General features: G+C 60.7%; 42 protein-coding genes and 2 tRNA genes. 20 read left to right on the top strand and 24 right to left on the bottom strand.

Features of this window, described 5'->3' with window-relative positions; genetic code table 11:
• Positions 1 to 134 precede the first annotated feature (134 nt).
• The 3 genes from FHR23_RS15975 to rpsU form a co-directional block, all read right to left on the bottom strand.
• Positions 135 to 1,538, bottom strand: coding sequence for an O-antigen ligase family protein (locus FHR23_RS15975; RefSeq protein ID WP_184005985.1), 1,404 nt, complete (start codon positions 1,536 to 1,538; stop codon positions 135 to 137).
• Positions 1,539 to 1,800: 262 nt separating this feature from the next.
• Positions 1,801 to 2,343, bottom strand: coding sequence for an FKBP-type peptidyl-prolyl cis-trans isomerase (locus FHR23_RS15970; protein ID WP_184005983.1), 543 nt, complete (start codon positions 2,341 to 2,343; stop codon positions 1,801 to 1,803).
• A 94-nt stretch (positions 2,344 to 2,437) separates the two neighbouring features.
• A complete protein-coding gene (rpsU, locus tag FHR23_RS15965) occupies positions 2,438 to 2,644 on the bottom strand; it encodes a 30S ribosomal protein S21 (protein ID WP_055983274.1) in 207 nt (68 codons plus the stop codon).
• A 291-nt stretch (positions 2,645 to 2,935) separates the two neighbouring features.
• Between rpsU and rfbA the strand changes: the two genes are divergently transcribed.
• Both rfbA and rfbB read left to right on the top strand, forming a co-directional pair.
• The gene (rfbA, locus tag FHR23_RS15960) at positions 2,936 to 3,844 is read left to right on the top strand and encodes a glucose-1-phosphate thymidylyltransferase RfbA (protein WP_343043211.1); all 909 of its coding nucleotides are present in this window, start codon (positions 2,936 to 2,938) and stop codon (positions 3,842 to 3,844) included.
• Complete coding sequence (gene rfbB, locus FHR23_RS15955; RefSeq protein ID WP_184005981.1) at positions 3,837 to 4,916, top strand: dTDP-glucose 4,6-dehydratase; 1,080 nt, start codon at positions 3,837 to 3,839, stop codon at positions 4,914 to 4,916. The genes rfbA and rfbB overlap by 8 nt, the downstream gene beginning before the upstream one ends.
• Positions 4,917 to 5,029: 113 nt before the next feature.
• Here rfbB and FHR23_RS15950 read toward each other — a convergent pair whose 3' ends face one another.
• The 3 genes from FHR23_RS15950 to FHR23_RS15940 all read right to left on the bottom strand — a co-directional run bounded on the left by FHR23_RS15950 (position 5,030) and on the right by FHR23_RS15940 (position 9,412).
• The gene (locus tag FHR23_RS15950; protein WP_343043210.1) at positions 5,030 to 5,419 is read right to left on the bottom strand and encodes a response regulator; all 390 of its coding nucleotides are present in this window, start codon (positions 5,417 to 5,419) and stop codon (positions 5,030 to 5,032) included.
• Between the two features lie 65 nt (positions 5,420 to 5,484).
• Positions 5,485 to 7,968, bottom strand: coding sequence for an ATP-binding protein (locus FHR23_RS15945; RefSeq protein ID WP_184005977.1), 2,484 nt, complete (start codon positions 7,966 to 7,968; stop codon positions 5,485 to 5,487).
• Between the two features lie 70 nt (positions 7,969 to 8,038).
• Complete coding sequence (locus tag FHR23_RS15940) at positions 8,039 to 9,412, bottom strand: EAL domain-containing protein (RefSeq protein WP_246359957.1); 1,374 nt, start codon at positions 9,410 to 9,412, stop codon at positions 8,039 to 8,041.
• Between the two features lie 479 nt (positions 9,413 to 9,891).
• On the opposite strand from FHR23_RS15940, the gene FHR23_RS15935 reads away from it, so the two are divergent.
• From FHR23_RS15935 to FHR23_RS15925, 3 genes are all read left to right on the top strand, one after another.
• On the top strand, positions 9,892 to 11,217 hold the full coding sequence (locus tag FHR23_RS15935; RefSeq protein ID WP_184005975.1) for a UDP-glucose dehydrogenase family protein: 1,326 nt from the start codon (positions 9,892 to 9,894) through the stop codon (positions 11,215 to 11,217).
• Positions 11,218 to 11,219: 2 nt separating this feature from the next.
• A complete protein-coding gene (locus FHR23_RS15930) occupies positions 11,220 to 12,221 on the top strand; it encodes an NAD-dependent epimerase/dehydratase family protein (RefSeq protein ID WP_184005973.1) in 1,002 nt (333 codons plus the stop codon).
• A gap of 101 nt (positions 12,222 to 12,322) precedes the next feature.
• Positions 12,323 to 13,453 (top strand): SET domain-containing protein, encoded by a 1,131-nt coding sequence (locus FHR23_RS15925; protein WP_343043208.1) that lies wholly within the window; start codon positions 12,323 to 12,325, stop codon positions 13,451 to 13,453.
• 2 nt (positions 13,454 to 13,455) lie between these two features.
• Here FHR23_RS15925 and FHR23_RS15920 read toward each other — a convergent pair whose 3' ends face one another.
• Genes FHR23_RS15920 through FHR23_RS15895 form a run of 6 tightly spaced genes read right to left on the bottom strand, consistent with a single transcriptional unit; the run spans position 13,456 to position 23,503 of the window.
• Complete coding sequence (locus tag FHR23_RS15920) at positions 13,456 to 14,463, bottom strand: DUF2891 domain-containing protein (protein WP_184005971.1); 1,008 nt, start codon at positions 14,461 to 14,463, stop codon at positions 13,456 to 13,458.
• Positions 14,460 to 15,413, bottom strand: coding sequence for a DUF979 domain-containing protein (locus FHR23_RS15915; RefSeq protein ID WP_184005969.1), 954 nt, complete (start codon positions 15,411 to 15,413; stop codon positions 14,460 to 14,462). The genes FHR23_RS15920 and FHR23_RS15915 overlap by 4 nt, the downstream gene beginning before the upstream one ends.
• A complete protein-coding gene (locus FHR23_RS15910) occupies positions 15,410 to 16,081 on the bottom strand; it encodes a DUF969 domain-containing protein (protein WP_184005967.1) in 672 nt (223 codons plus the stop codon). The genes FHR23_RS15915 and FHR23_RS15910 overlap by 4 nt, the downstream gene beginning before the upstream one ends.
• Complete coding sequence (locus FHR23_RS15905) at positions 16,078 to 19,641, bottom strand: hydantoinase B/oxoprolinase family protein (protein WP_184005965.1); 3,564 nt, start codon at positions 19,639 to 19,641, stop codon at positions 16,078 to 16,080. The genes FHR23_RS15910 and FHR23_RS15905 overlap by 4 nt, the downstream gene beginning before the upstream one ends.
• Positions 19,642 to 19,697: 56 nt before the next feature.
• The gene (locus FHR23_RS15900) at positions 19,698 to 21,581 is read right to left on the bottom strand and encodes a sensor histidine kinase (RefSeq protein ID WP_246359956.1); all 1,884 of its coding nucleotides are present in this window, start codon (positions 21,579 to 21,581) and stop codon (positions 19,698 to 19,700) included.
• Positions 21,581 to 23,503, bottom strand: a complete 1,923-nt coding sequence (locus FHR23_RS15895; RefSeq protein ID WP_343043206.1) for a putative bifunctional diguanylate cyclase/phosphodiesterase — start codon at positions 23,501 to 23,503, stop codon at positions 21,581 to 21,583. The genes FHR23_RS15900 and FHR23_RS15895 overlap by 1 nt, the downstream gene beginning before the upstream one ends.
• A gap of 200 nt (positions 23,504 to 23,703) precedes the next feature.
• On the opposite strand from FHR23_RS15895, the gene FHR23_RS15890 reads away from it, so the two are divergent.
• Both FHR23_RS15890 and FHR23_RS15885 read left to right on the top strand, forming a co-directional pair.
• The gene (locus FHR23_RS15890) at positions 23,704 to 26,556 is read left to right on the top strand and encodes a M16 family metallopeptidase (protein ID WP_184005961.1); all 2,853 of its coding nucleotides are present in this window, start codon (positions 23,704 to 23,706) and stop codon (positions 26,554 to 26,556) included.
• Between the two features lie 116 nt (positions 26,557 to 26,672).
• Positions 26,673 to 27,755 carry a cell wall hydrolase gene (locus FHR23_RS15885; protein WP_184005959.1) on the top strand — a complete coding sequence of 361 codons (1,083 nt, stop codon included), beginning with the start codon at positions 26,673 to 26,675 and terminating at the stop codon, positions 27,753 to 27,755.
• 63 nt (positions 27,756 to 27,818) lie between these two features.
• On the opposite strand, the gene FHR23_RS15880 is transcribed toward FHR23_RS15885, so the two are convergent.
• The 4 genes from FHR23_RS15880 to FHR23_RS15865 form a co-directional block, all read right to left on the bottom strand.
• Positions 27,819 to 28,196 carry a hypothetical protein gene (locus FHR23_RS15880; protein ID WP_184005957.1) on the bottom strand — a complete coding sequence of 126 codons (378 nt, stop codon included), beginning with the start codon at positions 28,194 to 28,196 and terminating at the stop codon, positions 27,819 to 27,821.
• Positions 28,197 to 28,365: 169 nt separating this feature from the next.
• Positions 28,366 to 28,821 (bottom strand): YybH family protein, encoded by a 456-nt coding sequence (locus FHR23_RS15875; RefSeq protein WP_184005955.1) that lies wholly within the window; start codon positions 28,819 to 28,821, stop codon positions 28,366 to 28,368.
• Positions 28,818 to 29,231: a hypothetical protein gene (locus FHR23_RS15870; protein ID WP_184005953.1), complete on the bottom strand. Its 414-nt coding sequence runs from the start codon at positions 29,229 to 29,231 to the stop codon at positions 28,818 to 28,820. The genes FHR23_RS15875 and FHR23_RS15870 overlap by 4 nt, the downstream gene beginning before the upstream one ends.
• On the bottom strand, positions 29,224 to 31,206 hold the full coding sequence (locus FHR23_RS15865) for a putative bifunctional diguanylate cyclase/phosphodiesterase (RefSeq protein ID WP_221227589.1): 1,983 nt from the start codon (positions 31,204 to 31,206) through the stop codon (positions 29,224 to 29,226). The genes FHR23_RS15870 and FHR23_RS15865 overlap by 8 nt, the downstream gene beginning before the upstream one ends.
• Positions 31,207 to 31,440: 234 nt before the next feature.
• Between FHR23_RS15865 and moaA the strand changes: the two genes are divergently transcribed.
• The 6 genes from moaA (at position 31,441) to FHR23_RS15835 (ending at position 35,742) form a co-directional block, all read left to right on the top strand.
• The gene (gene moaA, locus FHR23_RS15860) at positions 31,441 to 32,418 is read left to right on the top strand and encodes a GTP 3',8-cyclase MoaA (RefSeq protein ID WP_184005951.1); all 978 of its coding nucleotides are present in this window, start codon (positions 31,441 to 31,443) and stop codon (positions 32,416 to 32,418) included.
• Positions 32,415 to 33,191, top strand: a complete 777-nt coding sequence (locus tag FHR23_RS15855) for an NAD kinase (RefSeq protein WP_184005949.1) — start codon at positions 32,415 to 32,417, stop codon at positions 33,189 to 33,191. Before moaA ends, FHR23_RS15855 begins: the two co-directional genes overlap by 4 nt.
• Before the next feature lie 49 nt (positions 33,192 to 33,240).
• A tRNA-Asn gene (locus tag FHR23_RS15850) sits at positions 33,241 to 33,315 on the top strand.
• Positions 33,316 to 33,356: 41 nt separating this feature from the next.
• Positions 33,357 to 33,431, top strand: a tRNA-Asn gene (locus FHR23_RS15845).
• A gap of 188 nt (positions 33,432 to 33,619) precedes the next feature.
• Complete coding sequence (locus tag FHR23_RS15840; RefSeq protein WP_184005947.1) at positions 33,620 to 34,300, top strand: response regulator transcription factor; 681 nt, start codon at positions 33,620 to 33,622, stop codon at positions 34,298 to 34,300.
• Positions 34,297 to 35,742, top strand: a complete 1,446-nt coding sequence (locus FHR23_RS15835; protein ID WP_184005945.1) for a sensor histidine kinase — start codon at positions 34,297 to 34,299, stop codon at positions 35,740 to 35,742. The genes FHR23_RS15840 and FHR23_RS15835 overlap by 4 nt, the downstream gene beginning before the upstream one ends.
• Here the strand turns inward: FHR23_RS15835 and FHR23_RS15830 are convergent.
• Positions 35,690 to 36,067: a PepSY domain-containing protein gene (locus tag FHR23_RS15830; protein WP_184005943.1), complete on the bottom strand. Its 378-nt coding sequence runs from the start codon at positions 36,065 to 36,067 to the stop codon at positions 35,690 to 35,692. The genes FHR23_RS15835 and FHR23_RS15830 overlap by 53 nt on opposite strands.
• Before the next feature lie 397 nt (positions 36,068 to 36,464).
• Between FHR23_RS15830 and FHR23_RS15825 the strand changes: the two genes are divergently transcribed.
• Positions 36,465 to 38,915 (top strand): TonB-dependent receptor, encoded by a 2,451-nt coding sequence (locus FHR23_RS15825; protein WP_184005941.1) that lies wholly within the window; start codon positions 36,465 to 36,467, stop codon positions 38,913 to 38,915.
• A 326-nt stretch (positions 38,916 to 39,241) separates the two neighbouring features.
• Here FHR23_RS15825 and FHR23_RS15820 read toward each other — a convergent pair whose 3' ends face one another.
• From FHR23_RS15820 to FHR23_RS15810, 3 genes are read right to left on the bottom strand one after another with little or no spacing between them, the layout of a single operon-like run.
• Positions 39,242 to 41,614 (bottom strand): TonB-dependent receptor, encoded by a 2,373-nt coding sequence (locus FHR23_RS15820; protein ID WP_184005940.1) that lies wholly within the window; start codon positions 41,612 to 41,614, stop codon positions 39,242 to 39,244.
• Complete coding sequence (locus FHR23_RS16725; RefSeq protein WP_184005938.1) at positions 41,541 to 42,593, bottom strand: FecR domain-containing protein; 1,053 nt, start codon at positions 42,591 to 42,593, stop codon at positions 41,541 to 41,543. The genes FHR23_RS15820 and FHR23_RS16725 overlap by 74 nt, the downstream gene beginning before the upstream one ends.
• Entirely contained in the window at positions 42,580 to 43,134 is a 555-nt protein-coding gene (locus FHR23_RS15810; RefSeq protein WP_343043204.1) for an RNA polymerase sigma factor, read from the bottom strand. Before FHR23_RS15810 ends, FHR23_RS16725 begins: the two co-directional genes overlap by 14 nt.
• Positions 43,135 to 43,249: 115 nt before the next feature.
• Between FHR23_RS15810 and FHR23_RS15805 the strand changes: the two genes are divergently transcribed.
• From FHR23_RS15805 to FHR23_RS15790, 4 genes are read left to right on the top strand one after another with little or no spacing between them, the layout of a single operon-like run.
• On the top strand, positions 43,250 to 44,047 hold the full coding sequence (locus FHR23_RS15805; protein WP_184005934.1) for a DUF2334 domain-containing protein: 798 nt from the start codon (positions 43,250 to 43,252) through the stop codon (positions 44,045 to 44,047).
• Positions 44,048 to 44,078: 31 nt separating this feature from the next.
• Entirely contained in the window at positions 44,079 to 45,032 is a 954-nt protein-coding gene (locus tag FHR23_RS16670) for a hypothetical protein (RefSeq protein WP_184005932.1), read from the top strand.
• Between the two features lie 14 nt (positions 45,033 to 45,046).
• A complete protein-coding gene (locus FHR23_RS15795) occupies positions 45,047 to 46,219 on the top strand; it encodes a glycosyltransferase (RefSeq protein ID WP_184005930.1) in 1,173 nt (390 codons plus the stop codon).
• A 37-nt stretch (positions 46,220 to 46,256) separates the two neighbouring features.
• Positions 46,257 to 47,375, top strand: a complete 1,119-nt coding sequence (locus FHR23_RS15790; protein WP_184005927.1) for a glycosyltransferase — start codon at positions 46,257 to 46,259, stop codon at positions 47,373 to 47,375.
• A gap of 558 nt (positions 47,376 to 47,933) precedes the next feature.
• Here FHR23_RS15790 and FHR23_RS15785 read toward each other — a convergent pair.
• Together FHR23_RS15785 and FHR23_RS15780 are read right to left on the bottom strand one after the other, a co-directional pair.
• A protein-coding gene (locus tag FHR23_RS15785; RefSeq protein WP_184005925.1) for an IS5 family transposase occupies positions 47,934 to 48,694 on the bottom strand; the annotation gives its coding sequence in 2 pieces (ribosomal slippage) (positions 47,934 to 48,358 and positions 48,358 to 48,694; 762 coding nt in all).
• Positions 48,695 to 48,738: 44 nt separating this feature from the next.
• Positions 48,739 to 48,948: a hypothetical protein gene (locus FHR23_RS15780; RefSeq protein WP_184005987.1), complete on the bottom strand. Its 210-nt coding sequence runs from the start codon at positions 48,946 to 48,948 to the stop codon at positions 48,739 to 48,741.
• Positions 48,949 to 48,995: 47 nt separating this feature from the next.
• Between FHR23_RS15780 and FHR23_RS15775 the strand changes: the two genes are divergently transcribed.
• Positions 48,996 to 51,332 (top strand): ATP-binding protein, encoded by a 2,337-nt coding sequence (locus FHR23_RS15775; RefSeq protein WP_343043203.1) that lies wholly within the window; start codon positions 48,996 to 48,998, stop codon positions 51,330 to 51,332.
• Positions 51,329 to 52,249 carry a response regulator transcription factor gene (locus FHR23_RS15770; RefSeq protein ID WP_184005921.1) on the top strand — a complete coding sequence of 307 codons (921 nt, stop codon included), beginning with the start codon at positions 51,329 to 51,331 and terminating at the stop codon, positions 52,247 to 52,249. The genes FHR23_RS15775 and FHR23_RS15770 overlap by 4 nt, the downstream gene beginning before the upstream one ends.
• Here FHR23_RS15770 and FHR23_RS15765 read toward each other — a convergent pair.
• Positions 52,151 to 53,434, bottom strand: a complete 1,284-nt coding sequence (locus FHR23_RS15765) for a DNA cytosine methyltransferase (protein ID WP_184005919.1) — start codon at positions 53,432 to 53,434, stop codon at positions 52,151 to 52,153. The genes FHR23_RS15770 and FHR23_RS15765 overlap by 99 nt on opposite strands.
• 59 nt (positions 53,435 to 53,493) lie before the next feature.
• Positions 53,494 to 55,458, bottom strand: a complete 1,965-nt coding sequence (locus FHR23_RS15760) for an AAA family ATPase (RefSeq protein ID WP_184005917.1) — start codon at positions 55,456 to 55,458, stop codon at positions 53,494 to 53,496.
• Positions 55,459 to 55,580 lie beyond the last annotated feature (122 nt).

Here is a 55,580-nt window from a genome sequence, read left to right as displayed (position 1 = left end):
CGCTCCAACCCTCGGCGCCGGCATCACCGCATACGCAGCAGCACCACTCGGCAAACCTGCAGACGCATGCATCCCACTACATCCACACAAAAGGAGCAGGGACGGCACAAACAACGATAAAGCCCACCGGAAGGTCACGAACGGGCACTCCTTCTACCTTGCCTTTTTTTACCACGTCTTTCGCGACTTGGCCCGTCGGCCCCACCGCTCATTAAGCCAAATAGCAACGCACAAACAACAGCCAGGGACATGGACCGCATCGGATAATCGACCAATGAATGAAGGATGAAGACACTGAAACCAGCAAGCGCAAAAAGAATTTGGTTCCGCCGCGTCCGGGATTCCGTTTGACGCAGAATGGCTACTCCCCGCCATAGCAGGAAAATCAACCCCACAAACAACAGCAGGGGACCCACAAATCCCGTCTCCAGAACATATTCAAGATAATCGTTATGCGCTCGATTGGCGTATGTCGAATGCACAAATTCCAGTCGTTCAGCAGCGTCGTAAATCGGACGAAATGTCCCTACTCCGCTGCCAACCGGCAAATGCTGCTTGATGGCATAGACAGTATCAGCCCAGATTTCCGGCCGTCGCACCGCGCCTTGATCGAACCGCTGCAGCGTGTTCTGAATACGAGCATTATCTCGCAACGCATACCCACCAACAAATAATACGGAAAGTACCACCGCGCCGCCAACAGCCAATTTCCAGCCCCGAACACGCACATGTGGGACAAAGAGAATCATACCAAACACTATGGGCACAACAATTAGACCGACACCTGCACGCGACCCGGTCAGCACAAGAGAAACTGCCATAAAAAACAAAAAAACTGTCAAAAGCAGCTTATTTTGCAGTGATGCAAATACTCTTCCGGTGGACACAATCCACGCCAACAAGGCCATCGCGGCAATCAACAGCACATCGACATCTGCATTTCGGTTTGCCTGAAAACCCGTAGCAAATCCATAATGCGTATCTGCATAAAAACGTAGCCAGTTAGCGTTACCGCTAACCAATTGCACAACACCAACGAGCGCAGCCACCAGCCCCAGCCCCCCAAGCAGACCAAGCATCGTTGTCTGCTCCCCCCTGGGCAGCCTCCACATAAAAAACAGCATCACCATAGGGGGGATCAACGATAGCAGTGATGCAAGCGTTCTGGTCGGCGACATCGACCAGGGCATCCATGCGTTTGCACTGCCCACCAAAGCCAACGCTCTTACTTCGATTTCACGGGCAGGAAGATGGTGCCAAATAGCAGGAGGAAGGGGGATAAGCTGCACCGCAGGGATCGCAACAAAGGCAATGGAGAGCACCAGCAACGGCACATCGCGCCGCGCTTTCGGCCTAGCCGCACTACGCTCCACCAGCCAAATCCAGGCTACAAAAACTGCGATCGCCACCAGCTGCACAATCAGTTCTGCAAGCGGAGCCGGCGTCCCCCCTCCCCCGAAAACGATTGCCGTAGTCAGCAGCGTTCCGCTTAAAAACAGGCGCGCATTAAAAATGCTGCGCGCGCCTACCGATTTCATAGAAAAACGCTCCACCGCCAAAACCCCGCAGCCAGAGCAACCAAGTCACATAATCGCATATGCGTTCATAGCTGCGGCAAGCCACGCCTCGCTGATGCATGTAGCCAAAACCTGCACCTTTGGCCAATGTCAATTATATCACAGTTGGCCCAATCACCCCCCGGTATCGCACCAAAGGTTCAACCCACCGCAAATCGTCAAAAAAGACCGCCCGAAAAGCTTCGGGCGGCCGTGCATTATCCACCAATCCCCATCGGGAAAATCACTGTCCTGAGGGAGAAGTCCCCGGCACTCCTGCACCGCCGCCAGCGCCTTGCTGCATCTGCATCATCCGCATCTGCATCATCTGGCGGAACTGCGCTTCGCTGATGAAGTCGATCATGTGCACGTCGAAAATCAGCGGCGAGTCAGCAGGAATTTCGGACCCTTGCGGGGGATGATCGCCATAGCCGAGCTTGGCAGGAATCCAGAGGCGATAATCGCCGTCCTTCTGCATCAGCTTCAGACCTTCCTGAAACCCCGGCACCACTGCCGACACAGGGAGCGGGGCCGGCTGCTCGGACTTATCGAACACCGTGCCGTCGGGCAGATGCCCGGTATAGGTAACCAGCGCCACGTCATCGTCGGTGGGATGCGGACCAGTGCCCTTATGGATCACCTGGTATTTGAGCCCTGACGCCGTCGATTTGACACCGCTATGCCACGCCAGCGCGGCCGCAATGGCGATCGCGGCCACAACCCCGACCCATATCCATGCGATATAGCCGCGCTTTACGGGCTGCAGCGGAACGGCGGTAACGGACATGGCAGGGTTCCCGAACAGACGCAGCCCCCACAGGGACTGCCATTGGAGTCATGATGCTATTGTGGCGCAGCACCGGCCGCACCCGCAAAACGCTTTAGCGCGCTCCGTCGCGCTCGGCGCGCTTGCGTTCCAGCTTGCGCGCACGACGAATCGCCGCTGCACGCTCGCGCGCACGCTTTTCACTCGGCTTTTCGTAATGGCGACGCAGCTTCATCTCGCGGTAAACGCCTTCACGCTGCAGCTTCTTCTTGAGCGCGCGCAGCGCTTGATCGACGTTATTGTCGCGAACGATGATTTGCATAAGGCCGTCAGACTCCAGTCTTCGAAATATCAATAGAAACAGGTCGCCGGAAGCATATGCCCCGGTCGCAGGCTGGGCGCCCTATCACCGGGCCGAATATATTTCAAGTGGAATACCGGCAATTCCAGCACAGCAGCAGCTTGCAAGAATATATAATAATTGTGCTGCGTAATACACCCCCACCACACCCATGCACGATTTCTTTAACCATGTCGGACATGGTGGCGCTGAACAAGGGGTGGATGGGAACCAAGATGCAACGTAACGTCGCCGAGACGCAGGGCAAGACGCGTGGCTGATACACGCCGCGGAATCCTGCTGGCGGGAGGATCGGCAACGCGCCTTTATCCGCTAACCCTGCGCGTTTCGAAACAACTCATGCCGGTTTATGACAAGCCGATGATCTATTATCCGCTATCCGTTCTGATGATGGCGGGCATTCGCGAGGTGCTGGTCATCACAACCCCGCATGATCAGCCGGCGTTTCAGGCATTGCTGGGCGACGGATCGCAATGGGGCATGTCCATCAGCTATAAACGCCAGAACAAACCGGAAGGGTTGGCCCAGGCGTACAGGCTGGGCGCAGACTATCTCGAAGGACGCCCTTCGGCGATGGTGCTTGGCGACAACATCTTTTACGGCAACCGCCTGACCACGCTGTTGCGCAACGCGGACAGGCGACGTGATGGCGCAACGGTTTTCGGCTATACCGTGGCCGACCCGCGTGCCTATGGCGTGGTCAGCTTCGACGATCACGGCCATGCGCAAACGCTGGAAGAAAAGCCTGCCGATCCCAAATCTAACTGGGCGGTTACAGGCCTGTATTTCTACGACGGCGACGCTCCTCGCCTTGCCGCCGACATCCCCAAATCGGCACGCGGCGAATATGAAATCACCGATCTCAACCATCGCTATATGGAGGCAGGCAAGCTTTGCGTGGAACGTATGGGGCGAGGCTATGCCTGGCTTGACACCGGAACCCATAGCTCCCTGTTGGACGCAGGCCTCTTTGTACGCATCACCGAAGACCGACAGGGCCTTAAAATCGGCTGTCCGGAGGAAATCGCCTGGCGGCAGGGTTTCATCTCCGATGATGCGCTGGAGGCGCTCGCGGCACCGCTGGTGAAGAGCGGCTATGGCGAATATCTGATGCGGCAACTGGCAAACGGCCGCCAGTCCCTGGAGACGCTCGATGGCTGACCGGTTACTCATTACAGGCGGTGCCGGGTTCATCGGTGCCAATTTCGTCCGCTACTGGCGCGAAACGCACCCGGAAGATGAAATTCTGGTGCTCGACGCCCTGACCTATGCGGGACGGCGGGAGAATATCGCCGATATTCCCGACATCCGCTTCGTCCATGGCGATATTTGCGAAGGTACATTGATCGAACGACTGCTCGACACATTCGCGATCAACACCATCGTCCACTTTGCCGCCGAAAGTCACGTCGACCGGTCGATCAGCGATCCAGACATCTTCATTCGGACCAATGTGCTGGGCACCCAAAGCCTGTTGCGGGCTGCGAAAGCCGTCTGGCTCGATCGCGGCACCGGCCTCCCGCACCGTTTCCATCATATCTCGACCGATGAAGTCTATGGCAGCCTTGGCCCCGATGCCCCTGCGTTCAGCGAAACCACAGCCTACGCCCCCAACTCACCTTATTCAGCGTCCAAGGCGGCGTCGGATCACCTCGTACGCGCCTTTCACCATACGTACGGTCTACAGGTCACAACCAGCAATTGTTCGAATAACTTCGGTCCCTGGCAACACCCCGAAAAGCTGATCCCGCTTTTTTTGCGAAACGCCCTGAGCGGCAAGCCGCTGCCCATTTACGGCGACGGGATGAATGTACGCGACTGGCTGTTCGTCGAGGACCATTGCGAGGGCATCGCACGCATTCTGGACGATGGCGCGGCAGGCGAAACCTATAATATCGGCGGCGGGATGGAGGTGCCCAACCTTGCCGTGATCGACGCGATCTGCGCCTTTGTCGACCAGGCATTTACCGAAGATACGAGGTTGGCGAAGCGCTTTCCGTCCGCTCCGCCCGCATCAGGACGCAGCACCAGCGACCTCAAAACCTTTGTGACCGACCGCCCCGGCCATGACCGGCGCTATGCGATTGACGCGAAAAAAATTGCCAGAGAACTGGATTTTCGCCCTCGCCATGATTTTCATCAGGCACTGGCCCTGACGTGCCGATGGTATCTTGATCATCCGCAATGGTGGAACGTCACAGCAGAACCGAACCCAACTGCGCAGCAGGCCTGACCCGAATTATACGCCGAGTGAAGCAAAACCGCCTAAAGTTTGTTTGAGGAATCGGGAGCGGGCTGGCACCATACACGGCAATTCGTCTGAAATGCGAATTGCCAAACAGGTGCTTACAGGATCACGCCCTCGCCGCCCTTTTTCGCAAGCGTTGCACCAATAGCGTCGAAAAGCGCATCCATCGCCACAGGCTTGAACAACACTTCGTCTGCACCGATCGACAGGCAGCGCTCTCGCAGATCCGTAGCAGTATCAGCCGTCACCACGATAATAGGCAAATCCTGTTTTTCATCGCCGCGCGCACGAATGCGCCGGATCGCCTCAAAACCGTCCATACCGGGCATCCGCAGATCGACGAGGATGACATCGAATGCCGCAGCATCGATCTGCCTAAGCCCACTTTCTGCATCCTCAGCCTCAGCCATGGTGACGCCGGCAACATCCAACATGTCGCGAACTACCCTGCGGTTCATGGGGTCGTCCTCTATGAACAGGATGTTCACGGAAACACGCCCCATGCGTCAGGCTTCATCCAGGAGTCCGGATACTTCATTACTCAACTATCACTTTATGCCGCCTGCGAAACAAGGGGCGGATTCCCTGCGCCATCAAGGCTACCGAACAACCGCTGCGTCAATATCGCACCGGCAACGGGTTTTTCGATAACATTAACAATACCGGCATTTGCAATGGCTGCACCTGTTTTCTCATCTGGGGCCTTCCACATGAGCGCGACGTTGCTTTGCGTTCTTGCGGCCGCCGAAGCAAGCCCCTCAAGCGCAGAAAATGCGCCTTCCGCTTCGCCTTCAACGCTTCCCTGATCGATCAGAAGGCACCCAAAACCTTGTTGATCAAGGATATGAATGGCGTCCTTCACACTTTCGGCAAAACGTAAAATTTCTACACGCGGCCCGATCAGCGTTTTCAGCATGCTGCGCGCAATCGGATTACGCTCGAGCACGAGGATGCTGTTGCGGCAGAAGCTGTCGACCCGCACTTCCTGCGCATCGGGTGCGGCACTCCTGCGCACCGGCAGCGCAATGATGAAGGTTGAGCCGCTACCAGGCACGCTTTTAACCTCGATATTCCCGCCCAGCGCCTGGGCAAGGTTGCGACAGATCGCCAGTCCAAGCCCGGTGCCGCCATATTTTCGCGTGGTGCTGGTATCCACTTGCTTGAAAGATTCGAAAATCTCTTCCTGCTTGTCGGCGGGAATACCGATACCTGTATCGGACACCGCAACACAAAGCCGCTGCGCCTCCCCTTCCGAACGCAGAAAAGCACGAAGCCGGATTTCGCCCCGTTCGGTAAATTTGAGCGCATTGGCCAGCAGGTTGAACACAATCTGACGCAGGCGAGCGGGGTCGCCTTCAATCCATTGCGGCACATCGTCGGCAATATCCAGAACGAACCCGATCCCCCGTCCGCGCGCCTGTTCCTCCCAGATACGGCTGACTTCGGTCAGCACCTGCGGGAGATCAAAGGAGATGGATTCCACCGTCAGATTGCCGGTTTCCATCTTGGCCACGTCGAGAATGTCGTCGACCAGTGCGCGCATTGTCAGCCCGGCACCGTTCACGACACCGATCCGCTCACGAATCGGTTCCGATAGCGCCTTGTCAGCCAGCATCACCTGCGTCATGCCGAGAATACCGTTGAGCGGCGTGCGGATTTCATGGCTGGTAGTGGCCAGAAATTCGGTCTTGGCATGCAACGCCTTTTCGAGCGCGGCATTGCTGGCTTCCAGGTTCAGGTTGGCGGCACGCACCCGGTTGCGGCTGCGCCGCAAAGTGACAAGAGCGAAGGACAGCAGCGCCAGAACAAGCAGCGCAGCAGCACCGATGCTGATGAAGATGATGCGCTGAAACCGCGAACGCGCACGCTCATAGGTGACATTGCGGCGCAATTCCTGCGCCTTCAGCTGCGCGATACGCAGTTCCTGCCGCTGATAGTCGAAACGCGCCGCCGCCAGCGCCGCATTGCTGGAAGAAGCAACCTTGGCGGATTCATCGTTCAGCCGCTTCAATGCCTCCAGATGTTCTAGCGCAAGCTTCGGTTGCCCGGCGGCACTGTAGATTTTGTACGCGTAATAATGTGCATAACGATATTGCACGCTAGTGTCTTTTATATCAACGCCGGAAAACGCTTCATTAATCCATCTCAGCGCCGCAGTTATATCTCCACTCATATAGGAAATTCTGGCTTTTGTAGCCAGCAATTGCTGCCTTCTTGAAACCGATTCATTTCCTTTTGACAGAGACAGAGCCTCATTGAGATACGGTTCTGCCGATTTTAATTCTCCATCCTCTACTTTAGATCTAGCCAAATTTCCCAAAATTCGCGCAATGAGTGGTTTGCTTCCTAATTTTCGCGCCAAAGCCAACGCTTTTTCGAATTCATTGCTAGCATCTTTATATCGGTCAAGCTGGAGGAGAACCCCACCCAGATTATTCTCCTGCGTCAGCGATATGATGGCACCATCGTTATACACCTCTCCAGCCTGACGATAGTATTTCTCTGCTTGGCTGTTATCATTTGCCACTGAATACAGTGCCGCAATATTCTGTAATGCGATTGATTCACTACGCCGATCTCCCAACCGCTGATACGCCTGATGCGCTTCGTGAAAGCTGTTCAGTGCCTCCGCCGCATTCCCCGCCATATTCTGGGCATTGCCGCGCGTAAGATTCAGATCCGCTTTAAGCTTTTCATAGCCTGTCAACGGTTGAAGCAATTGCAAAGCACGATCGATCTTCGGCCTCGCCTCTGCCTCCCGGTCCATTCGTAACAGGGCATCTGCCTGCAACCATAAAGCGGTCGCTTGCGTCACCGCCCTCGCGCGCGCATCGGCAACACTCAGCGCATCCTTTTCAATGCCCTGAGCCTGTTCAAACACCTTGGCAGGATTGGCCACCATCAGTTGCTCGGCAGCAGCGATGCGTTCTGAAATCGCTTTCGGCAGACCGGTCGGTACAGAAGCCGATGCAGGGCACGTCACCGCCAGCAACAATGCGGCGGCCAGCAACCGGACAAGGCAAACAGGGCGAACCATCGCCCTATTGTCCCGCAATAGGCTTAAAAGGTCGCTAATAGCTGGGTGCGGACCCGCCGAAATCTGGTTTTCAGGCGCTTTTCAGCCCGGTTCCGGCACGCCTGAAATCGGGAATGGAGGGCTGAGCGATGTTGCGGTGCCCGTCATTTTCCAGAAAGTGCAAAAAGGCCTCCATGCCCAGCGGACGGCTGATCAGATACCCCTGTACCATGTCGCACCCCATGACACTCAGCAGCGCCATAGCTGCGGGTGTTTCCACCCCTTCGGCAACAACCTCCATTTCCATGGCATGTGCCAGGTCGATGGTGGATCGCACGATCAGCGGATCGCGATTGCTGCTGGTAAGCTGGGTGACAAACCCCTTGTCGATCTTCAACTCGCTGGCGGGCAATTGCTTCATATAGGCCAGCGAGGACAGCCCGGCCCCATAATCGTCGATCGCAATCGGAACGCCCATATCGGCAAATTGCTGCAAATGCCGCAGTGCAATTTCCGGATCGCGGATTACCGCCGTTTCAGTAATCTCAAATCCGATTTTAGCATTTGAATCCTTCAGAATCCCAATGGCTTCCTGAACGAAATGCGTATCTGCAAGCAACATCGCCGAGATATTGATGAAAATCGGAAGGTCGAAGCCTTTGTCCGCCAACAAACGCTGGTCGGAAATGGTCTGCTTCAGCGTCCACAGGGTCAGCGGCGCGATCGCTCCCACCGCTTCGGCAGCCGCGATAAACTCACCCGGCAGCACCACGCCGCGTACCGGGTGTTGCCAGCGGATCAGCGCTTCCGCGCTGACAATTTCCTGCCGCCGCAAATGCACTTTCGGCTGATATTGCAGGAACAGTTCGCCATCGGCGATTGCCCGCGGCAATTCCTGAACCAGGCCCGGCCGGTCATAGGCAAATTCGTCGCGCCCCAGATCCAGAACAATTAACTGCCCCATCGTCCGGGCCTCGGCCACCGCCGCTTCGGCCGCCTCGGCCAGACGGATATCGTCATCATCCCCCCCCGGCGTGACGGTGGCGCCGATGCAAACGGATACCAGATAGCGCTCGCTGTCCACCGTCACCGGTTGCGCGAAATGCTCGATCACCCGATGCAGCATGTGTCGGCAGTCTTCCGCATCGACACAGGAAAAACCGATTTCCACCATCGTCAGCCCGACCGGCTGCGCCTGCAGCACCGGGTTGAAGAACATGATCTGCCGGGCAATGTCGTAGGTCAGCCTGGCCGCGCGCGGCTTGCCGATATGCCGCCGCAGCGATGCGAAATTGGCAATCTCCAGCAATGCCAGCGCGCGTTGTGGAACGCCGTTCAACTGAGGGTTCCCTTTTGCATTCTGGGCTGGAAAATTCTTCGATGCCTGAATGGGCCTGCCAGCAGGAAAGTCACCATAGCGCTTCCTGTCGGCATCCGGCTCTACCGACGGACTTTCGCCGGACATGCGCATAAATCCGCCCAACGGGGGACGGCTCTGGCCAGTCGCTGATATCGGGCGGGATCGCCTTTCCATTCCTGTGGCAATAACGCCCAGAATTGAAGGAAACCTTAAGTCTCCCACCTGTGGCAAGCCGCAATTGATTTTCAGTTAACAAATCGTTAACTTCAAAATCGCGCGCTTATGTGCGCAAATGGGAGAAATTATATGTTTTCAACGCTTTTCAAGGACAATGTGGGCGGCGACATCATTCGTCCGTTCTGACCCAGCTGATCGGATTCGGGCCGTTGCCGACTTTCCGGCGGCGGCCCGGATTTTATCTGCATTGTTCCGCAGCCCCAGTATCCGCTTCATTTCCGGCGTTCCGATACCTCACAATCCCGGTGCAATCATGCCTCCCCGGTTGCCATCCGAACCTATGTCGGTAAAGGGAAGGCATACAGCCTAATGGCGTTCCTGATGACAACCAGACGGATTGAGGTTTCATGCAAATCGTAATGATCGGTTCCGGCTATGTCGGCCTGGTTTCCGGCGCCTGTTTCGCCGATTTCGGCCACGATGTTGTCTGCGTCGACAAGGATGCGCAGAAGATCGCCAAGCTGAAAGACGGCGGTATTCCGATATACGAACCCGGACTGGATCAGCTTGTCTCCGGCAATGTCGCGGCGGGCAGGCTTTCCTTCTCGACCGATCTGGCGGAGCCGGTCGCCAAGGCGGACGTCGTGTTCATCGGTGTCGGCACGCCGACGCGACGCGGCGATGGCCATGCTGACCTGTCCTATGTCTATGCGGCGGCTAAGGAGATCGCCGAGGCACTGGACGGTTTTACCGTGATCGTCACCAAATCGACCGTCCCGGTCGGCACCGGCGACGAAGTGGAGCGCATCATTCGCGAAACCAATCCCTCGGCGGATTTCGCGGTTGCCTCCAATCCCGAATTTCTGCGTGAAGGTGCCGCGATCGAGGATTTCAAGCGTCCCGACCGCATCGTCGTCGGCATTGAGGATGAAAAGGCCCGCGCGCCGATGGAAGCGGTCTACAGACCGCTTTACCTCAACAAATCCCCGATCCTGTTCACCCGGCGCCGGACCAGCGAGCTGATCAAATATGCCGCCAACGCCTTTCTCGCGATGAAGATCACCTTCATCAACGAAATCGCCGATCTGTGCGAAAAGGTAGGCGCGGACGTGCAGGATGTGTCGCGCGGTATCGGTCTCGACAACCGCATCGGTGCAAAATTCCTCCACGCCGGTCCCGGCTATGGCGGTTCCTGCTTTCCGAAAGATACGCTGGCGCTTGCCAAGACCGCGCAGGATTATGATTCACCTGTGCGCCTTATCGAAACCACAGTGGCGATCAACGATAACCGCAAGCGCGCCATGGCACGCAAGGTCATCGCGGCAATGGATGGCGATGTGCGCGGCAAGCGCATCGGTCTGCTCGGCCTGACCTTCAAGCCCAATACCGACGATATGCGCGAAGCGCCGTCGATCGCCATCGTCCAGGCCCTGACCGATGCGGGTGCAAAGGTGGTTGCCTATGATCCCGAGGGCATGAACGCTGCACGGGAACTGCTCCCCGAAATCGACTATGTGCAATCGGCGTATGAAGTGGCTGACGGTGCCGATGCCCTGGCGATCGTCACCGAATGGGATGCGTTTCGCGCGCTCGACCTGCCGCGGCTGAAAACACTGATGAAGGCGCCCGTACTCGTCGATCTTCGCAATGTTTACAGCCCTGCCGAAATGACCGAAGCGGGCTTTCATTATTCCAGCATCGGTCGCCCCGATGCGGATGCGCCCGCCGCATAACCATGGCGGTGCTGGTTACCGGCGCCGCCGGGTTTATCGGCATGGCGGTTTCCCGTGCGTTGCTGGCGCGCGGGGAACAGGTGGTCGGCATCGACAATCTGAACGATTATTATTCGCCGCACTTGAAAATGGACCGGCTGGCCGTGCTCCATGCCGAGGGTGGTGAGGCGTTCACCTTTGATAAGGTCGATTTCGGCGATGCGGACGCGCTTGACAGCGCCATAGGCGAAGCGGATTTCGACCGGATCGTGCATCTGGGCGCGCAGGCGGGCGTACGCTATTCGCTGCAAAATCCGCGCGCCTATGCCCATTCCAACCTGATCGGGCATCTCAACCTGCTCGAACTGGCGCGCCATCGCGATATCCGGCACCTTGTCTACGCCTCCTCCTCTTCGGTCTATGGCGGCAATGCCAAACTGCCCTTCAGTGTCGAGGATCGCGCCGATCATCCCGTCTCGCTCTATGCCGCGACCAAGCGCGCCGATGAACTGATGAGCGAATCCTACGCGCATCTCTATCGCATTCCACAAACGGGGCTGCGCTTCTTCACCGTATATGGCCCATGGGGACGCCCCGACATGGCGGCCTGGCTGTTTACCGACGCGATTCTCAACGACCGTCCGATCAAGGTGTTCAACCACGGCAGGATGCAGCGCGATTTCACCTATATCGACGATATCGTCGCCGGGGTGCTAGCATGTCTGGACCATCCCCCGACGGACGACGGCAATGAAAAGCCCGGCGGCAATCGCACTCCGCATGCCATTTACAATATCGGCAATAACAAGTCGGAGGCGCTGGGCGACATGATCGCGATCGTCGAACAGGCGTGCGGCAAAGCGGCGATCAGGGAATATCAGCCGATGCAGGACGGCGACGTGCCCGCAACCTATGCCGATATCGACGCCATCCGCAAACTGGGGTTCGAACCCAGGACGCCCCTGTCGGAAGGCATGCCGCGCTTCGTCCAGTGGTATCGCGAATACCACGCCCGACGTTTCTGAACCGGTACGTACTACCCGCAGCGACTCGCGGAGTCAGCACGAGTCGCTGGACCTGACTACCCGGTTCTGATACCCGATCATGGTTAATCGGGGAGTCACAAGTGGCAGGGGTCGGCGTCTGGTTCGCTATTGCGATAGCATGCCATTTCGGTGCCTATTGCGCCTATCTGCTCGGCCTGCGCCGCGACATGGTGCAGCCCAACCGCGCTTCCTGGCTGATCTGGAGCTTCGCCACCACGGTTGAAGCGGTCACCTATGTCGCGCTCAACCCCGGCACGCCACAGGGCATGGTGTTCCTGATGTCGGCGGGCTTTTGCATATTGGTTACGCTGGGCCTGTGGCGACAGTCCCAATGGTCGGCGCCTTCCGCGACCGAACTGTTCTGTATTGTCGCCTGTCTGGGCGCGATCGGCCTGTGGCTTGTCTTCCGCAACACCTTTTGGGCGCATATGCTGGTGGTCGCAGCGGTGCCGGTCAGCTTCTGGCCGACCTGGCAGAGCGCGATGGAGGATCGTACACGCGAAACCTCCCCTGCATGGGGCTGGTGGACGATCGGCGATCTTGCCACCCTGCTCGTCGCGCTGCGTGCCAGTCGCCATGACATTGCCGACCTTGCCTATATCGTGGTGGAAATAAGCTGCCATGCAGGCGTCTGGCTGATGATCGGGCTGGCAACGATCAATCCGTGGCGTTCGCTGCGTCGTGGCGGGATGGACACGGGCTGGCGTTTCCGCGTCGGCGATACCCATCTCGGCAAGGCGGTTTTCGCAACCCATCGCTTTGCCGAAGGCGCGATCCTGATGCCGTTCACCGGCAGGCGCTTTCACGCCGACCGCGTGCCCAGCCTGATGCGCGGACAGCAGGACCGCTTCGTTCAGGTTGGCGCGCAGGAATATATGGGGCCATCGGGCGGCTATGACGATCTGGTCAACCATAGCTGCGATCCCAATGCGGGCCTGCGCTTTACCGACAAGGGCGTGTTGCTGATCGCGCTGCGCGACATCGCGGCGGGCGATGAAATCACCTGGGATTATTCCACCACACTGGCGGAAAATAACTGGCACATGATCTGCCAGTGCCGCAGCGAACAATGCCGCCGCGTCATCGGTAATTTCAGCACGCTCTCACCCGAGCGGCAGGAATGGTTCCGCCGGCGCAATCTGGTCGCCCCGCATCTGCGCCGCCGCGACAGCGTTACGCGGATCGAGGGCGATACCGCCGCGGGCCAGTAGATTCAGTCCCTCTCATCCCCCAGTAGCGCCAGCAGCGCGAAGCTCGCCAGCCAGTGCGTGCCGGCATAATGGCTGTCGAGATGCGGCAGCGCAGCGGCAAGATGCGCGTGCGCTGTCTCCTCTACGATCGACCGCACATCGCCGGAAAGGCGCGGTACCAGCGCCTGCCAGCACCAGGCACGGCTAAGGTTCAGCCCGTCGAGATGCGCGATTTTACCGTCGGTGCGGTCGCTGACCGTCGCGGGGGTGAACAAGGTATCGGGTGAACCTGCGGCGAGGTTGGGGAAAAATCCGGACAGCCACACATCGAACTGCGCTTCTGGCATCACCCGCATCACGCACAGCCCCTCCACCAGCGCAGGCGAGAGGAATTCATCCCCGCCCGGCTCGCCCCATGCCGCACAGTCGCGATCCGATCCGTACCAATGCGCCACCCGCACGCGAATCGTTTCGGCCAGTACCGCATCGAATCGGTCGGCCCATTCCAGCGCCAGCGCCAGTGCGAATGCCGTGTTGGCATGCGTCCCCGTCCGGATCGGATAGGTCATCCGCTTCAGATAATCCGCCAACATCCTACCCAGCCCGTGTGCCAGCGGCGCGATCCGCTCCTCCCATGGCTGATCCGTATGGCGCGATGCCTCCAGATGCAGATACAGCAGCCATGCCCAACCATAGGGCCGTTCAGATGCTGAAGCGGACGGCGCGTCAAAATAGGCGCATTCGGCCGCCAGCCCCTTCGTCGTAAAGCTCTCTTCAGCCAGCGCCGTGATGCGCTCCGCAGCCGCCATGTCCGGGAATTTCCGCCGCAGCGTCAGCAGCAACCACCAGCCATGCACACAGCTATGCCAGTCGAAACTGCCGAAAAACACCGGATGCAATTGCCGGGGCGTGCGCGCATCTGCATCGCATGTCAGCACATGATCGATCTTGTTGGGATATTCCTGCCGCACATGGCCAAGCGCGATATGCGCAAACCGTTCGGCCAGTGTCGCATCGAGTGTCTGTGTCATGAAAATCCGAACCAGTAGAGGATAAGGATGTTGCAGACGAGCAGCGGCAGCGCCGTCATCACCTGCGCGCGAATGACGCCATATTGGTCGTCGAGTTCCAGCAACGCCGCAGGCACGATGTTGAAATTCGCCGCCATCGGCGTCAGCAGGGTACCGCAAAAGCCGGATAACATGCCGACAGCGCCGATCACCGCCGCATCGCCGCCATCGCCATGGATCAGGATCGGGATACCGATCGCCGCCGCCATCACCGGAAAGGCGGCAAAGGCATTGCCCATGATGATCGTGAACAATACCATGCCCAGCGCATAGACGAGCACCGCCAGAAAGATGCTGCCGGACGGAATGATCTGCCCGGCAATCGACCCGATTGCGGTGCCGACCCCTGCGGCTGCGAAAACCGCGCCCAGCGCCGCCAGCATTTGCGGCAGCACCGATGCCCAGCCAATCGAATCCATCAGCCGCCGCCCTTCTTGAATCGGTGCGGACGCGGGCGGTTTCAGCCATGCCATGCTCAGCGCAAGCGCCAGCAACACCCCCAGTCCCAGCAGCAGCAGCGTCACCCAATGGCGTTCCAGCAACCCGCTGTCGGCCAGCGGCGTGTAGGTGAACAGCAATGTGCCGATAAAAGCCGTGATCGGGATCATCAGCGCAGGCAGAAACAGGCGGTTGCCGAACCGTTCCGACGCCGCTTCCCGGCTTTCGGGCGTGCTGCTCTCGACACTGCCGCGCCCCAGCCTACCCGTGCCCGCAATCACCACCAGCGCCAGTACCAGCACGCCGTTGCCGCGATCGCCCAGCAGATCGCCGAACCAGAAGCTGATCGCGAGCAGTCCCCAGAATGCGGCGTTGCCCCAGCGTTTCGCATTACTGTTGTCACGCGCGCTGGTGATCGCAAAGGCGGCGAACATCGCACCCGCCAGCCCATAGAGCCATCCCAGCGTGATCATGACACGCGCTTCCCCAGCCGCCGGTCGAATCGCAACAGCCGGAACCCGTGAATGACGAACGCACAAATCGCAGGCGGGATCGCCCAGAGCGATAGCTGCAACGGCGTCAGCATCACCCCATCCGACTGCATCACCCCCTGTATCAACAGGATCGAGCCGACCGCGACGAAGATATCCTCGCCGAAGAACAATCCGACATTATCGGTGGCCGCCGACATGGCGCGAACCTTCTCACGGGTTTCATGCTCCAGTTCACCATGCTGACGCTCTGCCGCTGCCTCCGCCATCGGCGCGACCAGCGGGCGCACCGTCTGGGCCGGACCCGCGACCGAGGTCAGCCCGACCGCCGACAGCGCCTGCCGCGCGACGAGATAGGCCAGCAACAGCCGCCCGGTGGTTGCCCCGTGCATTCGCCCGATCAGCGTGCGAGCGCGCTCCTGCAAGCCATAGCGTTCAAGCAACCCGATCACCGGCAGCACGATCCACACGACCGAGACATAGCGATTGTCGTTGAACGCCTTACCCAGCGTGCCCAGCACGTCGAGCGGCGACAAACCGCCCAGCACCCCGGTCGCAATCGCGGCCACAAACACCACCAGCAACGGATTGAAGCGCAGCGCAAACCCGGCAACCACCAGCAGGATGCCGAGCAACGGCAAATAGGTCATGCCACCCCTTTCGTTCCGAACCCGCCGCCGCCGGGCGTTTCGATGACGAACGCATCGCCCGGTGCCATGTCCGCCGATCCGGTCGCCGCCAATTGCTCGATTGTGCCATCGGTGCGCTCGACCCAGTTACGCCCCGGTGCCGCATCGCCGCCGCCCCGGATACCGCGCGGCGCGACCTTGCGCCGGTTGGCGAGCATATTGGCGCGCATCGGCTCCAGAAAGGTGATCCGCCGCACCACGCCGTTGCCGCCATGATGCGCGCCCTCCCCGCCCGATCCCTGCCGGATGGCGAACCGGTCGAGCCGCACCGGCAGGCGGGTTTCGAGGATTTCGGGGTCGGTCAGGCGGCTGTTGGTCATATGCGTCTGCACGGCATCGGTGCCGTCATGATCCGGCCCCGCGCCCGATCCGCCCGCGATGGTTTCATAATATTGGTGCTCGGCATTGCCGAAGGTGAAGTTGTTCATCGTCCCCTGCGACGGGGCCAGCCTGCCCGTCGCGGCAAACAGCGTGTCGGTAACCACCTGGCTGGTCTCGACATTGCCCGCCACCACCGCCGCCGGATAGACGGGGTTGAGCATCGACCCTTCGGGCACGATCAGCGTGATCGGACGCAAACAGCCGTCGTTCATCGGGATCGCATCGTCGATCAGCGTGCGCACGACATAGAGCGCGGCCGCCCGCACGATCGAATGCGGCGCGTTGAAATTGTCGGGAAGCTGCGCACTGGTGCCGCTAAAGTCGAACGTGGCAGCGCGCCCTTCGCGGTCGACCCGGATCGCCACCGCCACCTCGGCGCCATTGTCCATCGCATAGGTAAAGCTGCCGTCATCGAGCCGGTCGAGCAGCCGCCGCACCGCCTCTTCGGCATTGGCCAGCACATGGCCCATATAGGCGGCAAGCACGTCCGCCCCATAATCGCGCGCCGTCTCCACCAGCCCGCGTGCCCCGCGCGTACAGGCGGCAAGCTGCGCGCGCAGATCGGCGATATTGCGATCCGGGTTACGCGCCGGATGCGGCCCGGTGGCCAGCAGTGCCCGCATTTCGGTTTCCCGGAACCGGCCTTCATCGACCAGCAGGAAATTGTCGATCAGCACGCCCTCATCCTCGATCCGGCGGCTGTCGGGGGGCATTGACCCCGGTGCGATGCCGCCGATATCGCTATGATGCCCGCGCGCCGCGACAAAGGCGGACGGAGCATCATCGGCATCGTCATAAAATACCGGCACGATGACCGTAATATCGGGCAGATGCGTGCCCCCGCGATAGGGATCGTTGAGCACATAGGCGTCGCCGCGTCGAATGCCGCGCCCGTCGGCGCCGTTCCCACGCGCCTCGATGATGGTGCGGATGCTTTCCCCCATCGACCCCAGATGCACCGGGATATGCGGCGCATTGGCGATCAGCGCGCCGGATGCGTCGAACAGCGCGCAGGAGAAATCGAGCCGCTCCTTGATGTTTACCGAACTTGCCGTTGCCTGCAACGCCGTGCCCATCTCCTCGGCGATGGCCATGAACAGATTGTTGAAAATCTCCAGCATCACCGGATCGGCCTCGGTGCCGACGGCATGATCCCGCTCGGCGGCCTTGACACGCGTCAGGATCAGCGTGCCGTCCGCCGCACGGTTTGCCTCCCACCCCGCCTCGACGATCGTGGTGGAGGACGGGTCCAGCACCAGCGCCGGTCCCGCAATCCGCTGTTCAGCCGCCATGGTCTCGCGCCGGAACGCCGACCAGTCGCCTGCTGCAATCGCCTGCGCGCCCGCACCCGGCGGTACTGCAAAATCACGGCCATGCCCGCTACCCGCTCGCGCCTCGACGACCAGCGTATCGAGGATGACAGTCGCCTCCGGCTCGGCATAGCCGAAACGTTCGCGATGCAGCGTGTGAAACGCCTCGCGCATCGCGGCAACCGGCCCCAGCGGCATTTCCAGCGCGGTATCGCTGCCTTCCAGCCGCGCGCGCACCCGGCATTCGCTGTCGATCTGATCGGGTGCAAAACCCTGTTCGTTCAGCGCCGAAAGCGCCTCCGCCTTCAGCGTTTCGAGGGCGCGGGCATAGTCCTTCCCGACCGGTTTCAGCCAGCTCGCCTCACGAATGACCTTCACTTCGGCCAACCCGATGCCATGCGCCGACAGCACACCCGCCAGCGGGTGCACCAATATCCGCTCCATGCCCAGCGCATCGGCGACACGGCAGGCATGCTGCCCCCCTGCCCCGCCGAAACAGGCCAGCGCATAGCGGGTCACATCATAGCCGCGCGCGATCGAAATCTTGCGAATGGCATTGGCCATATTGTCGATGGCGATGCGCAGGAATCCCTCGGCAATCTCCTCCGGCGTCATGCGCTTGCCGAGTTCGCGTTCGACCGCCTCCGCCACCTCCTGCAAACGCGCCCGTGCCGCTTCGACATCCAGCGGCTGATCCCCGTCGGGACCGAACACCGCCGGGAAATGCTCCGGCGCAATCCGGCCCAGCGCGACATTGCAGTCGGTCACCGTCAGCGGCCCGCCATTGCGGTAACAGGCCGGCCCCGGATGCGCGCCCGCGCTTTCCGGTCCGGTACGAAAACGCATCCCGTCGAACCGACACACCGATCCGCCGCCTGCCGCAACGGTGTGGATCTGCATCATCGGCGCGCGGATACGGACGCCCGCGACGACGCTGTCATCGGCCAGTTCGAACCGCCCCGCATAATGCGACACATCGGTCGAGGTACCGCCCATATCGAACCCGATCAGCCGCTCCTCCCCCAGCGCGGCCGCGGTTTCCACCATGCCGACCACACCCCCCGCCGGGCCGGACAGGATCGCATCCTTTCCGCGAAACGCGCCTGCTTCGGTCAGGCCGCCGTTCGATTGCATGAACTGAAGCGGCACGTCCCCACCCACGCCCTTGCGCACGCGATCGACATAGCGGCGCAGCACCGGCGACAGATAGGCATCGGTGACGGTCGTATCCCCGCGTCCGATCAGCTTGATCAGCGGCGCAACCTCATAACTCGCCGAAATCTGACCGAAGCCCAGGTCGCGGGCGATGTCTGCGACCAGCTTTTCATGATCGCTGTGCAGCCAGCCATGCATGAACAGGATCGCCAGCGAATCGATACCGTCCGCCCGCACCGCCTCCAGCGCGTTGTGCACTGCCTGTGCATCCGGCGCGCGCAGCACCTCGCCATCGGCGGTCACCCGCTCATCGACCTCAACCACGCATTCATAGAGCTGTTCGGGCAGAAGGATATGCCGCGCGAAAATATCGGGCCGCGCCTGATGCCCGATGCGCAGCGCATCGCCCAGACCGCGCGTGGTGATCAGCGCAACCCGGTCGCCCTTGCGCTCCAGCAGTGCGTTCGTGGCTACCGTCGTGCCCATACGTACACGCTCCAGCGTGCCGCCTTCGTCCACCAGCACGCGCCGCACGCCTTCGCTGGCGGCATCCTCATACTGGCCGGGATTGTCGGAGAGCAGTTTCTCGACGCGATAGCGTCCGTCGGAACAGCGTGCGACGATATCGGTAAACGTACCGCCGCGGTCGATGGCAAAGGTCCAGCTTTCGGTCACGCCCCCTTGAAGCAGACCATGAAGCCTTGCTCAACGCCTGATCACAAAAATGCCGGTCAGGCAGCGATTCCCATTGCCGCCAGCGCTTCGGCAGGTGCCGCTTTCACCGTCAGGATCGCGCAGGCGCCCAGCCCCTTGCCCTCGCTTTCCAGATCGAGCGCCCCCTCCATCGCAACCATCGAATTGGCGCACCAGTGCAGGCCAAGCCCGCCCGATTTGTGTGCGCGCGTCGAAAATCCGCGCTGGAAGAATTGCGGCGTGTTGCCGGGATCGAAGCCCTCTCCATCATCCTGAATGGCGATCTGCACCTTGCCGTCGTCACGCTCGGTCACGCTTACGCTGATGCTTCCGCCTTCCCTGTCGGATGCTGCAATCGCTTCGGCAGCATTGGAAAACAGATTGCCGATCACCTGACTCAACAGCACGCGATTGGCCTGCACCCAATGCGGCCTGGACGGGAAGCGAAACGCGATCGAATGCTCCCCCGAATAGCGTGCAATCGTCGCATTCTGGGCAATGATGTCGGTGATGTCGCAGGTTTCGAGTTGCGGCCGCGCATGGGCATCCGCCTGTTGCTTACCGATAATCTCCAGCACATTGTGCAATGCGCCTCGACCGACCTCCATCTGTTCGGCTCGGTCGGCGCGCTGCGCTTCGTCCTTGTCGAGCGCAGCCGTCACGAACGTGGCCAGTTTCTGGCGACGCGCCTCATCGATGTCTCCACGCGCGAGTTCTCCGACCGCGCGGTCGAGCATCTTGCGATCCACCGCCGGTGTTTTCGCCGATCCGTGTGAGAGGATCGTGCTGATGGGATTGAGCGCGTTGCGGACATTATGCATCACCGCCACCGCGCTTTCCGACTTGCCCAGCTTGAACGACTGCACCTCAAGCTGCTCGCGCAAATCCTTCAACTGGCTCAGCATCGCGTTGAAGCTGGTGACGAGGCTGCCGATTTCATCGCGCCGGTCAATGCTGGTCAGAATGCCCAGCGTGCCGGATGCGCGCACCATCTGCATATGCTGTTCGACCTTGTTGAGCGGGTCGAGCACCAGCCGTCCGATCATTCGCCGCAGCAAGGTCAGCATGATGACCAATAACAGGATCGTACCGCCAACCGCGACCAGCAGCATATTGCGCCCCAGGATCGACAGGGTACGCGGTACGGAGAAGCGCGCCGATGCGACCGGAACTCCGTCCGGCCCGGCAACCGGCACGGCAATATCCAGCGTATCGCTGTGGCTGATCACTTCATTTTCCGCGACCGGGCTTGCTACATCGATATCGGCCTTGAGCTGCAACAGCTTGGAAAGCTGTGCCGAGGTCATTCGACGCGCGATCAGGACATAGCCGCGCGGTGTTCCGCTGCCGTCGCTACGGCGCACCTGCGCCACCCCGACCGCGGCCAGCGCGTCGCCCAGTTTCAGGTAGAAGGCAGCCGAATTACTGCCGGCCAGCACCTTTTTGAAATTCAGCGCGTGGATGGCGTTAACAAACCGCTGTCGCAACGCCGGTTCTTCACGCTGGCTGTCGAGCCCGATCCAGCGCACGATCTGTATGCGGCCGTCATTATGGACATAAGCCATGCCGTTGGCGCCGAGATTGACCAGCGCCAGGGTCGAGAAGCTCTCCACCTCAAACGCATGGCTGGGCTTGCCCATATAGGCATAGCTGGAATTCCAGTCGCCATAGTCGCGCACCGAACTTTCCACCTTGGACGCATATTCGTTCAGCGCGACATGCGTGCGGTCGATATGCCCGTCGACGGTCTGCCGCTCCAGCTTGCCGAAGCTGGGCATGATGACCGCGGCCAGCAATACGGTGATCGCGACAGCGCCCAGCAGGCCGACCCCGGTCAGGATCAGCAGCAACTTGCCCCCCAGCGACCCGTCCGCAGCGACCAGACGCATGGGGCGGTGGATCGCCTGCCCGGTGTCAGCCATTATCCGTGCGTCCCGTTACCCGGCTGCGTATCCTCGTCCGAAACGGTTGCCGGCACCGGTTCCTCCACCGGCATCAGGTGGCGTTGCTCCGCCAGCCGCGTGGCGACATCGGCATCGACCGGGCGCGACAGGAAATAGCCCTGCATATGACTGCACCCGGCCACCCGCAGCGCCTGAAGCTGCGCTTCGGTCTCCACGCCCTCGGCCACGACCTCCAGCCCCAGCGCCTTGCCGAGATGGATGATCGAATGGACGATCGCAGCGGATTCGCGTTCGCGGCCCATGCCGTCGATAAAGCTGCGGTCGATCTTCAGACAATCGAGCGCAAAACGGCGGATATTCCACAGGCTGGAATAGCCCGTGCCGAAATCGTCCAGCGCAATGCGGAACCCCATCTGACGCAGGCGATACAGCGTATCGGCGGCACGTTCGGCATTATCGAAAATCGCGGTTTCGGTAATTTCGATCTGCAACCGGTTCGGCTCAACACCGGCATGCTGCGTGCGTTCGACGACATGCCCGACAAAATTGGTGCGGCGGAACTGGCGCGGCGAGAAATTGACCGAAACATATTGCCCCGGCCATTGGTTCAGCATCGCCAGCGCTTCATCCAGCGCCCAGTCGCCCAGTTCGTGGATCAGGTTCGATTCCTCGGCAATGGGAATGAACATCGCGGGTGAGATCGGACCGTATTCAGGGCTGTTCCAGCGCATCAGCGCCTCAAACCCCGTCACTTCCAGATCGCTGTGCGAACAGATCGGCTGAAACACCATTTTCAGCTCGCCTCTGGCGATCGCCTGACTCAGGCCGCCTTCGATCTGGCGCCGAAAGCGGATCGATTCGTCCATGCTTTCATCGAACACGCGCACGACGCCGCGCCCTGCCCGCTTCGCTTCGTTGAGCGCCAGGTCGGCGCGACGCATGACGTCAATGGGATCGGATTCGGTCCGGGCCTCCACGACATGCACGCCGAACGAGGCACTGCCCTGCACCGAATGTCCGAAAATCCTGAAAGTCGTAGAGACTTCGCGGATCAGCCGTTCGCACAGCATCACCGCATCGTCCTCACCGGTGACTTCCGCCAGAATACCGAATTCGTCACCGCCCAGCCGCGCGACCATGCCGCGCTCGCCAAGGCAGGTCTGCAACAAACCATAGACAAGGCGGATCAGTTCATCACCGGCCAGATGGCCGAACGTGTCGTTGACCAGCTTGAACCGGTCCAGATCCATCATCCCCATCGCGAAACAATGCTGCGCCCGCACATGCTCGGTCAGCGCGCGCTGAAACGCCAGCCGGTTGGGCGCATCGGTCAGCGTATCGTGGTTGGCCAGATGCATCGCCTTTGATTCATTGGCGGCAAGCTCCAGCTTCTGTTCCTCAAGCAGTTCCACCTTTTCGGCGAGCGCCACCCGCGCGGCGGCAAGCTCGCGATCCGCCTGCCAGCGCTGGGTCAGCGCGGTCGCGGTCTGAACCACCTCTTCCACCTCGAACGGCTTGGCGATGTAGAAAATCTTGTCGGCGGGCCCTGCCGCGCGCGAAATATCAAGCGGGGAGAAATCGGAATAGCCGGTGACGATCACCAGATTGATGTCGGGGTCGAGTTCGCGGATACGCTTTGCGGTTTCCTTACCGTCGATCCCCGGCGGCATCCGCACATCGATGAACGCCACCGCATAGGGGCTGTCGGCCTCCAGCGCGGCACGTACCGCCGCCACGGCGTCCAGCCCCTGCATCTTGTAGGTGCAGTCGAATTCCGGCTGCTGCGTTGCGGAGGCCTCTTCCTGTCCGGCATCGTCCCCGAACAGTTCGGCCGCCATATCGGACAGCACCGAAGCGTCATCGCCATCATTCCCGGTGCGAAAACACTGGCGATAGCTTTCCTGCATCGCCGGTTCATCATCCACTATCAGAATGCGCACGCCGCGAAATCCTTCCCCAAATATCGACCTTGCCATTCGCTAACCATGCAAGGTTAACGGGCCGTAAAATATTCGTTTGCTTTCGGGGCATTTCGGACGATCCGGACCGCTGATGCGATAAATCCGGCAGTGTCATGAGCAGTTGACACACCGAAGGCTATCCCCGAACAATCAGTCATCATTCTGTGGGGGAATTTCTAATGCGTATGAGTCGTGCCGCCCTGTTCGTGGGCGCCGCCCTTCTTCCGTTCACCGCCAGCGCCCAAACCGCGCCCGCTCCTGCCGCCGCGACGTCCGGCGACGGTGTGAAACCGCTGAATTTCACGCACCGCACGCTCGCCAACGGGCTGCAGGTCTATGCCATTCGCGACACGAATACCGCGACCGTATCGGTACAGGTCTGGTACAAGGTCGGATCGAAGGACGATCCCAAGGGCCGGTCTGGCTTTGCGCACATGTTCGAACATCTGATGTTCAAGGCGACGCGCAATCTTCCAGCCGAATCGATGGATCGCCTGACCGGCGATGTCGGCGGCTATAACAACGCTTCCACGAACCAGGATTACACCAACTATTATGAGGTGATCCCGGCCAACCATCTGCAACAGCTTCTGTTTGCCGAAGCAGATCGTATGTCCTCGCTGGTCGTCGACCCGGCCGTGTTCAAGTCCGAACGCGAAGTGGTGAAAGAGGAATTGCGCACCCGCGTCCTGGCCCAGCCCTATGGCAAGCTCTTCTATCTCTATTTCCCGGAAATCTCGTTTCAGACCAGTCCCTATGGCCGCCCCGGCATCGGCAGCATCGCCGATCTCGACGCCGCGACAATCGACGATATCCGTGCCTTTCATGCGACCTATTATCGTCCTGACAACGCGGTGCTGGTGGTCGCGGGCAATTTCGATCCGGCAGAGCTGAACAAATGGGTCGATGAATATTTCGCGCCGATCAAACGACCGGATCGCCCGATTCCCACGGTTTCGACCACGGAACCGGAGCGCACGAAAGCAACGCATTACACGGTATATGAAAAGAACGTACCGCTGCCCGCGGTACTGATCAGCTACCCCATTCCCGCCGATGACAGCGCCGATACCCCGGCGCTGTCGGTGCTCAACGCCGTCCTGTCGGCAGGCGAGAGTTCGCGCCTCTATGAAAATCTCGTCTATCGCGACCAGTTGGCACAGGCCGCCGACACCTTCATGGACAGCAAGAAGGGAACCGGTGCGCTGGGCGTCTACGCGATCATGGCACCCGGCAAATCGGCGAAGGCGGGTGAAGCCGCGCTGCGTGCCCAGATCGCGTCGCTGCGCGACAAGCCGGTGAGCGCCGCCGAACTGAACGAGGCCAAAAACCAGATTCTGACCGGCAGTATCCAGGGCCGCGAAACCGCCGACGGCAAGGCATCGACGCTTGCCTCTTCCGTGGTAATCGACGGCAATCCGCACGCCGCCGACGAACAGCTTGCCGCCATTGCGAAGGTAACGGCCGCCGATGTGCAGCGCGTGGCGCAGAAATATCTGGGCGAGAATCGCTCGGCGGCGCTGCTCTACCTGCCGGAATCGGCCAAGCCCGCCGACGCGACCGGCGATACCGTCGCGGTATCGAAAACCATCGCGGTCAAGCCGCTGGTGACGCCGCCCAATGTCCCGGTCGTCGAACTGGCGCCGCCCAATCAGCGCAAGCCGCTGCCGCCGGTCGGCCCGCCGGTCAAGGTGGCGATGCCGACGCCTGTGGTGACGAAACTCGACAACGGCATGCAACTGGTCGTCGTCCATCGCTCCGAACTGCCGCTGGTGACCGCCGTGCTCGAAACGCGCGGCGGCGGTGCGCTCGACCCGTCGGGCAAGGCGGGGCTGGAAAGCCTGACCGCCGACCTGATGACCAAGGGCACCAAGACCCGTTCCGCAACGCAGATCGCACAGGCGGTCGAATCGCTGGGCGGCTCGATCAGCAGCGGCGCAAGCTGGGATGGTCAGGGTGTGACCATCACGGTCAAGGGCGACCAGATAACGCCTGCGCTCGACATCCTTGCCGATGTGGCCCGCAATCCGGCCTTTGCGCAGGCGGAAATCGACCGCGCCCGCACCAAGGAACTGGGCAATCTGAAGGTATCGCTCAGCAACCCCGGTGCCCTGTCGGGCATTGTCGCCAATCGCGCGGTATTCGGCACCAAGCCCTATGGCCACCTGTTGTCCGGCACTCCAAAATCGCTGACTTCGCTGACCCGTGACGATGTGATGGGCGCGTATCAATCGGTGTGGAAACCGGAAACCACCTCGCTGGTGCTGGTCGGTGACATCAATGAGAACGATGCCAGGGCGCTCGCCGACAAGCTGTTCGGCGACTGGCAGGCGTCGCCCGATGCTGCCACCCCGACCGCGCCCGATGCGAATGCCGCCTATCCCGCCCCACGCGTTATCGTCGTCGACATGCCCGGCGCCGGTCAGGCAGGCGTGGTCGTCGGGCGTCCGGGCCTGAAGCGTTCGGCACCCGATTACTATCCGGCCATCGTCGCCAACTCCGTACTCGGCGTCGGCTATTCATCGCGCCTGAACACCGAAATCCGCATCAAGCGCGGCCTGTCCTATGGCGCGGGAAGCTCGCTCGACGGACGCCTTGAAACCGGGCCGTTCATGGCGAAGGTGCAGACCAAGAACCCGTCCGCGACCGAAGTGGTCGGCCTGATCCGCACCGAGATGGAAAAGCTGGGTACTGATCCGGTCGGCACCAAGGAACTTGACGCGCGCAAGGCGACGCTGATCGGCAGCTATGGCCGTTCGACCGAAACCAATTCGGGCATCGCCGGTATCCTGTCGAGCTATATCGTCGAGGGCGTGCCGCTGGATGAGATCAAGCGGTTCATCCCCTCGGTTCAGGCGGTGGACGCGGCGCAGGTGCAAAAGGCGGCGGAAAAGCTGCTCAATCCCGATGAGGCCAGCATCATCGTGGTCGGCGATTCCAAGCAGTTCCTCGACTCGCTGCGAAAGGAATATCCGAAGGTGGAGGTCATTCCTGCCGCTTCGCTCGATCTGGACTCGCCGACCCTGAAATAGGGGAAGGCCCTCGATTTCCCGCGGCGAAATGCTTGACGACAGGTCAAAGTGTTTCGTCGCGGGACAGACGAAATCGGGCAGGCGCGCGGGCCGCTTGAATCGACTATATCGCCGACATGGAATGGCGGCGGTTCGCACATTGGACATGGCATAAGCAGCTGGCGGCAATCATCGCGTCGCTGCTGCTGCTCGGCTTTGCCGCCCATGCCGCACGCGCCTCGCTCGACCAGATCGCGCCGCCTGCGCCCCCGCCCGCAATGCCCAAAGGCTATGAGGCGGAGGATCATTTTCCCGGCGCGCTCTATTTCTACGTCGCCGATGACGATGCCGCTCCTGCGCCGGGTGTAACCGGCACGACCGAGCTGCCCGACCAGCCGGTACCCGCCGCCCTCGACATCGATACGCCGGATGACACGATCACACCCGCCAGACCGTTCCTGATGGCAGGCACGCCGACCGACTATGCCCGCGCGCTGCAATGCCTGACCACCGCCATTTATTATGAGGGCGCGCGCGAACCCACCGACGGGCAGGAGGCGATTGCGCAGGTGATCCTCAACCGCGTCCGCCACCCGGCCTTCCCGCGCACCGTGTGCGGCGTCGTGTATCAGGGGTCACAGAATACGGTATGCCAGTTCAGCTTCGCCTGCGACGGCTCACTCGCCCGCACGCCCGAGCGCAAATATTGGGACCGCGCGCAAAAGGTTGCCGCCGCGGCGCTGGCCGGGTTCGTGTTCAAGCCGGTGGGCCTTGCCACCCATTACCACACCTATGCTGTACGCCCCGCCTGGGCAAAGACGCTGGTAATGACGGGCGTATTCGGCGCGCATTTCTTCCATCGCTGGAAAGGCTGGTGGGGCACGGCGGCCGCATTCGACGAACGCTATGCCGGGGGCGAGCCGGTTCCCGGCCCACATCCGCGCATCGGGACGCCGGAGGTGCAGGTCGCAAGCGTCACCAGCCCCGCGCCGCCCGTCCCCACTGCCCTTGTCCCCGCTCCTTCAGCGAGCACGACACCTTCAAAATCCGCGATGACCAAAGCAGTTACCGCAAGCAGCAGCATCACCGCCGCCTATCGCGACAGCGGCACGCCGATCAGCCCCGCCGCCGACGGCTCCGGCCTCCCGCAATCGCAGGTGCTCGACAAGTGGAAGGATTCGGGCAAGCCGCTGAAGCCCTCCCTTGCAGGCGAGGAATGACGCCAAACAAAAGCGGGCGGCCCTTCCGGCACCACCCGCTTCAGTCATACTATCTACCCGCGCTTAGCGGCGATACTGATGGCCGCGATCATGGTCGTGCCCACGGTCATAGCGCGCTTTCACCTGGCGATCGTGCGACTGGCGATTGACCTGCTGCGACAGACGGTCGAGCCTGCGATTAAGGTCGCGCAGTTCGCCGCCGGTCAGACGATGACCGCTGATGCGATAGCGATATTCCAGCCGCTCGATCTGCTTCAGTTGCAGCCGCAGGTTGCGGGCTTCACGCGTGGTCAGCATTCCGCGATGGGCGTTATAGCTGATCCGCTGTTGAATATTGGCCTGCTGGCGGTTGACGCTGCCATAGGTGGCGGCACTCGCGGTCGCGGGCAGGGCCGCACCGGCGATACCCAACCCGGCGACGAGCATGGTGATCCTGTTCATGGGCGTTCTCCTTCATTGCGACCGGGTCTTTCCGGCCTGTGAAAGAGAATAGGATTCGTCTGTAACCGCCATGTCCCGGCGATCGTACAAAACTGTCGCCAATTGTCGCAATCGCAGCGGTTTCGTTCAGCTTCGCGCGCAGACCATCGGCAATATACAGCGGTTTGTTCTAATCGCTGTGGTCGGCGATGATCTTCCACCCCGCTTTTTCATGGGCGAACACCAGACTGGTCATCCCAGACAGGGCAGGAACCCCGTTGCGCGCATCCAGATGCCATTGCGCGATCAGCAGCGCGTGGGCATTGCCCAGCATGCGGAAATCCTTTGGCGTGAACCACAGTCGCTGGGGCCTGCCCTTCGCATTCGGCCCGAACACGGCGGAATAGCTGAGGATATAGCGTTTGCGGATCGCCGCCTTGCCGCGCACCACGCCGTTCTTGCCGGTAAAGGTCGTTCCCGCCCCGTCGGAATAGACCGACAGAAAACCGTCCAGATCGCCCCGGTTCCAGGCATCGGCCGACGCCTGCAACGCCGCCAGCACCGGCACGCGCGCTGAAACTTCACGAGCACCCGCGGGAACCGCCAGCGTCATCAGCGCCAGCACCGCCATCACCATTCGCATCATCTTGTTTCTCCCAGCGGAACCGTCAGTTCGACTTCTTCCGCCTCTTCCAGTTCATCGGCGGTGAAAACCTCCCGCGTCATCACGAACGCCCCGCTATGGCGGGTCAGCGCCCATTCGCCGCTGACTTCCGTCCCGTCGCCGCTCACCGTACCGCGATAGGCGACGGCATGGGCGAGCCTGCCGCTGCCGTCATATTGCTTGGTAAAGGCCAGCGCCGCGCCATTGCGGCTGCCATGCACGATCGCGTGAAGAGTCCCGGCGGTATCGTACAGGTCCGGCTCGCTGATCAAACCGGAAACGATGCCGGCACTTTCGGAAAGCAGTGCGATGAACCGGTTGGGCAGGACATTGCCGCTGCCGCTCGTCCAGCGCCCGTACCAGACGCCGGTGACATCCTTCGGGTCAGCCATGCCGCGCCACCAGTTCGGCCAGCGCCGGGGTCTCCAGCGGTTCTGCGCACAGGAACCCCTGATAGAGCTGGCACCCTTCCTTGGCGAGCAGTTCAAGCTGTTCGGGGGTCTCCACCCCCTCGGCAATCACCGTCAGGCCCAGCGAGCGCGCCATGTCGATTACGCCGCGCACCACCACCCGGTCGCGCGTGCTGCCGGTAATGTCCTGACTCAACTGGCGGTCGATCTTCAGATAGTCGAGCGGCAGCGCCTTCAGATAGGCAAGGCTGGAATAGCCGGTGCCGAAATCGTCGATCGCCACCCGGCATCCGGCATAGCGCAGCTCTGAAAGCAGCCGCGCAGCATCGGCCAGATCCTCGATCAACCCGGATTCGGTAATTTCGATCGTCAGCCGCGAACGCGGGAAGCCGCTGCTGTCGATCCGGTCGAGCAACAGGTCGGCAAAGCCGGGCCGCGCTGCGTCTTCCGCCGTGATGTTGATCGACAGGCGCAGCTTCGACAATGCCTTCGGCCATGCAGCGGCACCAGCCAGCGCCACCTGTTGCACGCGATCCGACAGGGCAATGCCCAGCCCGGCGCGGTCGGCGGCAGCGAACAGCGTCTCCGCACCCAGTTCACCGAATTGCGGATGTCGCCACCGCGCCAGCGCTTCCACCCCGCTGATGCTGTTCGTCGCAATCGCCACCTGCGGCTGAAAGCGTACCTCGATCTCGCCGCGATCCAGTGCCTTGCGCAAATCTTCCGCCAGCCGTTCGACCGGCACTGTATCCTGTGCCTGAACCGTGGACGACACCCGCCCGTCGCGCGCATCGGCAAGAGCCTCCGCACCACGACGCAGAAAACGCGCTGCATCGTCATCCGGCATCGCCGCAATCGTCGCAATCCGGACGCCCAGCGGCATCACCCCCTCTTGCGCTGCGAAGGGACGCGCCAGAGCAGCCTGCACCTCGTCAGCGGCGAGCGCGATGCGAGGCGGCGAAACCGCTGCGGCGATCAGGAAATCCGATCCCCCGATCCGTGCAACCAGCACATCGCGCCCCAGTGCGGCATGCGCCACTTCTTCCAGTCGCCGGGAAACCTGACGTAACAATGCATCGCCCGCGGCCCGGCCATAGGCGGTATTGACGACACCGAAGCGCGACAGACCGATCAGAATCGCACTTGTATCCGTCTCCGTGTCTTCCAGATGTTCGGCCAGCCAGCGCCTTGCCCCATGGGCATCGCGCACCCCGGCCAGCGCATCGCGCACCACCGCACCGGCATCGCTGATCCTGCCCAGCGGCTCGACCAGCGCGTGCAGGCGCCAGCGCCCTTCGCCGAGTTGGAGGTGCTGCACCATCCGCCCGTGCGGCGGCAGGGCATGGGCGAACGCGGTGGTGGGCGTCGTCTTGCTCAACCGTCGCAGCGCCAGAAACGCCGCGCGGCGTTCGGCAGCCGGCAATTGTCGCAACAGGGTACTCGCCATCGTATCTTCGGGCATTTCCAGCAATACCGCCAGCGCAGGCGTCAACTGCACCTTTCCGGATTGTGCATTGTACCGCCAGCCCAGCGTCTCCGCTGCTTCCTGTGGCAGAAGTTCGACAAGGTCTTCGGGCGGGCGGACCGCCGCCTCGGCAAACCGAATGCCGTGGATCAGTTCAGCCTTGCCCAGCGGACTGGCAAGAAAATGCGTGGCCCCTGCCGACAGGAAATCGCTTAACCGGTCCAGCATGGATTGCGATACCAGCACGACCAGCGCACCGCCGCGCGATGCCACCGGCCCGCTCAGCGCCTCGGTCGCGGCAAGGCCTTCCTCCAGCGCGCCCCGCGCATCGACGATCGCCACACCCGCACCGCTTGCCAGCCAGCGCCGCTCAATCCCGTCGGCACGCCGCGCGGCAATCACCCGCCAGCCGGCATCGGCAAGCGATGTCGCCAGTTCGTCACGCTGTCGAAAGGACAGGATGAGGATCGGAGCGCCCGCGCCAGCCTTCAATCGATCCCCCGTTTCCCGTCCATATCTGTCTGACTAGCGCAGCCGGTGCCGCGCGCCAATCTTCTTGGTCAGAGTCTGTTTCGAATTGGTTAGAGTCTGTTTTGAAAGTAGCGGGTCGGCGACTTTCGGACGTGGCACCGAATTTTCCAAACAGACTCTGAGACTAATCGCCCCAATATCTTGTGCCTGCCCGCCCGAACGCCTAGCTGTTCAGGCATGGCAAGCGCCCCGCCCATGATCGACAGCCACGGCCGGCGAATCGAGTATCTGCGCATATCGGTTACCGATCGGTGTGATTTGCGATGCCGGTATTGCATGGCGGAACATATGACGTTCCTGCCGCGTGACCGGCTGCTGACGCTTGAGGAAATCGCGGCAATCGCCGAACGCTTCATCGAACGCGGTGTGCGTAAGATCCGGCTGACCGGCGGCGAGCCGCTGGTGCGCCGCGATGTGGTCGAACTGTGCCGCTGGCTGGGAAGTCATCTGGGCAACGGCCTAGACGAACTGACGATGACGACCAATGCCAACCGGCTGGCCGATCACGCGCATTCCCTGTTCGATGCCGGGATGCGGCGGATCAATGTCAGCCTCGACACGCTGAACCCTGAACGCTTCCGCTTCATCACCCGCCATGGCGATATCAACCGCGTGATGAGCGGCATCTTTGCCGCGCGCGACGCGGGGCTGGCGGTCAAGATCAATATGGTCGCGCTCAAGGGACTGAACGCGGATGACATCGCGCCGATGCTGCGCTGGTGTGCGGATAACGGATTCGACCTGACGCTGATTGAAACCATGCCCCTGGGCGCGATTGACGAGGATCGGGTCGATCGCTTCCTGCCGCTCACTCAGGTGCTGGACGGTCTGCAATCGCAGTTCACGCTGACACGCGCCGATCATCGCACCGGTGGGCCTGCGCGCTACTGGAAACTGGCGGACAGCGATACGCGGCTCGGGCTGATCTCCCCGCTCACCGCGAACTTCTGCGACGGGTGCAACCGCGTTCGCCTGACCACGGAGGGAAAGCTGTTCATGTGTTTGGGGCATGAGGATCAGGTCGACCTGAAAGCCGCCTATCGCGCGGGTGGAGAGGCGCTGGATGACGCCATCGACATGGCCATGCTGCGCAAACCCGCACGCCACGATTTTCGTATCGAGCGCGATGCGGCCCCCGCCGTATCCCGGCATATGAGTGTGACCGGCGGATGAGCGATACCGCCCGGCGCGCGCTCGTCGCCTCGCCTACCCATTCCGCTCAGATCGCGGCGCAGGAACTGCGCGATGCCCATGACTGGGTTCCGATGGAAGACGCCGATATGGTCGTCGCGCTGGGCGGCGACGGGTTCATGCTGCAAACCCTGCACGGCATGCTGGAACGGCGGCGCATCCTGCCGGTATTCGGCATGAATCTCGGCACTATCGGGTTCCTGATGAACGAATGGCGTCCCGAGGGACTGGTCGAGCGTCTCGAACGCGCGCGCAGCTTTCGTGTGACCCCGTTACAGATGACTGCGCGTGGTGTGGACGGAAAGACGCATGTTCTGCCCGCGATCAACGAAGTCTCTCTGCTGCGCGAGACACGCCAGACGGCAAAGCTGGAAATTACCGTCAACGGCCATGTCGTCATGCCTGAACTGGTGTGCGACGGGGCGCTGGTCGCAACGCCGGCCGGATCGACCGCCTATAATCTTTCTGCCAACGGTCCGATCCTGCCGCTGGGATCGTCGCTGCTGGCGCTGACGCCGATCAGCCCCTTCCGTCCCCGGCGCTGGCGCGGTGCAATCCTGCCCGAACGCGCGGAAATCGGCATTCGCGTGCTGGAGGCTGAGAAACGCCCGGTCAGCGCCGTCGCCGATCAGCGCGAACTGCGCGAAGTATCGCGAATCGACATCGCGCTGGACCGGATGCGCACCCTTACCCTGCTGTTCGACCCCGAACATGCGCTCGACGATCGCATTACGATGGAACAGTTTATCGCCTGAGGGCTTGCATAGCCAAACAACGTCGGTATAGAGCCGCGCACGGCTTTGTTCCCTGATAGCTCAGCGGTAGAGCTCTCGACTGTTAATCGAGCGGCCGTAGGTTCGAATCCTACTCAGGGAGCCAGCCGCCCCACAGGGGCGCGACCAAAGCCCGAAACCCGGCATTCCCCGGTAGCTCAGTGGTAGAGCAATCGGCTGTTAACCGATCGGTCGCTGGTTCGAATCCGGCCCGGGGAGCCACCTCATGCAATCAGCGCAGAACAGCGAGGCGGACTGTTCCCCCGGATTCGGGATATGGGTCGGGGCAAGGCGCCGATCGAACGCTTTCATTTTCAGGGAAACGTGGTTGTGTCCCATCCTTCGGATGCGGATATTCGCGCGCGCAGAGTCATCAATCGGTCACAGGACGCCCTTATCGCAACGCGCTTATGAAGCTGCTTGTGATCGAGGACGATGCCGCCATTGCCGGTCTGCTCGTTTCAGGACTGAGCAGCCATGGCCATCACACCGTTACTGCCTCCAACGGCGAAGATGCCGTCGTCACGCTGTCCGAACATCGGTTCGACGCGGTGATACTCGACCGCATGCTTCCCGGTATCGACGGTATAGAAGTGTTGCATCATATCCGTCGCACGCATGACTACCCCCCGACTTTGATCCTCAGCGCGCTGGGGGACACTGCCTCGCGAATCGAAGGGATCGAGGCCGGGGCCGACGACTATCTGGTCAAGCCGTTCGACATGCTGGAACTGAATGCGCGACTGAATGCAGTCGTGCGCCGAACCGGTCGCACCGATCCGGCAGGGGTATGGGCCATCGGCGCTATCGAGGTATTCGCCACCCATCACAAGGCCAGTCGCAACGGACATGCGCTATACCTCAACAAGAAGGAATTCGGCCTGCTCATCGAACTGATGCAGCATTGCGATCAGGTTGTGACCCGGCGAATGCTGCTCGAACGTGTATGGGGATACAGTTTCGAACCCGGCACCAATATCGTCCAGAGCAATATCAGCCGCCTGCGCACCAAGCTGACCGAGTTCGGCGATACCGACCCCATCGAAACCGTGCGCGGGTCGGGATACGTGCTGCACAGCGCGCTTGCATGAAGGCGGTGCTGCGCGCCCTGCCGATGCGTTTCGGACTTCGCGCTATTGTCCCGCTGTTCGGCCTTGCGCTTGCACTGGTGCTGATGGTGCTGGGTGTACTTGCCTTCATGGTGACCGAAAACCGGCTGAATGCTCAGGTCGACCATTCACTGTACAAACGCGAAGCTAAACTGTTGAAGCCCATGGCCAGCGGGCGAGCGCCGACGCTTGACGATATTCGTGCCCGCATCGATGCGCGCGAAACCGGCCGGACGATCAGCCAGGTCGGCCACCGCCTGATCGATCCGCACGGCACGCAGATTGCAGGCACCGTCACGCAACTTATCGGCAGCGGAACGACCGCCGGCCCGGTCGAGTTCGAGGAAATGCGCGGCCATCATCTGCGCAGCGGGCGCGCGGTTACCGTGCCTCTTTCCGACGGTGGCAGGCTCGACATCGTTGCGGAAAGCGAGCTGGTCGAGAATATGGGCAAGATCGTCTGGCCGATGTTCCTCGCGATGCTCGGAGTGGCGATTTTCGGCGGGATCGCGGTCAGTATCGCTCTCAGTCGCTTTATCGCGGCCCGACTGGACACAACACGCAGGACAGCCGATGCGATCATGGCGGGCAATCTGTCCCTGCGCGTGCCCGTCGACCCGCTCGACGGCATGTTCGCTGACCAGGCGCGCAGCTTCAATCATATGCTCGACCGGATCGAAGCGCTGATGCAGCGGATGCGCCAGATATCCACCGATATCGCGCATGACCTGCGCACGCCGATCACCCGGTTGCGCGGAACGCTGGAGGCCTGCGCCGACGACCACTGCCGGCCCGAACGCCGTCATGCGCTGACCGAAATCGCGTTACAGGAATGCGACGATATCCTGCGTCTGTTCAGTTCGCTGCTTCGCCTGTCGGAAATTGAGGCAGGACGGCGGTCGATCGCATTCGATGCGCTGTATCTGCCGGAATTTGTCGGGGAAACAGTGGAATATATGCAGCCGGTACTGGAAGATGCCGGACTGCACCTTCGCTGCGGCGCCATGACAGATGCGAGCATTTGCGCCGATCGCGACCTGCTCAGCCAGTTGCTCGTCAACCTTCTCGAAAATGCCGCCTGTCACGCGGGCGCGCGCGCAGAGGTTACGGTCAGTATCCTTCGCCCTGTTAAAAGCGAGATGATCCGCATCCGCGTCGCGGACTCCGGCGGGGGAATAGCGGCGGCCGACCGTGAAAAGGTGCTTCAGCGTTTCGTCCGGCTGGACACCAGCCGCTCGCGGGCGGGCAACGGGCTTGGGCTGGCGCTGGTCGATGCGATTGCACGGCTGCATGGCGGCATCGTCACGCTGGGCGACAACCGCCCCGGCCTGATCGTCGATGTCCACCTTCCGCTGGCCGGTCGGCGAATGATCAGGCCGGCGGTCGCGACCGCCCCCGTCTGCGGCGGTTTGATGCACGCCTAAACGCCATGGACAGGTACATCCAGAAGCCCGAGGCCGCGAAGAAGATCAGCGCCAGGCCGGAAGCAATGCTGATCGCCACGCCGACCGGGCCGAATGCCTCGCCCGAATGCACCTGTTTGAGCCAGTGTCCCCATTTGCCCAGTTCCGTACGCTTTTCATGCTTAGAAGAGGCGGGCGAGTTGCCGCTGTCATTGCCCGCATGCGGCTGTGCATGGGCGGGAGGGCGGTTGAGGATTTCCATGATCTGAATGCCCAGACCGGTACAGGCGATCGTCAGGGCAAAAAATGCGAAAACAGGGGCCATCATACGATGCCATTTGCGCATCGACTCACTCCTGAGCAGTTGTGAAAAAGCATTTGAAATGTTCGGGGCAAACAACCCGATCCAACCGGCCGGGATGAATATCATCATCCCGGTCGCAGCTCTTGCCCGGCTTCTGGCCAAAACGAAACGCCGCTGAACATTCTAATTTTGTAACCTTTGCCCGATCCGCCGGTTCGTCACAAAGCTGTCACGCCCGCTCCATAGGCGCACCGCAACGACGCTGTTGCAGCACGTCGGAAGGGAGAAATGACATCAGCAACGCATTTCGCCGCTTCGGCATGTGCCGCGGCATGGATGGTTGCGTCCTGCGCATTTCAATCGCCGATCCGCGCTGTCCGGCAGCCCGCAATTTTGAACCGAATATCTACTATAAAATCAAAGGGAAAAGGGAAATATCATGACGTTGTTGAAACCCGTCCTGCTCAGTTGTGTTGCGGGAAGTGCGCTTGTCATGGCCGGTACAGCCCATGCCGCCACCGATACTGCCTCGACGCCCGTCGTCACCACTGCTGCACCGGGCGCCGTTGCGGCATCGGATGCGACGCAGACCAGCACCGCCAGCCAGTCCGGTCAGGCAAATGACAGACAGTCGCTGACATCCTCCGACATCATCGTCACCGGATCGCTGCTTGCCGAGTCGGTTCCCACCGCATCGCTGACCACCACCCAGCCGCAATCGGCGATCAACCACAGCTATATCGACCGGGTTCTGACGCCGGTCGCGGACTTTACCAAGATCGCGGCGATCACGCCGGGCGTTACGCTGACCGGCACGGGCAACGGCACCGGACTTCAGGAATCCAAACTGTCGATCCGCGGGTTCAAGGACGGTCAGTTCGGCATGACCTATGACAGTATCCCGTTCAATGACACCAACGATCCGACCCATCACTCACTCAGCTTCTTCCCGTCCAACACGGTCGGCACGGTCGTCGTCGATCGCGGCCCCGGCAATGCCAGCCAGCTTGGTCAGGCGACGTTCGGCGGCGACGTCAACCTCTATTCGCGTGAAGTATCCGACAAGGCCGGCGGCCAGATCGAGGCTGCGGGCGGATCGTTCAATACCTGGCTGGCGCGGGCGGAACTTCAGACCGGCCAGATCGACAGCCTGGGCGGTGCCAAATTCCTCGTCACCGGCAACTATACCCGTTCCGACGGCGCGATGAGCTGGGAAGGCACGCTGCTGCGCAATATCATGGCAAAGGGCGTGGTGCCGATCGGCACCGCAAACACGCTGACCGTGTTGGCGACCTATACGCAGATCCGCTATTATCAGCAGGATAATGACGGCGTGTGGTGCGGCAGCCCGCCGGACGCCAGTTCGCCCACCGGCTATGCGCCGATCACCAAGCTGACGGGCCGCAACTGCAATCCCAACTCGCTGGTCGGCATGTATGGTATGGATTACGGTCTGAGCGGCCCCGATGTGCCGACTCCGTCCGATCCGCTGGCGCAGAATTATTACAAGTTCAACCGGACCGACAAGAAAACCGATTTCGAATATATCCGGCTTCAGTCCGACCTGGGCGGCGGGTTCTCAATGGACAACCGCCTCTACATGTACGGCTACACGAACCACACCAATTCCGGCCTGGACGGCTTCGGCACGGTCGGCACGCCGAACACGGTCTATCTCAGCCCTGCCGACGCGGTGGCAAAGAATGCGGTGCCCGGCATTCCCGGCTATCACAAGCTCAACAAATACCGCACCTGGGGCTATATCGGTCAGGTCGATTACACCTTCTCAAAGGGGCGCTGGCGCGTCGGCGGCTGGTATGAGAAATCGAACAGTGATCGCTATACCCATGATATCGACTGGGTGACGGGCCAGCCCAATTACGATCAGAAGATCAATTCCTCCTCACCCGCCGATATTGCCGACCGCAAATATGATCAGGGCTCCGACTGGAACCAGTTTCAGCTATTTTCCGAGTTCGAATATAAGCCGATTGAAAGCCTCTCGATCACGCCGGGTGTGAAATATGTCCATTTTACCCGCAGCATCGACGCCCCGGTCAACCAGAAGTCGCGCACGCCGCTCTATCTGGAACACACCTGGACGAAGACGCTGCCGTTCCTGACCGCCAACTATATGGCCGCGAAGAACTGGTCCTTCTATTTCCAGTATGCGCAGGGCTTCTACGTCCCCGACCTGTCATCCTTCTATGTCAACGATCCCAATCTCGGCACCGCGCTTGGCACGCTGAAGCCGATGACCACCACCAACTATCAATTCGGCACGGTCTATCATGGCGAGCGTTTTTCGGTCGACGCCGACATCTACAAGATCGACGTTAACAACCTGATCGTCAGTTGCGACGGATCGACCTGTCCAAAGAACGAGCAGTATAACGCGGGTACGATCCACTTTAAGGGGATCGAAGGTCAGCTCAACGTGCTGGCGACCACAGGCCTGACCCTGTTCGTCAACGGGTCGATCAACGATGCAATCGACCCTTCTACGGGCACGCAGATGAAGAACGCGCCGCGCGGCACCGCCGGTCTGGGCGCACTCTATTCGCATCGCGGCCTGAACATTTCGTGGACGGCGAAATATACCGGGATCAGCTATGCCACCGACTATAACGGCGATCCCAGCCGCCGCCTTTATGGCATCTCGCCCTACTGGATTTCCGATTTCGCGATTAACAAGGATATCGGGCGGCATGTGCGCGTCGGACTGAACATCGACAATCTGTTCAATGAACGCACCATTTCGAAAATCAAGGCGGACACTTCGGGTGCTCCGACGGACGCCAATGGTTTCCAGAGCGGCTATGGTCAGTATGACCTGCTCTATTTTACCCCGCCGCGTCAGATCATGGTCGATCTGCGCTACGAATTCTGACGATCCCCTTTCCTCCCTGCGTCGATCAATCGGCGCAGGGAGGCCTTTTTAGGCCGTAAACCCATAAAGGGCACCATCGCGGTTTGAGTCAAAATGGCGTGGTGCAAGGAGGAAAGGCGCAGGAATATGTCAATATTTCCAGAATTTTCGACGCCGCACCGGGCCATTTTGACCAAATCCCGCAGGGACGCCCAAATGGCTTCCATCTCGAACCGAACGACGCTTGCAAAGGCAAAGAGCCTTTACCACGCGTCGTTCAGCCCGATCTGTTTGCCATTTGGACGCCTCGACGGTGCCGTTTATGGGTTTACGGCCTAGTTCAAAACCTAAAAACTATAGCGCGCCGAGAGGGTGATGGTGCGTGGGCGAAGCGGCGTATATTGCTGCGTTTCGCGGATGGAGAAGGGGTTGCCGAAGGCAAAGCTGTCGGCGCGAATATTGGCGGCATTGTCCACCGAAAGCCCGAATTCTATCGGCCCCCGTGCCATATGCGCCTCCACCCCGGTCAGCGCATATCCCGGCGTTCGCCGGTCCAGCCCCGGATCGAAGCTCAGCCGCGTCGGCCCGATATAGCGGACCGATCCGGCAATATCGGCGCGCCAGGTGCCGAGGCTGAAATCATGGTCCAGCTTCACGCTTCCCGACACGTCCGGCACCACCGGAATCCGGCGATCCGTGGAAAGCCGGACACCATCGGCGGTGCGCCACAGCCGCGCATGCTGCACGGACAGCGCCGTCACCAGCTTCCAGCCCGACAGCGGCACCCAGGCGACATTGAGGTCGAGACCAAGGGCATGGGCATCCCCCACATTCCGGGTGGCGATCAGCCCGGTATCGAGCAGATAGTCGGACTGGATATCGGTCCAGGACGACCGGAACGCGGCGGCATCGACCGACAGTTTTCCCGACGGACTTTGCAGGCGCAGGCCAAGGTCGAAATTCGCCAGTTGATCGGCGTCGAAACGCTGGGTCATATCCCCGCCCAGCGCAACGCCACCGGGGCGAATGGCGCTGGCATAGCGGAAATAGACGAGCAGCCCGGGCGAGGCATGCCATCCCAGCGAAACACTGGGCGACACACCGGTAAACCGGTTCACCTCATGCTTGCCGGTCGAACGGTCGCGCTCATCCTCGATATCGTTACGGAACAGCCGCGTGCCGATATCGACGGATAATTTGGGGAGCAGCCGAAATCCCACCTGACCGAAAATCGCCATCTCGGTCGACTGTCGACGGACATCGACAAGCGTAGTGGCCATGCCACCGGCATCGGTCAGCACGCCCTTCCCATAGGAAATGGCGGAAAGATAGGACAAGCCGGCAAACCAGTGCAGCTTGCGCTGGACATTGCTTGCGATCCGGATTTCCTGGTCGAACACCTGATACCGGCGGGTATCGTCAAACCGCAGGGGCGCGGTGGCGTCCAGCGCGTCGGCGGAATCGGACGCGTCATAGGTTCGCGCGATATTCTGCCAGTCGATGCTGGTCGCCACGGTCAGGTCCAGCCGGCCGACTGGCCCGTTCAGGGTTGCCGACAGCATGCCGAACCGCGCCCTGCCGGGCTCGCGTATCTGTACCGTGCGCGACAGCGTTTCGGCATTCGCCGTCACATACTGACTGTCCCCCGTGCGCACGGTCTGCAGCCAGCCCATACCGTCCAGCGTCCACCCCGATACCGGCGCGTAGCGAATTGCGATCCGACCGCCAGTGGTGCGCGACCAGTTGGTGTTGTCCTGCAATCCGCGATCGTCGATCCAGCCGGGCCGGTAACTGCCATATCCCACTGCGCGAACGGCCAGCCGGTCGGTGATGAGGGGAAGATTGATCATCCCCGTCGCTCCGCCGCCGATCTGTCCGTCATAGGCCAGATCGGTATGCGAGCTTAGCTGCGCAGCAGTTGAACCCAGCACGGGCCGGTTCGTGACGATACGATACACCCCGCCCAGCGCACCGGTACCGTATAACGGCCCCTGCGGCCCTTTCAGAATTTCGACGCGATCGACATCGACCAGCCGCAAATCCGGGTCAGGCGCATCATAGGTGGCACGGGCGTCATCAATCTGCGTGGCGACTGTCGACTGGCTGAAACCGTCAAAGGGGCTGTCGGCCACGCCGCGGATGAACAGCCGATTGCCGCCGGGCATCACATTGGTGCTGGAAAGAGCCGGAACCTGCCCCGCGACCGCCGCCGATCCTGCACTGTCCTGTGCCATGGCGGGCACCTGATCGGGCAGAAACACGCTGAGCGGTGCCGGAACATCGGACAGCGATTCCGAAACTTTCCGCCCGGTTACGATAATATCGGCGATGGCGGGTATCGGCGGAGCAGGTCCGGCGGAGTTTTCGCGTTCCCATCTTTTCCGGCGAGGCGCCGGTTCCAGCCGATAGACATTGGCGGCAACGCGCCGTGCCCTGAGACCACTATCATGCAACAGGCGTTTCAACGCCTCATGGGCCGTCATCTTTCCGCGCAACCGGGGAACGCCATGCGTCGGCACATGGCCGCTCATCCCCACCGAAACACCGGTCTGCGCGGTAAAGGCCGCAATGCTTTCGTTGAGCGGGCCCGCGGCGATATCGATCCTGTAGCGCGTTTCGCGCGCCGCCGCCGGAGCGGCGGCAAGGCTAATTGCCGGAAGCAGCAGACAGGCGGATAATGTTCTGCTGGGACGAAACCCGAAGATCCATGAGTTTCGCAAGGTCCGTCACCAATTCCGATCCGTGGTTGACCGCCAATGCACCGGAAAACCGGCGCTGTTCCAGCCCCGGAGCCAGCACGATCCGCTTGCCGCTATAGCGGTGCAATTCAGCCGTGACGACTGGCAACGGCATATCTTCGTACACCAGTTGTCCCTTCCGGAAACTGCCCACCATCGCTGGGGTCGCCGACATCTGCTGAACGGTGCCGAGCTTTTTCAGCACCACGACCGCATGGCCTGCGCTAATCTGCATCGGTGCGGGCAGTTTCGCAGAACGCAGCGATACCGTCCCTTCGGCGACGGCAACGCGCAGGGTGTTTTTGGTATTGGCGATTTCGAAACGGGTGCCCAGATCGACGATCTGAAATTCCCCGGCATGAATGACGATCTGGCGTCCCGGCTGATGCGGCACGGAAAAATATCCTGTTCCCTGCAAGGTCAGATCCCTCTGGTCAGCGCCGCTCAGATCAAGGCTGGAGCCGCGGGCAAGCGTCATATGCGCGTCACCTGCAAAGGCGATCTGGCGCATACCCGTGACCGGGGCCGAAACCTGACGGCTGTCCGGCGCCGACGGCTGCGTACCGGGAAGCAGCAGCGCCGCCGCAAAACCGGCGGCAACGGCAGTGCCGACCGCTCCGCCTGCCCAGGGCAGCCAGCGCCTGCGCCGCCGGGCCTCGCTGATATCGACGATATCGGTCTGCGGCGTCTGCGACAGCGCCCGGGCAATCTGCGGGCGCAGGTCGTCAAGCAGCGCATCATCCAGCGCGATGGCATCATAGGCGACGCGATGGTCGGGGTCGGCCTCCAGCCACTCGGTAAAACCCGTCCAGTCCATATCGTCCGCGCTGCTTTGCAGGTGCCAGTGCGCGGCGACGAGAAGAATATCCTCGTTCACCACGTCCGTCTCCCACAGGGGGGCAAGGGCAAGACCGGCAAGGGCATCATGATTATAGACGCCACCATGGTCACCCTTCCTCACCCGCCAGTAAAATTCTCAGCCGCGCCATTGCAGCGGCAATGTGTTTTTCGACGCCGCTGCGGCTGATGCCCATTTGCCTGGCCACTTCGGCCTGGGGCAGACCGTCGATCTTGTGCAGGCGAAAAGCGCGCCCCGCGCCGGGCGGCAAGGCGGCGATAGCGGCGGCAAATTGCTCCTCCTGCTGGCGCTCGATCAGTTCTTCCTCCGGCCCCGCTTGCGGATCGATGCTGTCGCCGTCGGCGGTCCAGCCGCGATTGCGAAGGGCCGCCCAGCCATGATCGCGCGAGCGGCTGCGTCGTTCGCCCTTGACCCAGTCGAGGATCAGATTGTTGGCCATGCGGAACAGATAGGCGCGCGCATTGGCCACACCGACCGGGCTGGCCTTGTGACAGCGGAGCCACAATTCCTGCAAAAGATCCTCTGCCAGCGACGGATCGCCGGTACGCGCCGTCACGAATCGCAACAGCTCTTCCCGATGATCGGAAAGCAGCCCGGTCAGTCCTTCGCCCGAAACGGCGTCATGGTCAGTGTTGCGATGCACGCGCTCCTCATAGCCGGTCGACACGAAAGGGTAAAAATTTTTGCAGCAGGGCTGTGGGGAGCAGGAACCCGCGTCGTCCTTGGACCAGACAGCCATAAGGACGAACCCTCGCGCAATGCCCCGAACCGATAGCCGTACCAGCCTTCTGGTGTCGATTCACGACGTCGGCCCGCGCTCGGAAGGCGCGGTAGACCGGTTACGCGGGCTGATAGAGCCAGTAACAGGCCCGTCGCGCTATGCGATGCTGGTGGTGCCGAATCACTGGGGCGAAGCGCCGATTATTCCCGGCAGCCGGTTTGCCACGCGGCTGCGCCAATGGGCCGATGCGGGTGTAGAAATCTTCCTGCACGGCATGTTTCATCGCGACGATCAGCAACACAGCACACAATTTTCGCGCTGGAAAGCGTCGCGGATGACGGCAGGAGAAGGCGAGTTTCTCGGCTTGGACTACAACACCGCGCTGGACAGGTTACAGAGCGGCCGGAGCCTGATCGAAGGGATTACCGGACGCCCGGTTTCCGGGTTCATTGCCCCGGCCTGGCTCTATGGCAACCATGCGCGCGCCGCGATCGCCGATTGCGATTTCCCGCTGGCCGAGGACCATTTCCGTATCTGGCGTCCGCGCGATGGAAAAGTGCTGGCGCGCGGCCCCGTAATTACCTGGGCCAGCCGCAGCGCATCACGCCGGGCATCGTCGCTTGCCGTTGCGGCGGCTGCACGCTGGCTGATGCCTGCCCATCGCGGAATGCGTCTGGCGGTCCACCCCGGCGATGCCGCGGTGCCGTCGCTGGTCCGCAGCATCGACCTGACATTACGCGTACTGGCCGCCCGCGCTCCCGTCCGACGCTATGCCGATCTTGCCTGCTCGTCCCCCGCAGCCCGGACCGAGCGGACTTCCGCCACCCCTGTCTGAACCGTCTTTCAACCGACAAGGAATCTGTTTCATGGCATCCAGCCTTATGGCGGAACCGCCGCTGACTGAAAATATCAGCGAAACGACGCCGGTGCGCGAGTTCGAACTGGCCGATCTTGCCCAGCCGCTGCACGATTGGGTAAAGTTCGCCGGACCGGCCTTTGCGATTGCCCTGCTGGCGGCGACGGCATGGATTGTCGGACGCGGCGATCTGTATCAACTGACGGGGCTTGTTCCGCGACATCCTGCTTTCTGGGGGTTGATCGCCCTCTATCTCGCGATTCCGCCGCTGTGCGACTTCGTGATCTTCCGGCGTCTATGGCAATTGCCCGCGACCGGGATTGCCGCCCTGTTCCGTAAAAACGCGAGCAATGAAATCCTTCTGGGCTATCTCGGCGAAGTGCAATTCTACGCCTGGGCGCGACAGCACGCCCGGCTGAATGCATCGCCGTTCGGCGCAGTGAAGGATGTCGCCATCCTGTCGGCAATGACGGGTAATGCCGTCACCTTGCTGCTGCTGTGCATGGCATGGCCGTTCGTCGGGTCGCTGGCGCTGGGCAAGGCAACCGGTCCCGTGCTGTGGTCGGTGGCGGTTCTGCTCGGATCGTCGCTCGTCGTCGGGCTGTTTCGCAATCGCATCCTGTCCTTGGGTCGGGCCGATTGCTGGTACACGACTGCGGTTCATCTGGTGCGCACGATCCTGTCGATCGTGCTGCTGGCGCTGCTCTGGCACACCGTCCTTCCTGCAATCGCGCCGCAATGGTGGCTGCTGATGGCGGCTGGACGACAGTTGATGACCCGCCTGCCGTTCCTGCCCAACAAGGATCTCGCCTTTGCCGGACTGGCGACGTTTCTGACCGGCGGCGTGCCCGGTGCCCCCTCGGCAGTGTTGCTGGTGGGAACGCTGCTGTTTGCAGGCTGGGTGGCGATCGGGGCGGCGCTTGCCCTGTCCGAACTGGCCCAGTCCCGGCTGATCAGGCGATAGAAGGGAGAAGCGCGGTGCGGATCGTCGACGTCAATGCATTCTACGCGCCGAAGGGCGGCGGGGTCCGCACCTATGTGCAGCGCAAGCTGAAAGCACTGCCGGCAATGGGGCATGAGATCGTCATTCTGGCACCCGGCGCGCGTGACGAGACGCGCGAAGTCGCGCCAGGCGCAATCATCGCGACCATCGCAGCGCCGTCCTTTCCGCTCGACCGCCGCTATCGCTATTTCAACGACGAACGCGCACTGCACCGCGCACTCGATATCTGGGCGCCCGATTTCGTCGAAGCGTCGTCCCCATGGTCGAGCGCGGCGATGGTCGGCCGCTGGGACGGCGGTGCTCCGCGCGCGCTCATCATGCACGCCGACCCCCTGTCGGCCTATGCCTATCGCTGGTTCGGTCCGTTTGTGCCGCGCACCATGATCGATCGGGGATTCGACCGCTATTGGCGACATTTGCGCAGGCTGGACGCCAGCTTCGATCATGTCGTCTCGGCGAGCCGCGACCTTGCGACCCGGCTGAGCGCAGGCGGGCTGCGCAATGTGGTGACGCTGCCCATGGGAGTGGAACCGGACATTTTCGATCCCGGCCTGCGCGACGAGAATCTGCGGCGCTCCCTGCTCGCCGATTGCGGGCTGGCGGAGGATGCCGCGCTATTGCTCACAGTCGGCCGCTTCTCGCCCGAAAAACGTCTGCCCATGGTAATCGAGGCTGCGATTGCGGCTGGATGCGACACGCCGGTCGGCCTGATCGTGGTCGGAGAAGGGCGCGACCGGTATGCGGTGCAAAAGGCATGCGCCCACAGCCCGCATGTGCAAATTCTTGCCCCGGTCAGGGAACGTGGCGCGCTGGCGCGGCTGATGGCCAGCGCCGACGCGCTCATCCATGGGTGTGAGGCGGAAACCTTTTGCATGGTGGCCGCGGAAGCCCGCGCCAGCGGCCTGCCGCTGATCGTACCGGACTGCGGCGGCGCCAGCGACCAGTATCAGGCCGACCGGGCGATGCGATACCGGGCAACCGACACTGCCGATCTGGCGCGTGTGATCCGCCGGATGGCGATGCGCGGGCTTTCGCATTACCATCGCAATGCGGTTTCGGCGGCGGCATCGGTACGCACCATGGACACGCATTTCAGCGACCTGATCGCGCTGTATGCCGCCGGTACGGAATTCCGTCATGCCGCCTGATGGAAGCGATTTCCCGCCGGACAGCGGCTCAAGGCCTATGATTATCCTGACGCCGATCCATAGTTTCGAACCCGGCGGGGTAGAAAGAGTCGCCATCCGGCTGCATCGCGCCTGGCGTGCCCTCGGCGTGGAAAGCCAGCTGGTGGTCGGACGCGATGCAGGGCCGGGCAAGGATCAGCGCGACGATCTGTCCTATGCCATACTGGCACCCTTCTGGTTGCCGACTGCTGCGTGGGAAACCTTGTGGATGATCCTCCGCCTGCCCGCCGTGATCCGGCATATCCGGCCCGATATCCTGTTTTGCCCCGGCAACAGCTACACCATCGTCGCGGTGGCCATGAAGCTGTTGCTGGGGCGCAAATGTCCACCGGTGATCGCCAAGATCAGCAACGACCTGTCACGGCCCGACATACCCAACCCAGTGCGGTTCTTCTATCGCTACTGGCTGCGACTTCAGGGGCGGTTGATCGACCGGTTCGTCGCACTAGCTCCGGCAATGAAGCCCGAAATCGAACGGCTGATGGAGGTTTCAGACGCCCGAATCGACGTGATCGAAGATCCTGCACTGACCCGGCGGGATCTGGAGGGTATGCCCCGGCCGGTGCGCCCTGTGAAAAATGCCACTACCTTCGCCGCCGTCGGTCGCCTTGCCGCGCAGAAGAATTATGCGCTGCTGCTGCGCGCCTTTGCACGAATGGCGCGACCGGATGACCGGCTGACCCTGCTTGGTGATGGGCCGGAACGCGGAAAACTCGAAAAGCTGGCCGTATCGCTGGGCATCGCCGGACAGGTTACGTTCGCAGGGCATGTCAGCGATGTTCGCGCGCGGCTGATACAGGCCGACGTATTTGTTCTGTCGTCGGAATATGAAGGAGTCCCCGCCGTCATTCTGGAAGCGCTGGCGGCGTACCTGCCTGTCGTGGCAACCGATTGCTGCGTCAGTATGAAGGGATTGCTGGCCAATCCGCGGCACGGAATTATGACGCCGAAAGGCGATGTCGATGCGTTCGCCAGGGCAATGGACGATGCGCGCACAATGCAGTTCGACGCCGATTCCGTACCCAGCCTGCTCAGCCGGTTTACGATCGAAACCGGGGCAGGCCGCTATCTTCGTGCCATGCGCAATCAGATACGGCCCGTACGCAGCCGGAGGTGATATTCGACCGATCGTTGCGCTCCCGCATCGGGACAAGCGCCATATCGCCGATTCCGCGGCTTCCGCCTCCTGCGTATGCTGTCCTCGGTTGAATACCCTGCCTGCCCCACCGGACAGATACTGAATGGCGCAGGCATCCGGTCTGGCCATTTCCAGTACGAAAAAGCCCCGCCGTCCCAATGGGACGGCGGGGCTTTTCATGGTGGGCGTGGCAAGGATTGAACTTGCGACCCCTGCGATGTCAACACAACGAAGGGGCGTAAAAACCCCTGTTTTCTTAGCTTTCTCTACCACGAGCAGGCAGAACAAAAAAGGCACAAATGTCGTATTCGGGCAAAATTCACCCGAGACTCACCCGAACGCCGCGCACCCTACCGGACTCAAAATCTGATCGGCCTGCGATACGTCCATTGCCTCGCATTCCCAAATCACCACAACTTTCCAGCCGGCAGCGGAAAGGCGCTCCCCAGCTTCCGCATCCCTCGCTTTCGTACGTGTAAATTTCTCAGTCCAAAATTCTCTCTTACTTGTTGGCACCCTAGGGTCAGGACTCGTTGATCAGAGCCAGAAGATGACGGTGGCAGCGAGGGCGATGGCCGAGAAGAACGCGGTTGGGCACCTATCGTAGCGTGTCGCGACGCGCCGCCAGTCCTTGAGGCGGCCGAACATGATTTCGATCCGGTTGCGGCGCTTGTAGCGACGTTTGTCGTATTTGACGGCCTTGTTCCGGGAATTCCGGCCCGGGATGCAGAGTGTGATGCCCTTTTCCTGCAAGGCGTCGCGGAACCAGTCGGCGTCGTAGCCACGATCAGCCAGCAGCCATTGGGCTTTGGGAAGCTCGTCGAGGAGGGCGGCGGCCCCGATATAATCGCTGACCTGTCCTGCGGTCATAAAGAAGCTGATCGGGCGACCATTCGCATCCGTTACGGCATGAAGCTTGGTGTTCATGCCGCCTTTCGTGCGCCCGATCAGGCGCCCCGCATCCCCTTTTTTACTCGCAGGCTGGAAGCCGTGCGGTGCGCCTTCAGATAGGTCGCGTCGATCATCACCGTCTTGCGTTCGGAGATCTGAGGCGCGGCCAGCCCTTCCATTATACGCAGGAAGACGCCTTTATCGCTCCAGCGTTTCCAGCGGTTATACAGCGTCTTGTGAGGGCCATAGTCCTTCGGCGCATCCCGCCAGCGCAGCCCGTTGCGGTTCACGAAGATAATCCCGCTCAGCACCCGACGATCGTCAACCCGGGGCTTGCCGTGGCTCTTCGGAAAATACGGCTCAAGCCGCGTCATCTGCTCGTCCGTCAGCCAATACAGGTCGCTCAAATCCAGTCTCCTCGCGGAGCCGGAATCACATCGAGACGATCACATCAATGGGTCCTGACCCTAGCCACTCGGCAACCGCCATGCTGGTGCCAGAAGCAGCCATGAACAAAGATTGCCACACGGTGCCGAGGAAGAACAATGTCAGGACAACCGGGCAGGTCTCGACGGTGGAGGCGAAAGCGAAAGCCCGCTTGGTGCAAGAGCCTTCGAACCGCAATTTCCGGTGCGGTATTTTTGCTTCGGAATCTCCCCATCAACTTTCGACGGGCTTCTGGATCGAGCCTCGACACCAATTTCTCCAATGGTAATAAGGGGAACCATGTCAACGAAACAAAAGTTCCGCATTAGCTCCGCCCTCAAGGATATCATTGGACGCGACCTCATAACCAATGATTCTGTGGCGATGTTCGAGTTGGTAAAAAACTCGTTTGATGCATACGCCAAGAATGTTTCGATAGAATTTGATGAAAATAGCATCATAATTGTTGATGACGGAAAAGGAATGTCGCGAGACGATATTCTATCAAAGTGGCTATTTGTCGCATACTCTGCCAAAAGAACTGGAGAGGAAGATTTAAATCTTTCTCGAGACTATAGGGATGAGATTTCAATTCGAAGAGGATACGCCGGGAACAAGGGGATTGGCCGATTTTCCTGCGATCGACTTGGCGAAAGGCTGGAGCTTTTTTCGAAGACGAGAAACTCAGCGCAAGTGGAGCACCTAGTCGTCGACTGGACCAGCTTCGAGCAAGATGCGAAAACAGAGTTCGCAACGATTGATACCATCTTAGACGCGATTCCAGATTTCCCGAAACCCAATAAAATCAAGCCACCTAGCAAGAGTGGCACGATGCTCATAATCCGCGATCTTCGATCGACATGGGACTTCAACGAGATCGATTCCCTCAGGGCATATCTAGCAAAGCTCATCGACCCCTTTCAGACAACCAAGGGCGCCACAATCTCTACAGCAGTTGTGGATGAAGATTGGCCGAAACTCGAAGGTCCAGTCGGAAACGATATAATTGACCTTTTGGATGGCAAGACAGCTAAGCTCACTGTGAGGCTACGTCAGGGCGTTATACGAAGCGTCCTCCATGATCGAGGTGCATTGATCTACGAAATTGAAGAGCCACTGGCGCGGACTTTGGAAGCGCTCAATGATTTTGACGTAGATTGTGATATTTATTTTCTAAATCGTAGCGCGAAGCACACCTTCACTTCACGAATGGGCGTCCAGCCCGTGCAATTCGGGAACGTTTTCCTCTTCGTCAACGGATTTCGCGTCTTTCCTGTCGGCGAGCCGAACGATGACACCTTCGGCATAGGTCGACGGAAGCAACAAGGCGTGAGTCGCTATCTGGGGCTGCGCGACATTTTGGGAAAGGTCGACGTTCGGGCACCGCAAGGCGCACTTCCTGAAACCTCTAGCCGCAATGCAGGACTCATTGAAACGCCCAGCGCGAGCGCACTCTACGAATTTGTCATGAAGAACGCCGTGCAGCGGTTAGAACGCTATGTCGTGGACGTAAACTGGGCTGATGCACTCGACCAGGCGAGCGACGACGCCAGTGGGCTGAAGTCGGATACCGCCCGCGCGCGCATCATTAGGATTGTACAAGCACTTGCGGGCTCAAAAAACATAACGTTACTCGACTATGATCGCGAACTAATCGATGTCGTTAACGAGCGATCGTCCGAATTTGAAGAATCCATGACCGGGCTTGCGGTTGTTGCGCAACAAACCGGAGACGAGGGCTTGCTGGCTAGGGTCGAGCGCGCAAGACTTCGATACGAAGAACAGAAGCGCGCTGCCGAGGAGGCGCGAGCTACCGCCGAGCGAGAAACGGCCGCCCGCAGGGAAGCCGAGCAACGAGCAAGAGCGGCCGAACTCAGAGCGACGGAGGCCGCTACCAAGCTCGAGCGGGTCGAAAAGCAGGCGCAAATGCTCCTGCACGCTCAGGAGCGCGAAGACGACGAACTGACCCTGATGCACCATCAGGTGATCATCTATGCTACCGAAGTGCAGGCACTGGTCCGACGCAGTCTGCGACGGCTGGGCGAAGCGACCCCGCCGCTTGATTCAATCAAAGACGACCTAGAGCAGATTAGCTGGCAAAATAGCAGGATACTTTCCGTCACCCGGATCGCCACTCAAGCGAACTTTAAACTAAATGCCGACAAGATTCAGGCAGATATCATTCAATACCTTGAAGAATATACGACAAAGATTGCAACGTTATACGGCGACATTCGGAAAGCAACATTTGAAACCTCTGGCCTTTCCCAGAATATGACATTCAGCCCGATCGATATTTCTATCGTTGTTGACAACCTATTTAGTAATGCAGGCAAGGCAGACGCTCGACACATCAATTTCTTGACAAGGAAGGCAGGAAACGGACTCTTGGAAATTGTAGTGAGCGACGATGGAAAAGGCATAGACACAACTAAAGTTGACAGCAGCAAGATATTTGAGCGAGGTTACAGCGGTTCAGCGCGGGGGTCGGGACTTGGACTCTATCACATAAAGCACGTGCTTGAGCAACTTGGCGGAAGCATTAGGCTCGATCCTGAACGACAGGGCGATAAAGCGCAGTTTATTATTCGACTGCCAAAAGGGGGAAAGGATAAATGAGGCTAGACTTCAAGATCCTTTGGTTCGAAAATCAACCGGATGATGTCAAGACGCAAGTCGAAGAGATCGCAGATTATCTTCGTACTGTTGGCTTCGTTCCCCATATCGAAATGCAGCTCGATGGTGGAGAAGTTGAAAACCTAGGCAAAATTCAAGAGCTTTACGATGAGTATGATTTGGTCGTCGTGGACTATGACCTTGGCCATCCGGGAAAGAATGGTGACTGGGTAGCACAGCAAATCCGCAGGCATTTCGGGTTTACAGATATTATTTTCTATAGTGGGAAGAAGCCTGGCGACCTACGGCGAATGGTGTTTGATTGCGATATCGACGGCGTCTATTGCTTCAACCGCCCTGATCTCGCGGAAAAACTCGCAATCCATATCGATCAGGTCACACGTCGACTTTCACGCCTCGAAGCAATGAGGGGACTTGCCATGGGAATCGTCGGTCGGTGCGATGACGAACTGAGGTCCTTGCTAACATTTGCCCATGAGAAATCTGGAGAAGCTGAAAAGGCTGCGTTGGAACAAGCATTAGACCGACTTGTCACCTCCGCAAGGGAAACGGGGCAGAAAAAGTTTGAGAAGTGCACATCCTTCGGCGAAAAGTTGCTAAGTCGCTCAGTCACAAGCTTCACGCTCTTCAAGATGGCGATGGTGTTACTTGATGGGAAGGAACATTGCGTAACTGAAAGGAAGACGCTCGCTTCATATGATCCAGACGTTCTGGAACCAAGAAACCGGCTTGCTCACGCAATCGAGACTCGCACAGACACTGGCTGGGCGGTTGAGACGGATGACAAGCCGACTATAACGCTAGCTGACTTCCCCAGCCTCCGGAACAGTCTGGCGATGCATCTCACCAACATTCGTTCGCTCGCGCCCCTGCTCACCGATGCTAGACAAGAGGCCTAACAGGACTTCTCCTACCGCTTCCGCCAACAATGGCGGGACGGCATTTCCAACTTGCGTATAGCGTGGGCAGGCATTGCGCCTGCGGTGGCCACCGCTTGTGTAAGGTCCTTGAAAAGCAAACCAATCTGGAAACGATTGCAGGCGAGCCATTTCGCGGAGGGTGAGCACTCTGGGTTCGCTGTAGTGGATCATATCATCAGGCAAAGTGGTGACGGTAGGCGACGGCATATCCGGCGAGATTGGAGTTGTCGCGCGTTTGCGTATTCCCAAGCGAGCTCTGTCGGAGGGAGAGATTGATCGCCCCCGAGGGCAAGTTTCAAGGATTTCTCGAAATCTACTTTCCACAGCAGCGGTGTGGCGCGGAATGCGAAGGTCGGTCGGTACTCCTATGTGCCCATCGCGCATTAGCATTTGATACGCCGAGAGATTGACCTTCGAGCGATAATCGATTTGCTCAAACCCGAGCGATCCAAATTCACGGTCGGGAACCAAATCATGTCGCGAAATTTCCAAATCAGAGAGGGCTTCGGAAGCAGAGACAAGCGCGCCTCCTAGCCCCCGTTCGGAAAGGAAACGGCGGCGAGCCGTCCGGAGTCGCAAGAAAGGATCAATGCCTGTCAGGGTTCCTTTTAGAGCTGCGATAAGGAGGAATCTCGGCCTTCGTTGAGGCACTCCCCACTCAGCGGCAGTTACGATCTCTGTCCAAACGTCGTACCCCAAATTGACAAGCTGGGCTGCGACGAAATCAGAATAGGTTCCGTGCTCATGCTCCATGGAGGTGAAACCTCGCACATTCTCGATCAGCAGAAGCTTTGGCTGAAAAAGCTCAACCGCTTCGAGATAGCTTTTGACGAGCTGATTTCTGGGATCGTCCTTTCGTCTCCTGCCATTTGTCGAAAAGCCTTGGCATGGAGGCCCGCCCACGATCAGTTCGATGCCTTCAGCGAGGCCCTCTAAGGCTTGTCGCCGATCCTTGAGGAGCTCGCGCAAATCATGCGCAACACATGGAACACTCTCGGGCCACGAGGCATTGGCGCCAGCACGGTCTATCAGATTGTGCTTAAGTGTCGAAAATGGGTCTGGATGACTTTCAACTGCAAGTCGAAGAGTCCAACCGGCACGCTGCATACCGAGCGATAGGCCGCCACAGCCAGCGAATAGATCAACGAATGCTGGAACCCGCATTCCCCCTCCCTAGCAGGTAGCAACGATAAGTCCAGGACGTATAGAGAGACGACACGATTTCACCAAACTGAATGCGCGTGCCCTTCAGACTTGATATCGAAGTCGATTGAAGATTCTCTTTGCATTGCTCCATCAATAGCGCCGACCTGGGCTCCATCGCGGAGCCCCAGTGCCTCGGTAAGCGCGGCGCGGCTATCCGTGTAAAGTGCAGCATGGGATCGAGCACGACTGATGGCGACATAGGCGGCTGCGGCATCGACGATGTTTGTACGAAAACTCTCCATGTGGGCCAAAACCCGCTCAGCGGTAGCGCTCTGCGCACTGTGGATGGTCTGGACCCAACCTTGGCGGAAATGGCGATCAGTGAGGCGGTTCAGATCGAGAGTCTGGGTCGACCCATCAGGCAGAGCGACCGTAAGGCCCGCCCCGTCGGGATCGAGGGCGGTCACGGTGGCGATCATGCCGTTCCTGCGATGGGCATTGGGGTTATTTCGGGTGAACTGGATGCGCTCGCCCGAGCGGAACTCCTGTTCGATCTCGCGATAAACCTCAGCCTCGCTGCCACCCCAGCGCGACGGCTGCCAGTCGACTCGACTGCCCTTGGGGTTGAGCAAGGACAAGGTGCCGGCGTCAGGATCGATGCTCTCGACCCGATAGCCCTGACCTCGGGCGATCTTGGCTGAACGGTTGCCACGCCGGAACAGAACGATGTCGCCAGGAATATAGCTGGCAGCATTGGCAGTCTCGGCGCGGGTGAGGTTTCTCGGTTCGAGCACAGTGGCGGTGATAGCGTCCGGACCAAGCGTGCCATCCCCCCGCAAGGCGAGCCTGATCGTATCGGTGAGGCGCTGACGACCTTCCCGCGTCGGATCGAGGACTAGCGTGTCGGCGCGTTCTTGCGGTGACAACGCGACGAAATCGCGGGCGATAAACGCGCGGCGGATGTCTTCCTCGGCATGTTCGACGATGCTCCCGCCGCCGGTATCGAGCGCGGCAAAGGCGGTAGCGGCTTCGCCGGCTAACATGGCCTCGACTGCTTCAAGGGTGTGGACGTTGGTTTGGCGGACGATCTGGTCGAGGATGAATGTAGGCATGCCATGCTCCTGCAACTGCCCGAAGGCCCTCCCCGCCTCGACACTGCCGAGCTGGGCAACATCGCCGACCAGAATCAGCCGGGCTCTGGCGTCGCAGGCGCGGGCGATGAGTTGGGCGCTGTCGCGGGCGGAGAGCATAGAGGCTTCGTCGACGATCCATGCCTCGCACTCCTGCTCAATGTCCTTATCGGAGTTGATCAGCATCTTGGCGACCGTCATCGGCTCGGAAGCGATCGCGCGGCCGAGGACATCGGCGGCGCCGGCGGTGGGTGCCAATGCCCGGACACTCAATCCTTGCGCTCTCGCGGCGCGGGCGTAGGTGGCCAGCACGGTGGTGGTCTTGGCGGTTCCGGCGCTGCCCTGAATGCCGGTCACACTCGCCGGGGACATGAGCAGGCCCCTGGTCGCGTCCTTCTGCCCCTGGGTCCATGTGTGTCCGCGCTCAGCCGAGGCCAACTCAGCGGCGGCGATGATGCGGGCGGCGTCGATTCGATCATGCAGGGCCTCAAACCGGGTGCGCCCCTCGGCCTCGATACTGAGCATGCGCTGCTCGGTTGCGATGGCCTCCCTTGTGGCAAAGCCCATCATGCCTTTGGCCGCTTTAGGCGCGGCGCGTGGAACCAGGGCCTGCGCCTGCTCGGCGCGCGCGATCGCCGCGACGATCTCGCCATGGCCGACCGCCCCGCGCGCGGCGGTGCTGGCCTCGCGTTCCAGGGCAGCGGCCGAGAACACGGCTTCGCGCTCGGCGAGCTTGGCGGACGCGAACGCGACGGCCTGGTCGGCGGCATGGGCACGCATAGCGGTGTCGGGCCTGGGCTGCTGGAGGGTGCGGGCGGCGGCCTGCGCGACGAGCCGGCGACGCGTTCCCTCATCGAATCCCAGTGCGTCGGCTTGCTCGCGCCAGGCGGTGGTGAGGCTGGCCTGGTCCACCTGCTCCTTGGGCGCGCGGGTATCGAGTGGACTTGTACCGGTTTTGCGCCGGTCACCTGAGAGTTTAAAGTTCGTTCCAGGAGACCGACGAGATGATCAAGCATAGTGTAGAGTTCAAACAG

The sequence above is a fragment of the Stakelama sediminis genome, assembly GCF_014199335.1.
Taxonomy (GTDB): Bacteria; Pseudomonadota; Alphaproteobacteria; order Sphingomonadales; family Sphingomonadaceae; genus Sphingomonas; species Sphingomonas sediminis.
Note: the sequence above shows the minus strand (reverse complement) of the source record. Positions and strands in the feature narration are given on the sequence as shown.

Coding starts and splice junctions, on each gene's coding strand:
- rfbB (WP_184005981.1), top strand. CDS start 3,837: ATGGCTGACCGGTTACTCATTACAGGCGGTGCCGGGTTCATCGGTGCC.
- FHR23_RS15840 (WP_184005947.1), top strand. CDS start 33,620: ATGAAGCTGCTTGTGATCGAGGACGATGCCGCCATTGCCGGTCTGCTC.
- FHR23_RS15880 (WP_184005957.1), bottom strand. CDS start 28,196: ATGAACAGGATCACCATGCTCGTCGCCGGGTTGGGTATCGCCGGTGCG.
- FHR23_RS15970 (WP_184005983.1), bottom strand. CDS start 2,343: ATGTCCGTTACCGCCGTTCCGCTGCAGCCCGTAAAGCGCGGCTATATC.
- FHR23_RS15915 (WP_184005969.1), bottom strand. CDS start 15,413: ATGATCACGCTGGGATGGCTCTATGGGCTGGCGGGTGCGATGTTCGCC.
- FHR23_RS15765 (WP_184005919.1), bottom strand. CDS start 53,434: ATGCGGGTTCCAGCATTCGTTGATCTATTCGCTGGCTGTGGCGGCCTA.
- FHR23_RS15830 (WP_184005943.1), bottom strand. CDS start 36,067: ATGCGCAAATGGCATCGTATGATGGCCCCTGTTTTCGCATTTTTTGCC.
- FHR23_RS15825 (WP_184005941.1), top strand. CDS start 36,465: ATGACGTTGTTGAAACCCGTCCTGCTCAGTTGTGTTGCGGGAAGTGCG.
- FHR23_RS15975 (WP_184005985.1), bottom strand. CDS start 1,538: ATGAAATCGGTAGGCGCGCGCAGCATTTTTAATGCGCGCCTGTTTTTA.
- moaA (WP_184005951.1), top strand. CDS start 31,441: ATGATCGACAGCCACGGCCGGCGAATCGAGTATCTGCGCATATCGGTT.
- FHR23_RS16670 (WP_184005932.1), top strand. CDS start 44,079: ATGGCATCCAGCCTTATGGCGGAACCGCCGCTGACTGAAAATATCAGC.
- FHR23_RS15920 (WP_184005971.1), bottom strand. CDS start 14,463: ATGACACAGACACTCGATGCGACACTGGCCGAACGGTTTGCGCATATC.
- FHR23_RS15790 (WP_184005927.1), top strand. CDS start 46,257: ATGATTATCCTGACGCCGATCCATAGTTTCGAACCCGGCGGGGTAGAA.
- FHR23_RS15945 (WP_184005977.1), bottom strand. CDS start 7,968: ATGGTTCGCCCTGTTTGCCTTGTCCGGTTGCTGGCCGCCGCATTGTTG.
- FHR23_RS15910 (WP_184005967.1), bottom strand. CDS start 16,081: ATGACCTATTTGCCGTTGCTCGGCATCCTGCTGGTGGTTGCCGGGTTT.
- FHR23_RS15885 (WP_184005959.1), top strand. CDS start 26,673: ATGGAATGGCGGCGGTTCGCACATTGGACATGGCATAAGCAGCTGGCG.
- FHR23_RS15875 (WP_184005955.1), bottom strand. CDS start 28,821: ATGATGCGAATGGTGATGGCGGTGCTGGCGCTGATGACGCTGGCGGTT.
- FHR23_RS15890 (WP_184005961.1), top strand. CDS start 23,704: ATGCGTATGAGTCGTGCCGCCCTGTTCGTGGGCGCCGCCCTTCTTCCG.
- FHR23_RS15780 (WP_184005987.1), bottom strand. CDS start 48,948: ATGGGGAGATTCCGAAGCAAAAATACCGCACCGGAAATTGCGGTTCGA.
- FHR23_RS15770 (WP_184005921.1), top strand. CDS start 51,329: ATGAGGCTAGACTTCAAGATCCTTTGGTTCGAAAATCAACCGGATGAT.
- rpsU (WP_055983274.1), bottom strand. CDS start 2,644: ATGCAAATCATCGTTCGCGACAATAACGTCGATCAAGCGCTGCGCGCG.
- FHR23_RS15940 (WP_246359957.1), bottom strand. CDS start 9,412: ATGTCCGGCGAAAGTCCGTCGGTAGAGCCGGATGCCGACAGGAAGCGC.
- FHR23_RS15835 (WP_184005945.1), top strand. CDS start 34,297: ATGAAGGCGGTGCTGCGCGCCCTGCCGATGCGTTTCGGACTTCGCGCT.
- FHR23_RS15900 (WP_246359956.1), bottom strand. CDS start 21,581: ATGGCTGACACCGGGCAGGCGATCCACCGCCCCATGCGTCTGGTCGCT.
- FHR23_RS15855 (WP_184005949.1), top strand. CDS start 32,415: ATGAGCGATACCGCCCGGCGCGCGCTCGTCGCCTCGCCTACCCATTCC.
- FHR23_RS15870 (WP_184005953.1), bottom strand. CDS start 29,231: ATGGCTGACCCGAAGGATGTCACCGGCGTCTGGTACGGGCGCTGGACG.
- FHR23_RS15930 (WP_184005973.1), top strand. CDS start 11,220: ATGGCGGTGCTGGTTACCGGCGCCGCCGGGTTTATCGGCATGGCGGTT.
- FHR23_RS15935 (WP_184005975.1), top strand. CDS start 9,892: ATGCAAATCGTAATGATCGGTTCCGGCTATGTCGGCCTGGTTTCCGGC.
- FHR23_RS15775 (WP_343043203.1), top strand. CDS start 48,996: ATGGTAATAAGGGGAACCATGTCAACGAAACAAAAGTTCCGCATTAGC.
- FHR23_RS15805 (WP_184005934.1), top strand. CDS start 43,250: ATGCCCCGAACCGATAGCCGTACCAGCCTTCTGGTGTCGATTCACGAC.